Source organism: Ktedonobacter robiniae, assembly GCF_016587375.1.
Lineage (GTDB): Bacteria > Chloroflexota > Ktedonobacteria > Ktedonobacterales > Ktedonobacteraceae > Ktedonobacter > Ktedonobacter robiniae.
Map to the genome: position 1 here is coordinate 2,824,389 of NZ_BNJG01000001.1, position 57,671 is coordinate 2,882,059.

At 54.0% G+C, this 57,671-nt stretch carries 45 protein-coding genes (1 of these 45 only partly in view); 22 read left to right on the forward strand and 23 right to left on the reverse strand.

Features of this window, described 5'->3' with window-relative positions; translation table 11 throughout:
* Nucleotides 1-36: 36 nt before the first annotated feature.
* A complete protein-coding gene (locus JMJ04_RS11890) occupies nucleotides 37-849 on the forward strand; it encodes a phosphatase PAP2 family protein (RefSeq protein ID WP_201370703.1) in 813 nt (270 codons plus the stop codon).
* Nucleotides 850-922: 73 nt separating this feature from the next.
* On the opposite strand, the gene JMJ04_RS11895 is transcribed toward JMJ04_RS11890, so the two are convergent.
* Nucleotides 923-1,654 (reverse strand): hypothetical protein, encoded by a 732-nt coding sequence (locus JMJ04_RS11895; RefSeq protein WP_201370704.1) that lies wholly within the window; start codon nucleotides 1,652-1,654, stop codon nucleotides 923-925.
* A gap of 362 nt (nucleotides 1,655-2,016) precedes the next feature.
* Here JMJ04_RS11895 and JMJ04_RS11900 point away from each other — a divergent pair, with 362 nt between their 5' ends.
* The gene (locus tag JMJ04_RS11900) at nucleotides 2,017-2,499 is read left to right on the forward strand and encodes a PaaI family thioesterase (protein ID WP_201370705.1); all 483 of its coding nucleotides are present in this window, start codon (nucleotides 2,017-2,019) and stop codon (nucleotides 2,497-2,499) included.
* Nucleotides 2,500-2,577: 78 nt separating this feature from the next.
* Here the strand turns inward: JMJ04_RS11900 and ftsH are convergent, their stop codons facing one another.
* Both ftsH and JMJ04_RS11910 read right to left on the reverse strand, forming a co-directional pair.
* Complete coding sequence (gene ftsH, locus JMJ04_RS11905; RefSeq protein WP_201370706.1) at nucleotides 2,578-4,608, reverse strand: ATP-dependent zinc metalloprotease FtsH; 2,031 nt, start codon at nucleotides 4,606-4,608, stop codon at nucleotides 2,578-2,580.
* A 376-nt stretch (nucleotides 4,609-4,984) separates the two neighbouring features.
* Nucleotides 4,985-5,806 (reverse strand): aldose epimerase family protein, encoded by an 822-nt coding sequence (locus JMJ04_RS11910; protein ID WP_201370707.1) that lies wholly within the window; start codon nucleotides 5,804-5,806, stop codon nucleotides 4,985-4,987.
* Between the two features lie 475 nt (nucleotides 5,807-6,281).
* Here JMJ04_RS11910 and minC point away from each other — a divergent pair, with 475 nt between their 5' ends.
* From minC to JMJ04_RS11935, 5 genes are all read left to right on the forward strand, one after another.
* A complete protein-coding gene (gene minC / locus JMJ04_RS11915) occupies nucleotides 6,282-7,055 on the forward strand; it encodes a septum site-determining protein MinC (RefSeq protein ID WP_201370708.1) in 774 nt (257 codons plus the stop codon).
* Nucleotides 7,056-7,245: 190 nt separating this feature from the next.
* The gene (gene minD, locus JMJ04_RS11920; protein WP_201370709.1) at nucleotides 7,246-8,082 is read left to right on the forward strand and encodes a septum site-determining protein MinD; all 837 of its coding nucleotides are present in this window, start codon (nucleotides 7,246-7,248) and stop codon (nucleotides 8,080-8,082) included.
* 12 nt (nucleotides 8,083-8,094) lie between these two features.
* Nucleotides 8,095-8,454 carry a cell division topological specificity factor MinE gene (minE, locus tag JMJ04_RS11925; RefSeq protein WP_007908016.1) on the forward strand — a complete coding sequence of 120 codons (360 nt, stop codon included), beginning with the start codon at nucleotides 8,095-8,097 and terminating at the stop codon, nucleotides 8,452-8,454.
* Nucleotides 8,455-9,726: 1,272 nt separating this feature from the next.
* Nucleotides 9,727-10,413, forward strand: a complete 687-nt coding sequence (locus tag JMJ04_RS11930) for a hypothetical protein (RefSeq protein WP_201370710.1) — start codon at nucleotides 9,727-9,729, stop codon at nucleotides 10,411-10,413.
* Between the two features lie 154 nt (nucleotides 10,414-10,567).
* Nucleotides 10,568-11,536, forward strand: coding sequence for a VOC family protein (locus tag JMJ04_RS11935; RefSeq protein ID WP_201370711.1), 969 nt, complete (start codon nucleotides 10,568-10,570; stop codon nucleotides 11,534-11,536).
* 67 nt (nucleotides 11,537-11,603) lie between these two features.
* Here the strand turns inward: JMJ04_RS11935 and JMJ04_RS11940 are convergent, their stop codons facing one another.
* Together JMJ04_RS11940 and aroE are read right to left on the reverse strand one after the other, a co-directional pair.
* Nucleotides 11,604-12,548 (reverse strand): fumarylacetoacetate hydrolase family protein, encoded by a 945-nt coding sequence (locus JMJ04_RS11940; RefSeq protein ID WP_201370712.1) that lies wholly within the window; start codon nucleotides 12,546-12,548, stop codon nucleotides 11,604-11,606.
* A 68-nt stretch (nucleotides 12,549-12,616) separates the two neighbouring features.
* Nucleotides 12,617-13,519, reverse strand: a complete 903-nt coding sequence (aroE, locus tag JMJ04_RS11945) for a shikimate dehydrogenase (RefSeq protein WP_201370713.1) — start codon at nucleotides 13,517-13,519, stop codon at nucleotides 12,617-12,619.
* 310 nt (nucleotides 13,520-13,829) lie between these two features.
* On the opposite strand from aroE, the gene JMJ04_RS11950 reads away from it, so the two are divergent.
* Nucleotides 13,830-14,621, forward strand: a complete 792-nt coding sequence (locus JMJ04_RS11950; protein ID WP_201370714.1) for an NUDIX hydrolase — start codon at nucleotides 13,830-13,832, stop codon at nucleotides 14,619-14,621.
* 28 nt (nucleotides 14,622-14,649) lie between these two features.
* Nucleotides 14,650-15,453, forward strand: a complete 804-nt coding sequence (locus JMJ04_RS11955) for an MBL fold metallo-hydrolase (protein WP_201370715.1) — start codon at nucleotides 14,650-14,652, stop codon at nucleotides 15,451-15,453.
* Between the two features lie 220 nt (nucleotides 15,454-15,673).
* Here JMJ04_RS11955 and JMJ04_RS11960 read toward each other — a convergent pair whose 3' ends face one another.
* Nucleotides 15,674-17,224, reverse strand: a complete 1,551-nt coding sequence (locus JMJ04_RS11960) for an ABC1 kinase family protein (RefSeq protein ID WP_201370716.1) — start codon at nucleotides 17,222-17,224, stop codon at nucleotides 15,674-15,676.
* Nucleotides 17,225-17,712: 488 nt separating this feature from the next.
* On the opposite strand from JMJ04_RS11960, the gene JMJ04_RS11965 reads away from it, so the two are divergent.
* A complete protein-coding gene (locus JMJ04_RS11965; RefSeq protein ID WP_201370717.1) occupies nucleotides 17,713-18,258 on the forward strand; it encodes a COG4315 family predicted lipoprotein in 546 nt (181 codons plus the stop codon).
* Nucleotides 18,259-18,555: 297 nt separating this feature from the next.
* On the opposite strand, the gene JMJ04_RS11970 is transcribed toward JMJ04_RS11965, so the two are convergent.
* Nucleotides 18,556-18,768: a hypothetical protein gene (locus JMJ04_RS11970; RefSeq protein WP_201370718.1), complete on the reverse strand. Its 213-nt coding sequence runs from the start codon at nucleotides 18,766-18,768 to the stop codon at nucleotides 18,556-18,558.
* Nucleotides 18,769-19,064: 296 nt separating this feature from the next.
* Here JMJ04_RS11970 and JMJ04_RS11975 point away from each other — a divergent pair, with 296 nt between their 5' ends.
* The gene (locus JMJ04_RS11975; RefSeq protein ID WP_201370719.1) at nucleotides 19,065-21,734 is read left to right on the forward strand and encodes a M1 family aminopeptidase; all 2,670 of its coding nucleotides are present in this window, start codon (nucleotides 19,065-19,067) and stop codon (nucleotides 21,732-21,734) included.
* A gap of 233 nt (nucleotides 21,735-21,967) precedes the next feature.
* On the opposite strand, the gene JMJ04_RS11980 is transcribed toward JMJ04_RS11975, so the two are convergent.
* The 4 genes from JMJ04_RS11980 to JMJ04_RS11995 form a co-directional block, all read right to left on the reverse strand.
* Complete coding sequence (locus JMJ04_RS11980; protein WP_201370720.1) at nucleotides 21,968-22,267, reverse strand: DUF2752 domain-containing protein; 300 nt, start codon at nucleotides 22,265-22,267, stop codon at nucleotides 21,968-21,970.
* 7 nt (nucleotides 22,268-22,274) lie between these two features.
* Nucleotides 22,275-22,667, reverse strand: a complete 393-nt coding sequence (locus tag JMJ04_RS11985) for a TM2 domain-containing protein (RefSeq protein WP_201370721.1) — start codon at nucleotides 22,665-22,667, stop codon at nucleotides 22,275-22,277.
* Nucleotides 22,668-22,854: 187 nt separating this feature from the next.
* The gene (locus JMJ04_RS11990; protein WP_201370722.1) at nucleotides 22,855-23,493 is read right to left on the reverse strand and encodes an HD domain-containing protein; all 639 of its coding nucleotides are present in this window, start codon (nucleotides 23,491-23,493) and stop codon (nucleotides 22,855-22,857) included.
* 34 nt (nucleotides 23,494-23,527) lie between these two features.
* On the reverse strand, nucleotides 23,528-24,148 hold the full coding sequence (locus JMJ04_RS11995; RefSeq protein WP_201370723.1) for a PadR family transcriptional regulator: 621 nt from the start codon (nucleotides 24,146-24,148) through the stop codon (nucleotides 23,528-23,530).
* Nucleotides 24,149-24,453: 305 nt separating this feature from the next.
* Between JMJ04_RS11995 and JMJ04_RS12000 the strand changes: the two genes are divergently transcribed.
* From JMJ04_RS12000 to JMJ04_RS12010, 3 genes are all read left to right on the forward strand, one after another.
* Nucleotides 24,454-26,151: an FHA domain-containing protein gene (locus tag JMJ04_RS12000; protein WP_201370724.1), complete on the forward strand. Its 1,698-nt coding sequence runs from the start codon at nucleotides 24,454-24,456 to the stop codon at nucleotides 26,149-26,151.
* A gap of 576 nt (nucleotides 26,152-26,727) precedes the next feature.
* Nucleotides 26,728-29,454, forward strand: coding sequence for a valine--tRNA ligase (locus tag JMJ04_RS12005; protein ID WP_236037991.1), 2,727 nt, complete (start codon nucleotides 26,728-26,730; stop codon nucleotides 29,452-29,454).
* A gap of 933 nt (nucleotides 29,455-30,387) precedes the next feature.
* Nucleotides 30,388-30,933 carry an RNHCP domain-containing protein gene (locus tag JMJ04_RS12010; protein ID WP_201370725.1) on the forward strand — a complete coding sequence of 182 codons (546 nt, stop codon included), beginning with the start codon at nucleotides 30,388-30,390 and terminating at the stop codon, nucleotides 30,931-30,933.
* A gap of 54 nt (nucleotides 30,934-30,987) precedes the next feature.
* On the opposite strand, the gene JMJ04_RS12015 is transcribed toward JMJ04_RS12010, so the two are convergent.
* Nucleotides 30,988-32,943 (reverse strand): ABC transporter ATP-binding protein, encoded by a 1,956-nt coding sequence (locus JMJ04_RS12015; protein WP_201370726.1) that lies wholly within the window; start codon nucleotides 32,941-32,943, stop codon nucleotides 30,988-30,990.
* A gap of 484 nt (nucleotides 32,944-33,427) precedes the next feature.
* A complete protein-coding gene (locus JMJ04_RS12020) occupies nucleotides 33,428-34,111 on the reverse strand; it encodes an RNA polymerase sigma factor (RefSeq protein ID WP_201370727.1) in 684 nt (227 codons plus the stop codon).
* A gap of 583 nt (nucleotides 34,112-34,694) precedes the next feature.
* Between JMJ04_RS12020 and JMJ04_RS12025 the strand changes: the two genes are divergently transcribed.
* On the forward strand, nucleotides 34,695-36,851 hold the full coding sequence (locus JMJ04_RS12025) for a MerR family transcriptional regulator (RefSeq protein WP_201370728.1): 2,157 nt from the start codon (nucleotides 34,695-34,697) through the stop codon (nucleotides 36,849-36,851).
* Between the two features lie 128 nt (nucleotides 36,852-36,979).
* Nucleotides 36,980-37,666 (forward strand): hypothetical protein, encoded by a 687-nt coding sequence (locus tag JMJ04_RS12030; RefSeq protein WP_201370729.1) that lies wholly within the window; start codon nucleotides 36,980-36,982, stop codon nucleotides 37,664-37,666.
* 81 nt (nucleotides 37,667-37,747) lie between these two features.
* On the opposite strand, the gene JMJ04_RS12035 is transcribed toward JMJ04_RS12030, so the two are convergent.
* Nucleotides 37,748-38,434, reverse strand: a complete 687-nt coding sequence (locus JMJ04_RS12035) for an RNA polymerase sigma factor (RefSeq protein WP_201370730.1) — start codon at nucleotides 38,432-38,434, stop codon at nucleotides 37,748-37,750.
* Nucleotides 38,435-38,923: 489 nt separating this feature from the next.
* Here JMJ04_RS12035 and JMJ04_RS12040 point away from each other — a divergent pair, with 489 nt between their 5' ends.
* From JMJ04_RS12040 to JMJ04_RS12055, 4 genes are all read left to right on the forward strand, one after another.
* Complete coding sequence (locus JMJ04_RS12040) at nucleotides 38,924-41,068, forward strand: MerR family transcriptional regulator (protein WP_201370731.1); 2,145 nt, start codon at nucleotides 38,924-38,926, stop codon at nucleotides 41,066-41,068.
* Between the two features lie 318 nt (nucleotides 41,069-41,386).
* The gene (locus JMJ04_RS12045) at nucleotides 41,387-42,031 is read left to right on the forward strand and encodes a DEAD/DEAH box helicase family protein (protein ID WP_201370732.1); all 645 of its coding nucleotides are present in this window, start codon (nucleotides 41,387-41,389) and stop codon (nucleotides 42,029-42,031) included.
* Nucleotides 42,032-42,132: 101 nt separating this feature from the next.
* Entirely contained in the window at nucleotides 42,133-43,035 is a 903-nt protein-coding gene (rho, locus tag JMJ04_RS12050; RefSeq protein WP_201370733.1) for a transcription termination factor Rho, read from the forward strand.
* A gap of 325 nt (nucleotides 43,036-43,360) precedes the next feature.
* Entirely contained in the window at nucleotides 43,361-44,095 is a 735-nt protein-coding gene (locus tag JMJ04_RS12055) for a zinc ribbon domain-containing protein (protein WP_201370734.1), read from the forward strand.
* A 12-nt stretch (nucleotides 44,096-44,107) separates the two neighbouring features.
* Here JMJ04_RS12055 and JMJ04_RS48000 read toward each other — a convergent pair whose 3' ends face one another.
* Nucleotides 44,108-44,230 (reverse strand): hypothetical protein, encoded by a 123-nt coding sequence (locus JMJ04_RS48000; RefSeq protein WP_268887332.1) that lies wholly within the window; start codon nucleotides 44,228-44,230, stop codon nucleotides 44,108-44,110.
* A 49-nt stretch (nucleotides 44,231-44,279) separates the two neighbouring features.
* Here JMJ04_RS48000 and JMJ04_RS12060 point away from each other — a divergent pair, with 49 nt between their 5' ends.
* Nucleotides 44,280-45,587 carry a thymidine phosphorylase gene (locus JMJ04_RS12060; protein WP_201370735.1) on the forward strand — a complete coding sequence of 436 codons (1,308 nt, stop codon included), beginning with the start codon at nucleotides 44,280-44,282 and terminating at the stop codon, nucleotides 45,585-45,587.
* Nucleotides 45,588-45,652: 65 nt separating this feature from the next.
* Here the strand turns inward: JMJ04_RS12060 and JMJ04_RS12065 are convergent, their stop codons facing one another.
* The 8 genes from JMJ04_RS12065 to dnaB all read right to left on the reverse strand — a co-directional run bounded on the left by JMJ04_RS12065 (nucleotide 45,653) and on the right by dnaB (nucleotide 56,935).
* The gene (locus tag JMJ04_RS12065; RefSeq protein WP_201370736.1) at nucleotides 45,653-48,262 is read right to left on the reverse strand and encodes a protein kinase domain-containing protein; all 2,610 of its coding nucleotides are present in this window, start codon (nucleotides 48,260-48,262) and stop codon (nucleotides 45,653-45,655) included.
* 153 nt (nucleotides 48,263-48,415) lie between these two features.
* Nucleotides 48,416-50,371: an NAD(P)/FAD-dependent oxidoreductase gene (locus JMJ04_RS12070; RefSeq protein WP_201370737.1), complete on the reverse strand. Its 1,956-nt coding sequence runs from the start codon at nucleotides 50,369-50,371 to the stop codon at nucleotides 48,416-48,418.
* A gap of 8 nt (nucleotides 50,372-50,379) precedes the next feature.
* The gene (locus JMJ04_RS12075; RefSeq protein WP_201370738.1) at nucleotides 50,380-51,213 is read right to left on the reverse strand and encodes an alpha/beta fold hydrolase; all 834 of its coding nucleotides are present in this window, start codon (nucleotides 51,211-51,213) and stop codon (nucleotides 50,380-50,382) included.
* 30 nt (nucleotides 51,214-51,243) lie between these two features.
* On the reverse strand, nucleotides 51,244-51,951 hold the full coding sequence (locus JMJ04_RS12080) for a class I SAM-dependent methyltransferase (protein ID WP_201370739.1): 708 nt from the start codon (nucleotides 51,949-51,951) through the stop codon (nucleotides 51,244-51,246).
* A gap of 199 nt (nucleotides 51,952-52,150) precedes the next feature.
* The gene (clpP, locus tag JMJ04_RS12085; protein WP_307811670.1) at nucleotides 52,151-52,807 is read right to left on the reverse strand and encodes an ATP-dependent Clp endopeptidase proteolytic subunit ClpP; all 657 of its coding nucleotides are present in this window, start codon (nucleotides 52,805-52,807) and stop codon (nucleotides 52,151-52,153) included.
* A gap of 255 nt (nucleotides 52,808-53,062) precedes the next feature.
* Entirely contained in the window at nucleotides 53,063-54,826 is a 1,764-nt protein-coding gene (locus JMJ04_RS12090) for an ATP-binding protein (RefSeq protein WP_201370740.1), read from the reverse strand.
* On the reverse strand, nucleotides 54,814-55,572 hold the full coding sequence (locus JMJ04_RS12095) for a DnaD domain-containing protein (protein ID WP_201370741.1): 759 nt from the start codon (nucleotides 55,570-55,572) through the stop codon (nucleotides 54,814-54,816). The genes JMJ04_RS12090 and JMJ04_RS12095 overlap by 13 nt, the downstream gene beginning before the upstream one ends.
* Before the next feature lie 19 nt (nucleotides 55,573-55,591).
* Entirely contained in the window at nucleotides 55,592-56,935 is a 1,344-nt protein-coding gene (gene dnaB / locus JMJ04_RS12100) for a replicative DNA helicase (protein ID WP_201370742.1), read from the reverse strand.
* A 503-nt stretch (nucleotides 56,936-57,438) separates the two neighbouring features.
* Between dnaB and JMJ04_RS12105 the strand changes: the two genes are divergently transcribed.
* Nucleotides 57,439-57,671, forward strand: partial view of a peptidylprolyl isomerase gene (locus JMJ04_RS12105; RefSeq protein ID WP_201370743.1) — the start only. Its footprint extends 739 nt past the window's final position; 233 of the gene's 972 nt are visible here — the first part of the coding sequence; its start codon is at nucleotides 57,439-57,441; the stop codon falls past the right edge of the window.

The window sequence follows — 57,671 nt, forward strand, 5'->3', positions numbered from 1 at the left end:
GATAGAGAGTTAGCTAGAGGCATAGAGGAGGAGGCCATGCCAGAAAAGAATCCACCTTCTAAAGATGAGGCAGTAAAAGAGCTTGAGGGCCATGCTCAGGAGGCAGTGCAGAAGGCACAGCAGGAGGTAGAGGAGTCGCGCTCTCCCTGGTGGAGCGTCTTACGCAAGACGAGTTTCCTGATCACGTTTGATGCCATTATGCTTGTGCTTTTTGGCGCCCTGGCCGCCTATGTGCATTTTAATGCCGTCCTCAATATCGATGTGTTTATTACGCAGGAGCTTCAGGAGTTACGGACTCCGTGGTTAGATGTGTTGATGACGGCCGTCAGCTATATTGGGACCAGCCTTATATTGTCAATCCTGCTAATTATTGTGATGGCGATTATCTTCTGGATCGTCAATTTGCGTTTGGAGGCGATCATTCTCATCGTGCATACCACTGTGAGTTCGCTCTTGAATGGTCTGTTCAAAGCCTGGATTGGACGCCCACGCCCGACAACCAACCTGGTCGAGATCCTACAGGCCGCTGGCGGCAAAAGCTTTCCCAGTGGGCATGTGATGGGGTATGTTGCCTTCTGGGGCCTGCTCTTCTCCTTCGGGATGATTCTCTTTAAGCGTGACCGCTGGTGGCACTATGTATTGCTGATTGTACCTGCATTGTTTGTGATCCTGGTAGGGCCATCACGTGTCTATCTTGGTGACCACTGGGCCTCGGATGTATTGGGGGCCTATATGATTGGCCTCTTCTTGCTCTCCATAACGCTCTGGATCTATGGACGCCTGAAGCGCCGAGGGGTGCTTGAGTATAAGCATACGCCCGCTAAGGCTCATCCTGCTCATTCATCATAAGATCTGCCTGGTACACAGAGAGGAGGGGAACGGCATCACATGGCCGTTCCCCTCCTCTCTGTGTATATGCTACTTACGCGTTAGTGCTTCGTCTGCGACGATGGCTATGGCCAGTGGATGTCTCGTGCTCTGGCGTCTCTTCCTGCTCGTCTGTTTCATCCTCTTCTTGTGTCTCTGCCTGATCCTGTGTGGTTGGCGCCTCCTCTGTGCTTGAGGATGGGGAGGACTCACCTCCTTCCCCCTGGGTCTGTGGTTGATCTACATTGGCCTGGGTAGCGGGCTGCTCCTCTGTGTTGTCCTGGTTTGCAGGTTCCACATGGCTATTGTCGAGCGCTGAAACGGTTTCTGGGGTGTGTTCCTGGGTGAGCTCCTGAAGAATATCGTTCAAGGGAACTGGCTCGGGCGCTGGCTCGTCCTGGGCGACTGATCCGGCGTGGAGCGCTGCGTGCTCCTGCTCGAGTGTGTTTGTCACGGGAGTGTCGGTCAATTCCTCAAGGATAGGTGCGGAGGATGTGATAGGAGGCTGCTCATTTGTTTCATTGGCAGCTTTGTTGGTTTTCTTCTCACCTGGAATGGATTCCAGCGCGTTTTGCACCTGTTGTAGCTGCATCTCTAAATTGTGGAGCGCCACCTGAGCCTCCTCGAAGCGCTGTTGAGCTTTGGCTACCTTCTGCTCTGCCTTCTGAGCCTCTTTCTTGCCCTCTTCAATTTTTAGCATAAGCCTGGCTTCGCGCTTGGCAAGCTTTTTTCGCTCTTTTTTCTGATTAGTGGGAGATGCGGCCTGCACGTGATTGGTAACTGTCATAATGCACTTCTCTTCCTAAAACTATGCACGGACGTCTACATAACAACGATTGCCTGGCTGCAAAAATACCTGAAGCTGTCAACCTGGAGTAGTATACGCGTACTGTTGTTGGGTTCGGGGGCGCGAATAGTGACAGCTATTATGAGAAAGATACTCCATAGTGACGGCAGTTGGCAAGAGGCAACCTGCCAGGCAAGAGATGTTCGTTGTATTAAGCACGTGTAGGGGTGCTGGGTAGTTTCGCCCTCTGTGCTTCTGGTCGCAGATGGCTGTATGTTTGCCCCTTCTCAGTAACTATGATAGACTCAACCGGGGGAAGAGATTCGCCTTGCTTATGCCAAAGAAACGTTAGGAACATAATCATGGAATTGAATGATACGACTGATTATCAGCTCTGTTTTGTGTGTGGCCAACGGAATCCCTATGGCCTCAAAATGGTATTTCGCCTGGATGGGGATACGGTGGTCTCGGACTTTCGGCCTGAGGCTGAGCACCAGGGGTTCCCAGGAGTCATTCATGGTGGCATTGTTGCCGCTGTGCTAGATGAGGCCCTCAATCGCACCACTATGCTTACCGATACGCCCGCCTGGACAATGACCGGGCGCCTGGATGTGCGCTATCGACGCTATGTTCCCTATGGACCTCTGTTGCGTGTCCGAGCGAAGCTTGGTCTCCAGCGAGGGCGTATGTCGCAGGCATCTGGCTACCTTACCCTGGCGGAGGACGAGAGTGTTGTGCTGGCCGAGGCGCATGGAACCTTTATGGCACTATCGAACCAGATTATTGATGAGATTATGCAAGAGTATCCTGGCATGCGTGATTTTTTTACTCCCACATCTAAATAAGTGGAGCAATCGTTGAGAAAAGCGAAGAGCCGTGCGGCCCTATTCAGGGCCGCACGGCTCTTCGCTTTTCTCAACCTTCTATTGCATCTCGGGTGGTTGGAGGAGTGAGGCGGGAGGAGGAGGGGCCTCGACGACCTGTACCTGCTGCGAGGTTGGGTGGAGCTGGGTGGAAGCAATGGGTGCTCCCGTGCTCTCCATAATCGTATGTAGCTGCTTGGCGTCAATGGTTTCGTGCGTGCGCAGATCTTTCGCGATCCGGTCGAGAGCCGGGCGATAGGTGCGCATGATATTAAGAGTGCGCTCATAGCATTCATTGATGATGCGCGACGCCTCTTCGTCAATGATCTGGGCTGTCACCTCGCTATAATCGGTCGGATTGCCCATATCGCCGCCCATGAAAGGACTCTGACGCTCGCTAAAGGAGACCGTACCCAGGCGCTCACTCATACCCCAGCGAGCTACCATTTGCCGCGCGATCTGCGTAACACGTTGCAGATCGTTCTCCGCGCCTGTAGTGATGCGGTCAAAAATGACCTGTTCAGCGGCTCGACCACCAAGGGCATAGACGACCTGTGCCAGCAAGTACTCCCTGGAGTAGTTGTAGCGATCATCAAGCGGAGTCGACATAGTCACGCCCAGGGCCTGCCCGCGTGGGACAATGGTGACCTTGGTAACGGGATCGCATTCCTCGGTGACCAGGCCTGCAAGTGCGTGCCCGCCCTCGTGATAGGCTGTCACATCGAGGTCTGCATCGCTCAGCACGAGTGGACGCTCGGCACCCAGCAGAATCTTGTCTAGAGCCTCGTCGAAACAGGGCTGTGTGACATAATCCAGATTACGGCGTGCCGCGATAATCGCGGCCTCGTTGACCAAGTTGGCCAGGTCCGCACCAACCATGCCAGTCGTGCTGCGGGCGATGGCCGTCAGGTTGATATCAGGTGCCAGGGGGACAGTGCGCGTATGAATCTTCAAGATGGCGAGGCGACCATTCCAGTCGGGGCGGTCGACGGTAACACGTCGATCAAAGCGGCCCGGGCGTAGCAGCGCTTGGTCGAGTCCATCCGGGCGGTTCGTGGCGGCGACCACGACGACTGCCTGGCGGGCATCGAAGCCATCCATCTCAACGAGTAACTGGTTCAGGGTCTGCTCGCGCTCATCATTGGTGTTGATGCTTGAACCGCGCTGGCGACCAACGGCGTCAATTTCGTCAATGAAGATGATGCTGGGTGAAGCCTTCTTCGCCTGGTCAAAGAGGTCGCGGACACGGCTGGCGCCGACACCTACGAGAACCTCGACAAACTCAGAGCCGCTCATTGAGAAGAAGGGAACACCAGCTTCACCAGCGACCGCGCGTGCCAGCAGCGTCTTACCGGTTCCTGGAGGGCCTACCAGCAACACGCCGCGAGGGATCTTACCGCCCAGGCGCTGGAACTTCTGGGGTGTCTTGAGAAACTCAACAACTTCCTGAAGCTCATATTTTGACTCGTCCACGCCTGCGACGTCCGCGAAGGTGGTGCTGGGGCGATCCTCAAGGATCAGTTTAGCGCGGCTCTTGCCGAAGCTAAAGATGCCCTGCTGCCCCTGTGAGGCGCGGCGTGTCAGGAAGAAGATAAAGCCAATCAGGAAGATCCAGGGTATGGATGCGATAAGCAGGTTCAGCCAGAACGAATTGTCAGGTGGAGGCTGATAGGTGACCGTAGCTCCGCTCTGAATCAGATTCTGTGCCAGCTTGTCATCCCCGTTGGGAAGCTGGTAGACATGGAAATTTGGCTTACCCTTAAAAGGTTCGCGCAACGTACCCGTGATGTCGCTTTGCCCTACAATCGTGGCAGACTTGATGTTTTTCTGTTGGATTTGCTGATAAAATTGCGTATAGCTTAACTCGTTGCTTTGTGACGAGTTGGTAGTGTTCTGGCTGGCGTTGTTGAAAAAGTTGAAAAGAGCCAGGCCCAGCATAACGACAACGAGGGCTAGCAACACAGAATTGAGCCGGTTGGATGGTCGTGGCTGTTGATTCTGCCCATTATTGTTGGGAGGGCCACCCGGGCGTATTTGCTGCCTATCGTTGTTATTTTGAAGCCAGTATCTATTCCCCGGCTGTCTGTCCATATAAGTTACCTGCTTTCTGGGCCTCAGACATATATGTCCCCTGAAGTGAGTGTGGTGTTGAAATTGGATATGTTTGAGTTAGCGTATAGCATGCCTTATTATAGCGTACTGGCATGGGAAATGCACGCATAAACGTAGCTGCTACCGGTACACCGTACTCTTGTCTCTGGTGATATGACTCCTGGGAAGAAGAGGCCGGGTTACCTGCTCTTGTGGTGTTTATGTGCTCGCTCCCTAACGTTGCTACACATGTTACTATCTCTACGAGAGAGATGACTGCAACGTTGCAGCCAGCAAAATTTGGTGTTGTAAGTGGTAGAGAAGTGCAGGCAGGCGGGACAGCTACCTGCACTTCTCTACCACTTACAACCGGGGTTTAGCGAGGTTGTGCTTGCAGGCGCAGGGTAATCTGTTGCTGGGTATGGGGAGCGATATTGAGCCGGTCCTGGGGACGGTTGAGGCCATTCTCGTGGGTCACAATTGGCTCAAAGCAGATAAACTCGTGATCGGGCGCTGTGATTGGCTCCGACCAGACCTGCATCTCTTTGAGCAGGTAGTGCCCAGCATGTGGAACCTCTGCGATGCGCAGGGTGCCTTGTTGTGGAAACTCGAAACTGGCCTGTTGGGCGAAGGGGTAGTGATTATCGGGCGGATTGGTGTCCCAGTGGATCGTGCTGGCATCGAAACCTTCGAGACCGTTGACAACTACGTGCGATTTCTCCCCCTGGTCCTGGGCAAAATAGGGGTGAAAGCCGGGCGCGATAGGCATTGTTTCATCGCTCTTATTCTCCATTGTGAGCGTATAGGTAAGGCTTCCCTCGCCTGCCACGATTTCACTGGTAAAGACGAAATCATAGGGATAGCTTGCGCGTGTAGCCTCACTGCTTGTAAGCTGGAGGCGAATACTCGTCTCGGTGTGCTCCGCGACCGACCAGGGCAAGTTGCGCCCGAAGCCATGCATCGGGAGGGTGGTTCCTTTCTCTTCAAAGAGGCCATCTTTTAGCCGCCCGAAGTTAGGGATCATCAGGGGAATACCCCAGCGTTTGACATTCCCCGTCTCCGAGGCCCGGTAGAGTACCTGCCAGTCGCCAACCTGGAAATGTGATACCAGGTTGATCTCAGGCATGACCGCGATAGTGGTGGTTCCACTGGTAATGACGCGTTCGTTGGGCATAGGAAATTGCGTAAATGCAGCCATTGTATTGTGCGCCTGCTAACTAGAGTAGCTGCGCATCCTCCTTCTGTAAAAATTGCGTTTTGAAAAGTGGGTTATGTCATCGGGGACGATAGATGTGTGCTACTGCACGCCTTCATATTACCACTTTAGCAGGCTGGTCTCGCTTTCTGCCTGCTCTATGCTACAGTTTAGAACAGGAAGCATGGAAAGTAGCGCCATTTGAGGTAATATCAGCCAGTAATCCTATTACGACCCAAAACTCGTATGCTCTATTGCGTTTTAATCACGGCAAGCTTATACTGTATGTAGCCTAAGACGCATATCTATGTAGGCATATGCGCCACAATTGATCTAGTTGTTTGGTGTTCTCTATGGACGCCGTGTTGCTTTCATTAGGAATATGGGGACTGCATTGGGTATGGAGGAACAATCGCTTCGCGAAGCGTTTCAGGTCAAAAGGCAACCGTATGGGCAGCATAGGGAGGAGATACAAACGGTGTCAGCGAATATCGCTATCAAAGGAACTCGTAGTGGCTTGCTCCTGACGCTAGAGCCAGAAACCCCATTTAATGATTTACTCCAGGCGCTGGCGATGCGCCTGGAAGAGGCTCCTGCCTTTTTTCGTGGCGCCTCTTTGACGGTGGATACCACGCGCCGTAACCTGCGTGTGACGGAACGCATCCAGTTAGAACGGCTCCTGGCCGAATATCAGATGTCTGTTGCTCCACTTGAAAAAGCCGCGGAGGTGCGTAGAGATGCGCGCACAATTACGCTTCCCACACCCGAGACGCCTTCTCGCCCTCCTATTGTAGTACCCAGGGCAGTTGTGACGCGCCAATTAGATATGCAGGTTGATATGCAGGCCGAGGGTAATCCCTCCTCGCCCGGTGAAGATGTCTATGAGCAGCGTGATCCCCGTTCGCTTGATGACGCGCTCTTCATTCGGCGTACGGTTCGCTCGGGCCAGGCCATTAGCCATCACAGCCATGTCGTCATTCTGGGTGATGTCAATCCCGGAGCCGAGATCGTGGCTGGAGGCGATATCATTGTCTGGGGGATGCTCAAAGGCATGGTGCATGCAGGTTATCCAGATAACGACCAGGCCCTCGTCTGCTCGCTCTATCTCTCGCCCGTGCAGCTACGAATTGCGCACCTGCTTTCGAGGCCACCCGAAGGCTTTGAGGTGCAACCTTATCCTGAAGTGGCAATGATACGCAATAACCAGATTATTGTTGAGACCTGGATGAATGGTCGCCCACCTCGTAAATAAGATGGCATAAAAACTGTTCTGGTAACGGTGCTGTGGTAGGTCAGGCTAGCCATGATAGGCTTGTTGAAACTTTGGTGACATGCCGGTTCGTGGTATACTAGATAACGATGCGGACGGGCATGAGATGCGAGCGCAAGGCAACGTCCGAGCCGATAGTGGCTGAACAAGTTTTAGCATTTGGGAGTAGAGCATGGACAGCAGGGTGATTACGATTACTTCGGGTAAAGGTGGCGTGGGTAAGACCACGACAACCGCGAATCTAGGCACAGCTTTAGCAATGCAAGGCAAAAAGGTGGCTGTGGTCGACTCAGATATCGGCCTGCGCAACCTGGACGCCGTCCTGGGCCTGGAGAATAGGATTGTCTATGACCTGGTGGATGTTGTCGAGGGACAATGCCGCCTGCGCCAGGCTTTGATCAAGGATAAACGTCTTCCCGAACTCTATCTTCTCCCTGCTGCGCAAACACGTGACAAGAATGCTGTGAACAGTGTTCAGATGGAGCAGCTCTGCCAACAGTTGCGCCAGGAGTTTGAATTCATCGTCATTGACTCCCCTGCCGGTATCGAGCAAGGCTTTCGAAACGCCATTGTAGGTGCAGATGAAATTATTATTGTTGCGAACCCGGAGATGGCGTCGGTCCGTGATGCGGATCGCATTATTGGTCTGGTGGAGGCTGCGGGAAAGCCCGAACCTCGTTTGATCTTGAACCGTCTGCGTCCAGAAATGGTGAAACGAGGCGATATGATGGATGTGGCGGATGTGTTGGAAGTGTTGGGTATCGACCTGCTGGGTATCATCCCTGAGGATGAAGCCATTATTGTAGCGACGAACAAAGGCGAACCCGCCGTGTATGAGCGGCGTTCCCGTGCTGGCCGCTCCTTCCTGAATGCTGCTCAGCGTATTTTGGGCGAGGAGATTCCGCTTGACGAGGTTGCAGACGTTCCGTCTCTGTTAGAGCGGTTGCGCCGCCTGGTGGGCTTTGGTCCTGCCTCAGCTGAGAAGCGTTTGCGCTCTCAATCGTCTTAAAGGGGGCCGGTTATGGGTGTCTTTGAGTTTATGGTCGGTCGGAAGAAGCAGACACCAGGCGAGATCGCCAAGGAGCGTCTCAAAGTGGTGTTAGTCAATGATCGTTTAAAGCTCAATCCAGAGCTGCTGGAACTGATCAAACAAGAGTTAGCAAGCGTGCTTTCACGTCGTCTGGATGTCGATGAGGAGCAAATGCAGGTTATTTTCTCGCGCGACGAGGGCTACGATAAGCTGCTGGCGAATGTGCCTATTAAACGTCAGCGGGTGGGTTTTGAATGGGATCCACCATCGCATACCCCTGCGACAAATGTGCTGCGCGGCAAGGTGTTCCTCACAGATGCAGACGATGATTCGGATAGTGCCGAAATTTAAAGTGTAATCGATACAACTCAATATCGAGCCAGAGAGGGAAGGGCAAGCCATCGTCCAGGGTGTCGTGGCTGGCTTTTCCCTCTCTGCTTTCTATGAGCGCAACTATGAAAGCCTCGTCACATTATCTCGTGCATTCAGCGCAAATCGGGGAAAAGTAGAAATATCTTTATACATAAATTATTCATTTATATGGTTAAGAACTTCATAAAAAAATTAATTGTCCTTAACTGAATCTTCATAGCTTCACAACCGCTAAATGGAATAACACATGTTACAATACGTTCAGCAACAATGAAATAAATCTTTTATCGAAAACATTGTGCGAATCCGCTTTGTATGGGAAGTGATCTTACCAAACCATTTTCCAATATCGCTGAAACAGCTATATTTACAGTGTAGATGTTTCAGTGTACGGCAGCGAAGTGCCGGTGTAAAGTAACACCTTGGCGTGGGTCGATGCGTTTGCATCGCCTGCAACTTGCTTCTTGTGATGTGGATGGGTGGACTTTGAGCGGTTCACGAGCACGCAGCACGCATGTAGAGCGACATGGACTTTCATGTCTCCTGAGTGAGAGGTCTCGGCCTTTCTCTGCTCTCTGGTGCGGGCTGAGGTGTGGATGAGTGGAAAAGGAATGTCACGCTAGATTCTTAAACAGAAACCAACCCCCATTCGGGGGCGCGGCGCCACTGTTGTGGCTAGCGCTGCGCGCTCAGGTTTCTGATAGGAAGAGACCAAATTGCTGTAGTTCTCTTTGAGCTGGTCTTTATCTCAGGCCGGTGGAGTGGATGTGTGGGGATGTAGCGAGATAATGGCTCGTGAGCTCCTGGAGGACTGCACTTTTTCCCTTCGCAGGTGGTGATGTTGGGTGGTATATGGTGGCGCGAAGGTCTGGCTTTAGCGGTCACATTCGTGGATGTTGGGTGTGCTCGTACCCGCTCAAATGGTGGTGTTGAGTCAAGCAAGGTGTCTACTACGCCGGAGACTGAGGTGCTCGGTTACTATGCCGGCACTTCGTTGCCGTCTATTTTTCGTTTGCTATGTGCAGAAACTCTATGCCACCAGCACATAGTTTGTCTTCCCCGGCCTCTTACAGTACCAAACGCGGACCCCTCTATTTTTAGCGCTTTCCACCTGTTATTGGTCCGTTGTTTTACCAGGTGTACTGGTTACTACCTTTCGAAAACCTGAGCGCGCAGCGCTACACGACAGTGGTGCCGTGCCCCCGAATGGGGATTGGTTTTCGTGGTAAGAAGGGAAGTGGGGAGAGCAATATGTGCAAGGGAATGTCTACCAATGTTGGACGTGTGCAGACACCGGGTCTGGCTTTGCGTGTCAGTCGGGCTATCTGGCCTCCACAGTGGCGCCATAGTCTTTCGACAAGCCCGGTCGCGCAACAACGGCGTTTCTTGCGGCTCAAAGGTCTCTGGTATCCTGGCCTGGATGCGCCAGGGCACTTGCTGAAGCTCAGGCAACGTCAATATCGTGCCCTCTCTATGCTCGCCTCCAGCCTCGCTGTACTGACGCTAATAGCGTTCAGTGCATGCGTGCCTCTCTTCATCTACCAGTTCTGGATATTGCTCCTGGTGCTGGTTGTGGCCTGGTGCTTTATCGCCGGGACTGTAACAGCGCTTCTTGTGCGTGAGATTCGTGTGGTGCTGGTCTACAAAAAGATGTTGCGTATGCGTCATATGCAGGCTGCCATGCGGTTGTATCGTCCTTTCCACATTACGCGAGGCACGCTTGAGACGCCTATGCCGCTACTCTCTACTCCTCGGGTACGCATTATGAATACGATTGATCTCTCCTCTAGTGGTATTCGACATTTTCTCCATGAAGAACAAAGAAGACGGACAGACGATGTTCCACGAACCCAGGTCCCGTACGAGGAGGAAGACGTGAGGGATGCCTCTACTCTGCCATACTCTACACGCCATTCCTGGAAGCTGCCGCGTGAATAAGGTGCTATAGCAGTTAACAGACGCTGCTAAAGCACGCGTCTGCTCTCACATATGACCTTCGGGTCAATTCGTTGACCCCCCTCTTTTTGCTAGGTATGATAGGCTGTGGTGTAGTTAGAACTCGTAATAGCTGAGAAATGAGGAGGGCTGGGCCTTGAGCAATCAGCAAATTCAGAAGGTTAAAGTCAAGCGTTTGGCGCATGTTGGTTTATGGGCTTCGGATGTACAGGCCCAGGCTCGTTTCTATCATCGTGTTCTGGGATTCGATCTCTATACGCATGCTGATGGCCCGCTTGAGCAGCATCTTGAGGAAGAGGATGCTGCCATATTCCTTGCCTTAGGCGAGGAGATGCACGCCCTGAGCATCTTTAACGATACACGCGTCTTCCCGACGAATGGACGGCGTCCCGTAGTGCGCTCTACCCTCCATCATCTCTCCTTTGCGGTTGATACTGATGCTGAACTGGCCGCGATGGCGGCACGCCTGCAAATGTCTGGCATTGAACTCTCCTTTGAGCCACGCGATGGCGCGCCTGACCTGGGAGACGCGCTTTGGTTGAACGATCCCGATGGCAATCGCGTCGAAATTTCCGTGATGCCTGACGAACTGTATACTGCTATCTCTAGCAACCGTAAGACGCGCCGGGCGCTTCTACGTCCTTATGGCCTGCAACATGTGGCCTTGAAGACCAGCCGCCTGGAAGAAATGGTGGAGTTCTACACCGAGTCTCTGGGTTTTGATATCTCAGACTGGCTCTTGCGCGAGCGCGCCTGGTTGCGCTGTAACAACGATCACCATAGCCTGATCTTGAGTGAGGGGCAGACCGGTATCGAGCATGTTGGCTTCACCATCGCCGATGGCAGTGAACTGCTGGGCTGGGCCGACTATCTCAGTCACCAGCAGGTACCGCTGCTGTGGGGACCGGGACGCCACGGCGTTGGCGATGACCTCTTCTTGCAGTTCCCCGATAGTGACGGGCTGCATATTGAGTTGTCCGCTGGCTTGAGCCAGTATTATGATCGCGATGTCACAACGCCGCCACGCCTCTGGCATACCCGCGAGACGGCGCTCAATCTCTGGGGGGCGATCCCCTCCTGGCTGCGTGAAGAGTCTCATGTCTAAGGTGTATTAAAAAACAAAAAGTGCTGGTTCGCGTACGCGAACCAGCACTTTTTGTTTTTTAACAGGTTTATCTTTTGACGGCGACGACCAGGTTGCGGAGTACGCCGATGCCCTCGACCTCCGACTCCATCACGTCGCCTTCCTGAAGGAACTCCGGTGGTACACGTGTGAAGCCCACGCCGCTGGGCGTGCCGGTTGCCAGGATATCTCCAGGCTCCAGGGTCATGCCTTGCGAGAGCACACTGATAGCATGCTTGATGTTGAAGATCATCATCTTTGTGTTGCCATCTTGCTTGGTCTCGCCATTGATGCGCAGGCTTAGATTCAGATTGTGAGGGTCCGCGATCTCGTCCGCCGTTACGATGCAGGGACCCATGGGGCAGCTACCATCCAGGCTCTTGCCCTTGAAGAATTGCTTATGGCGCTTCTGCAAGTCGCGCGCTGTAACGTCATTGAGCACTGTATAGCCAAAGACATACGAAAGCGCCTCGGCCTCAGGTATATTCTTGCCTCTCTTGCCGATAACAACGCCCAGTTCCACTTCCCAATCAAGCTCGCTTGACACCTGGGGATCAAGCTCAATCTCGCCGTAGGGATCGTTGACGCTGGTGGGGGACTTGGTAAAAAATACGGGAATGTCGGGTGTCTGCCCCTTGTGATCGCGCTGACTGGCGGTCTCTTCAGCATGCGCTTTATAGTTTACCGCCAGGCAGTAAATATTTTTACGTGGCCTGGGAATGGGGGCCGCCAGCCTGACCTCATTCAGGGTATGGGCAGCACCAATCTCGCTAAAGGTTTTCACCTCGCGGAAGCTACGCGACTGTGCCTTCTCCATTAATGTCTGGAGCGCTGGCAGGTAGCGATCATAGTCTTCGATCAATGTGAGCATCTGGTCGGGAACGTCCAGGCCCAGGGCTCTGCCTGACAGGTCCACATCTAGAACTTCGTCGTTGCGCAGGACGCCCAGGTGCGCCCTGGGAATCTGGCTGCTGGAAAAACTTACAAATCTCATGTATGAGACGCCTCCTTCTTGCTGCTACCTTATTGTACAACATCATGTCTGAAGGCTTGTGCCCCATTCTAGCGCATGAGGGCGGCACGCATGATCTCAAGCGGGGCCGGCTGATTGGTCCACAGTTCAAAGGCTAGCGCTCCCTGGTGCAGGAGCATGGAGAGGCCATTGGCGGCGCGAAGTTCCATGGTCCGTGCCTGTAAGAGCAGGTTCGTCTGAATGGGATTGTAGATCATATCATAGACAAAGGTGTCAGCGTTAAAGCGTGCCAGTACATCGGCTGGCAAGGGGCTGACCTCTTCATGCAGACCGACCGAGGTAGCATTGATAATGATCGAGGAGGAGTGAGGGATAAGAAAATTGGGATCGCTGAGGCTGAAGACGGGGCACTCATAACTCTTCTGAATAAGTGCCGCCAGGAGCTGAGCGCGCTCCAGGCTCCGGTTCAAAATGACGAGGCGCTCAATGCCAGAACTGGCGAGGGCAAAGGCCGCCCCGCGAGCCGCCCCTCCCGCCCCTAGCAGTACAGCAGTATATCCCTTTAGCGATATCGTTCCATCCGCTTGCAGGCTGCCCACCCCATGCTCATGGAGCGCGCGAAGCAGTCCCGGCGCATCAGTATTATAGCCATGTAGATAGTCATCCCGGTTGACAATTGTATTGACCGCGCCAATCTGGGCCGCCAATGGATCAACCACGTCCAGCAAGGGCAGGACAGACTCTTTGTAGGGAATCGTGACATTGGCACCCAGGCACCCTTGTTGACACAAGGCGCGTATACGTACCAGGAGTTGCTCGGCGGGCGTGCGCCAGAGTTCATAGGTCGCCGGAATGCCCAGGGCATTGAGTGCTGGCTGTTGGAGACGTGGCGAAAACGAGTGGGCCACGGGATCGCCGATCAGCCCCACTCGTAGCTGTGGTCCCTTTGAGCCTGATTGCTTGCTCCCTACAACGGTATTTCTGGCCGACATGTCAACTCCAACTCAGTCTATACTTTGCCCCGTGCGCAAAAATAAGCGATCAATCGCGTGTGGGTCTCCTGGCCGCATTGTATCATATCAGAACCTCTCCACCAGGATATGGGGCAGGTCTGCTCACTTCTCTAGCATAGCATATCCTCCCTATTTGTCTAGCTGCCTGCCAGCGATATTTCATGGAGGAGTAGCGTGAACCTCCCACTTATCGAGTAGGGTATGAGTGTGAGGCTGGTGCGAACGCTTATGTGATACGATAAGAAAAACAGCAACCGCTAGCATAAGCGAAGAAGGAGAATAATCCTCTATGGTCATGCAGCCACGCCTGGCGGCAACAGTGATGTTGTTACGAAACACTGCACAGCAGCAGGGCATCGAGATATTTATGGTGCGGCGAGTGGTGCAGAGCGAGTTTATGCCTGATATCTATGTCTTCCCTGGCGGCTCGGCATCCGCTGTGGATAAAGAGATGGAGCAGAGCGCGACACTCAGCGTTCCCCTGGAACCTTCAGCCGCCGATCCTGAGGGGCGTACGGCGCTCGGCAGCGGGGTGCGTGCCGCCGCCATCCGCGAACTGTTTGAGGAGGGCAATGTCTTGCTGGCCTATCAGCAGCAGCGTTTGCTGGCCATCGGTGCGCAGGATGTGCCTCGCTTCGCCGAGTATCGTCAGCGGCTCAATGCACGCGGTGCGACATTGCTGGATATTGTCCAGGCCGAGCACCTGGTGCTGGCGACCGAACAGCTGGCCTATTTCGCGCATTGGATCACGCCTGAGCAGCTGCCGAGGCGATTTGATACCCATTTTTTTCTGGCGGCAGCTCCCATGGAGCAAGAGGCGCTCTACGATCAGCTTGAAACCAGTGAGGGTCTCTGGATACGTCCCGACGAAGCTCTGAAGCGTTTCGCTGAAGGAACCTTCCCGGTGGCCTTCCCGACCTATCACCAGTTGCGTGACCTCGCGCCCTTCGCGACGGTGCAGGAGGCCCTGGCGGCTACGCGAACGCGCTATGTGCCCACCTATCAGCCGATCTGGCTGGAGCGAGAGGGTGGCCCTTTCGTCTATCTGCCTGAAGATCCCGATTTTCTCTGGAAGCTCTAGCACGCGTCGGAGAACGGAGGCCTTACCTATGTCACAGGAACGCTATAGCATACTTCTGGCTCCCAATCCCTCCATGATGACGGGACCGGGAACGAACACGCTGCTCATTAGCAGCTCTAAGGGGGCCATTGTCATTGATCCCGGCGATTCTGATCCGGAGCACCTTGAGCGCATCGTGCGGGAGGGCCAGGCACGCGGCGGTATACGCCATATTCTCATCACACATGGACATCCAGATCATGTGGGTGGGGCCGCCGAGTTACGCGAGCGTACGGGTGTTCCTATCTCTGCTTTTAGCCGGGCAGGCGTTCCCCTGGCGGACCATGAGATTCCCGATGGAACGACCTTTGATCTGGGCGATACGGCGCTGCGTGCCATTCATACACCCGGGCACCGCTTCGACCATCTCTGCTTCTGGCTTGAGCGCGAAGGCATCCTCTTCGCGGGCGATGTCGTAGCTGGTGTGGGAACGGTCGTCATCATTCCTCCTGAGGGGCATATGGGGGTGTATCTCCAGACGCTCAAGCGCCTGCAACAGCTCCCAATCGCGCGTATTGTCCCGGCGCATGGTCCCGTTATTGAAGATCCGCAAGCGAAATTGAGTGAATATATTGCCCATCGTCTTGAACGCGAGCGCCAGGTCATCGCCGTCCTGAACCAGCTCAAGCAGCCCGTGACCCTCTCTACGCTTGTGCCGCTCGTATACGCGGATACCGACCCGAAGCTTTATGCGGTGGCTGCTCGCTCACTGGAGGCACACCTGATTAAGCTACAAGAAGAGGGTCGTGCCCAGATTGATGCGCAGCAACACTGGAGCCTTTGTCTTAAGTAGAGGGAGTCGTGCATGTGAGCTGTCGCAGGCAGCTCACATGCACGACTCCCTCTACTCCTGGCGAGCACCGCAGGTGCGAGAAGTCACGCTTAGCGCCTGAACAGGAGTCCAAGGGCGCTGATGCCCGCGATCCCCAGGCAGAACCAGCCGGGAAGCCCTTGATGGAGATTTGTCAGATAGACTCCAGCCGCGAGCGAGGCGCCGAAGAAGAAACTCCAGGTCAGACCTCCAACACCGCTCCCCCTGTACTCATCGCCGCGCCATTGCGCTGGCGTGCTCTGCGTAAGCGGCTATTATTGCCGGGAAGATTTGCCAGCCTCACCTCTACCTGACCCGCCTCTATCTTGCCAATAAGCCGGTTGATGGATTTTGGAAGCTCCAGCAGCACCTGCCCAGCGTCTATGGCCTCCTTAAGGATATTCTGGGCGGTCTGGCTGATGCCTTCAGCGTCCAACTTTAGAAACTTACGTGCGTAGGGAGTCGCCACATCCACAAAGTTGAAGTTGGGAGCCAGGCCAGTTGAGACGCCTACCAGTGTGCTTACCGCGCGTCCCGCGAAGGCAAATTGTGAGGGGATACGGAATGGTTGCCCATAGAGCAGTGTATCCAGGTCATGGGCCACATCCGATACCTCCAGTTCGCGCACCTGGCCCAGCGTCATGCCGAAATAGTGCTCCAGCATAATGTCCAGGGCTTGTTCCAGTGCGGCCTGATTCGCTCCTTCTCCCACAAAACCCAACTTAAGCAGCGAGTCCACCATCTTCTTGGAATCGCTTAAGACCAGCCCCAGGAAGAGGTCGCGGATGGCGCGCTTCATGCTGCCCGTAAGCGAGCCGACCATGCCAAAATCCAGAAAGGCGATCACTGGGTCATCAGAGGGCGAATTCTTCTTGACAAAGATGTTCCCAGGATGGGGATCAGCATGAAAAAAGCCCTCTTCAAAGAATTGGTAAAAGTAGGCGCGCACTGTGCGGTTGGCGATCTCTAGGCGCGAATAGCCTCCCGCGTCCAGTGCCGCGTAGTCATTGACCTTAATGCCATCAATCCATTCCAGTACCAGCACGCGCTTAGAAATATACTCCTCGTAGACGTGGGGAATATAAATGGTTGGATCTTCACGGAACATCTCGCGAAAGCGTTTGGCGTTCGTCGCCTCAGTCACATAGTCGATCTCTTCATAGACGGTGCGACGAAACTCTCGATAGAGTCCCTTCAAATCGATAAAGTCGCTCTGGAAGAAACGGTTCACGACCCAGATGACAAAGCGCAACGTACTCAGGTCCATCCCCACCAGTTGCGTGATGTGTGGGCGCTGTACCTTAACTGCGACTGTCTCGCCTGTACTGGCCAGCGTAGCCCGGTGAACCTGGCCCAGCGAGGCCGCCGCCGTGCACTGCTCCTCAAAGACGCTGAAAATCTCCGTGAGCGGCTTGCCATACTCCGCCTCAATGACCGCGGCCACATGCTCAAAGGGAGCAGGCGGAACCTCGTCCTGCAAATCGGCCAGCACGGAGAGGGCCTGCTCTGGCAGGATATCCGCGCGTGCGCTCAAGAATTGCCCCAGCTTAATCATCAGCACGCCCAACTGGAGGGCGGTGGCTCTAAAAGCGCGCAGGACCTTTAACAGCACCTCGATATTCGGCTGTACCTCGTAGTTGCCACGCTGCCGCGCTTTTACCACCCGCTGACGCTCTCGGTAAATAATCCAGAGCGTCCATAACAACAGGCGCGATACACGTAAGAAACGCAAGAATTGAGCAAATCTATTCATACCACGTGGTTCATTTCTCATAGAAGAGCCTTTCTGCCAACAAGAAGGATCACACATAATACTCTACGGTGAAAAGCAAGATATGTTCAAGATCTGTGATTTTATCCTTCGCGCCTGCGGCGCTCTGGGTAAGAGGGTGTGAGTGGTTACTCGTTTCTGCATACTGGCAACCTCCATAAAAAACCTCGTATGCCAACTGACACACGAGGTTACAAAAACTAACTTTAAGCCTTTTTGTCGTAAATGGGGCTCTCGCTATCGCATTTCTTTACTCAACAGCGGTGGTCAGAAGGGGTGACCCTCGATTGCGTAAACCTATGTAATACTACCTGGCTCAAGGTTTCTGACCTTCGCTGTGAGGCCAGAGAGTGTAACAAATGGGATAAGCGAACGACAGTGTAAGCGAGACCATCAAATGATACGGTATGAATAATCAAAAAAGAAACTGTTGAAAAAATACACTTGAGAAATGAGGAGAATACGACAATATGCGACTTAAGACGTTCATTTCCACCATGTTGTTGACGCTGTCGCTGGTTGGAATCCTGGCGGCCTGTGGTTCTGCTACTTCAACAACCAGCACCGATTCGCTCGCTACGTCGCTCAAAGGAACTACCACGCAATCGGCACTCACAAACAATGCAAAGCACACATCTTCTTCGCTCGTGGTGTCCGTGGGCCAGGTTCCATCCCATCAAGCGGTAGGGGTCACGTTCCCCGTTCTGACGACCATTAAGGGTATGACGTTATATGTCCATCAGTGGCAAGGGGCAAGCGGCTTTAGCTGTGATGGGGAATGCGCTAAGACCTGGAGTCCCCTGCTTTATAAGGGTACCGGCACCCCTACCTCTACCACACCACTGCCCGGAACACTGAGCGTGGGTACCGATTATATGGGGCGCCAGGTGGTCTTCTACCAGGGCTATCCCCTCTACACCTACGTTGGTGACAAGAAGCCTGGCGACTTCAATGCGCCCCTAGCTGATAACTCACCCTGGCAGCCCGCCACCATTAATATCCCTACTGGCCTATAGCCAGTCCTTTTCAGCAAAAGGTGCAACGTCTCTGGCGGAATATCCCCAGAGATGTTGCACCTTTTTATCAATCGCGCTAAGGGAAAGCCCTTATAGCACCTTCTATAAGAGCTGGCTCTATATCCTTTTCTTACACACAATGCACTTTACTTCGCCTCATTTCTTGCGTTTACATAAGAAGTTGAATGAGACGCAGTGTGTACTCAGAGAAAGGAAGCTCTCTTATTATGTCCCTATCAACATCCCTTTTTGGGGTTCATAGTTATCGCTGAAGCCCTACCAATATCTCCTTTTGTGTTAATAATCGCTGCCATTGCCCTTGTCGTGATCATTGCCATTATTGTTACCTGGATTCTCATCATTCGCCGCCTCCTTCAACGTCGCTAATAGGGTAGCTCCTGCACTGAGCAAAGAAACGCCCTTACAGCAGGTGCTATAAGGGCTGACTATACCATTTTCGTTATCTTCGCCGCCGAAATTCGACGGTTGGGTGATCAGTGCCGTGATCATCAAGAATGGTCACTTCGTCGTGCTCTTTGGCCTCTATCCAGTCTTGGGCTGTTGCTTCCCGTGGCTCCTGCCGGTCACTCTTGGGCCAGTAGATACAAAGGACAATCACGATCACACTAGTGAGCTTCCCCAAAATAGATGATATACTAGTGAAATACCAGGGATGAGTTACAGCCAGAGAGAACCCGGAAGTGTCAGATCAAGACTCTGGGTCGGGCCTGTATGGGTTGGTGGCTGTGTGGTAGTGGGACTGTTCTTCCGTTGTCAGATTATTTCACGCAAGAGGAGCTATAACCTTGACACACTGTACCAGAGCACATTCTGTAGACCTCGGGAATGGCTATAGCCTGCTATTTATGCAGGGCCAGGAGGCATTGCCCAATCCGCCCGCGCGCAACTATGAATTGCCCGGCGATACGCTGCACTACGCACCCGATCGCCCCGGCGACGTTAAACACGTCAAATTGGATATCGCGCTGGACTTTGACCAGGAAGTGATCAGCGGTACCATCTACACAACCTTCACGGCCCTCTATGAAGAGGCCAAGAGTGTCACCTTTGATGCGATTGAGCTCTCGATTGATAAAGTTGCACTTGTGGATGGCCCAGAACTGAACTACAGTCTTGGCGAGAAGAAGCTACATATCGAACTCGACCGCCCCTACAAGCATGGCGAAGAGTTTACGGTCGCGGTGACCTATCACACCAGGCCGCGCAATGGTCTGCACTTTGTCAAGCCCGCGACCGAGGATCCCACGCGCCCGGTGCAGGCCTATACCTTTGGTCAGCCACAGTATCATTCCTACTGGTTCCCCTGCCATGACTCCCCCAACGACCGTGCCACAACCGAGTTCCTGGTGACCGCGCCCTCACAGTTTATTACCATCGCCAATGGTAACCTGCTGGAGGTCGTTGACAATGGCGAGACAAAGACACACCACTGGCTGCATGCCGTGCCTCATGCCGCCTACCTGATCTCGCTCGTTGTGGGCGACTTTGCCGTGATCAAGGATGAGTATAAGGGCAAGCCGGTCTCCTACTATGTGCGTAAGGACCGCGCCAACGACGCGCGTCTGTACATGGGAAAGACCCCAGATATGATGGGCTTCTTCTCCGAATATACCGGCGTCGAGTATCCGTATGACAACTATGACCAGACCGTGGTCGAGATCTATACAGGTGCCATGGAGCATACAACGGCCACGACGCATAGCTTTGGCTTGCTCTTCGACCAGAAGGCCAACCTGGATATGGCCCCCGAGTTCGTCTCGGTGACTGCGCACGAACTGGCGCACCAGTGGTTTGGCGACCTGGTGACCTGCCGTGACTGGCCCAATGCCTGGCTGAATGAAGGCTTCGCGACCTACTTCGAGCACCTGTGGACCGGCCATGACCAGGGCGAGGATTACTTCAAATGGGAGATGTTGCAGACGCGCAAGGGTTACCAGAACGAGGATCGCCGCTATCGTCGCCCGGTTGTCTATCATAAATACTATAACCAGGGCTTTGAGCTCTTTGATGGACACATCTATAATAAGGGCGCCTGGGTCCTGCATATGCTGCGTAACCAGCTTGGGGATAGCGCCTTCCGCCGTGGCATCAAGTCGTACCTGGAGCGCAACCGTACGCGTGAAGTCATCACCGCAGACCTGGAGCGCGCGCTTGAGGAGGCCACGGGTCGCAGCCTGGCGCATTTCTTCCATCAGTGGATCTACAGCGGTGGCTATCCCGAGTTCGAGGTCAGCTACTCCTGGGATGGACAGCATAAGCTGGCGAAGGTCAAGGTACGCCAGGCGCAGAAGGTCGACGATCTGACGCCCTGCTTCAAAGTGCCAGCCGAGATCGCCTTTACCATTCCTGCCTCAGTGGGAAGCGACGAGACACGTACGATCCCGCTGCACGTCACCCTGGGTGAGGATGGCGAGGTCGAGCAGACCTTCTATCTGCCACTGGAGCGTGAGCCAGTGATGGTACGCTTCGATCCTGAGGGTCGCCTGCTGAAGTCGCTAAAGTTCGAGCGCCCCACTCACCTGCTCGTCTACCAGCTTGAGCATGACGATGATATCCTGGGTCGGGTCGAAGCTGCCGAGGCCCTTGCCGACCACCGCGAGCCACAGGCGCTGACCGCTCTCACCAACGCCTTGAATAGCGATGCTTTCTGGGGCGTGCGCACCACCGCCGCCGAGGTCATCGCCAAGCATAGCACAGCCGAGGCACAGGATATCCTCATTCAGGCCTTTAGGGAGCTGGATGTGAAGGAGTTCTCACGCGTGCGTGCTGCAATTGCTACGGCCCTCGGAGAGTTCCCGGCGCACACGCATGGTGAACTGGCCCAGCGCTCTGCCGAGGCTCTGCGCCCCGTGGTTGAGGACGGCGATGTAAGCTATCGCGTTGAGTCAGCATCTGCGGCTGCGCTGGGTAAAACCCGCACCGAAGGTAACATTGAGCTGCTAACGAAGGCTCTGGAGCGTCCCTCCTGGAATTATGGTGTGCAGAACGGTGTCTTTAATGGTCTCGCCGCCACCGGTGACGAGCGCGTGATCGATACCTTGATCGCCTACATGAGCGATACGAGCAACTACATTACCCTCCGTCGTGGTGCCATAATGGGCCTCAACGCGGTTGGTAGTCTGCGTCATGAGTATAGTGAAGCGGCGCGTCAGCGAGCTGTGACTGCTCTTATGCACGCCGCCGAGCATGATACCTGGGGACCCGCCCGCGCCACCGCAGCCTGGGCTTTGCTCACGTTTGGTGAGAAACGAGCTATTCCGGTGCTGGAAAGCGTTGCCAGTCGCGAGACAGAGGACGGCGTGCAGCGTGCCATGCGCTGGGCTGCCCATAACCTGCGTAGCAGCGACAAGGGCGAGGAACAGCTTAACCAAGTGCGGAAAGATCTCGATGAGCTACGCGCTGAGAATCGCAAGCTCCGAGAGCAAGTCACAGGCCTGGAGGCCCGCCTCTCTTAAGTATCAGAACCTGTAAACACGACCTGGCACGAAGAGATGTGCCAGGTCGTTCTCTTTTTCTCCAGGTTTCTTACGTGTACACACTATCTAAATGGTAAATTCACGTAGTTGTTAGATGTAGGGTCCATGCTTGCGTGGACTCCCGAGGCCCTCAGGTCGATACCCAACTGTTGCGGAGGTCGCTTCGCTCGCAGTCCATACAGCATGGACCTACAAATTTGGAGAACAAACCACTAGAGATGTGGCCAGCGAAAATATTGGCGCAGTACCTCTTGCAGCCAGCTATGTGTCAGGAGGGGCAGGACTATCACGACAAGCTTGTTGTAGTGCCAGGCCTTGCGAAACTGACCATGAACGGCGCAGGAGACGGCTCGCGTCATTCCACAGCCGGGACAGCGGCGCTTGAAAATGAGGCGTGAGAGGCAGACTGGAGGATGGGCCTCAAGCCAGGAAGTTGGTATCAGGAAGAAAAGTAAGGGAAGGAGGATGAGCCATCCTGCCTTCCCTCGCGCAACGTGTTTCTCTATGCGCATAGCTGAACTACGCATTGTTGCGGACCAGCGGCTGACCGTTGGCGTCGGTGAAGCTGCCTGTTATGATCAAGATAAAATCAATGAATGCCCAGATACCGCAACCGCCAAGAGTAAGCAACATGGCGATGCCGGTGCCAGTCTTACCAACGTAAAAGCGATGGACACCCAGCCAGCCAAGAAAGAAACATAGGAGCAGCGTTATCAACCAATCTTTCCCCTGCTGAGGATAGCCCGGCTGGGGATAACCTTGCTGGAAAGGAGGCTGCTGATAGCCCTGCTGGAAAGGAGGTTGCTGATAGCCCTGCTGAGGGTAACCCTGTTGGGGATAGCCCTGCTGGAAGGGAGGCTGCTGGAAAGGAGGCTGCTGATTTGGCTGCTGGAACGGAGGCTGCTGGCTCATAGTGAATAAGTCCCTTCATGGCTTAGCTTTAAGCGCTTTTTTTATTTTAAGTAAAGAAAAATGATTGTTGTGAATATTTGCTACTCACGAAGGAACTATAAGCGAGCAACTCATCAACTGTCAAGTATCAAGATATGCCTTTATAGAACGCCTTATAGATTCTTAATGCACATTACGCCCTATATGCTTACGATAAGGCATGAAGCATTTGAAAATATGCATCACGTAACCAGGGATGAAGGACTGCAAGCTGGACGCGGCGCTCCCACATATAGCGCAAATAGAAGAAGGTGGCCGCGTCCAGCGAGATTTCTAGCGCTGCTTGCATGCCTTCGTGAAAGGGGGCGTGTCCTGGCTGGTCCCAGGCCAGCTTGTCCGCTACGAAAAGCACTTTGTCGAGCTGGCTAGCATCGCGCTTGAGTGTGGTATGGCACTCGACCGCGCTCAAGACCTCTGGTTGGGTAATCTGAAATATCTGGGTGGCGAGGACGCGTGAGAGCTTCTGGTGAACGATCATGGGGAAAGCCGCTTCTTCGGGCAGGACGGAAATACCCAACTGATAGGCTATTTTGACGCGTTCTGGTGTGGGGAAGATCGCGCTTACGTCATGTAGCCAGCCTGAAACCTCGGCAAGCGCCGGGTCCGCGCCGACCAGGAGGGCGACGCGTCGAGCTTCTGCCGCAACCTTGCCACAATGCCTGGCCGTCTGTGGGCAACCGTGTGCGATGAGAAAGGTGGCAACATTGAGCCCTGTATTTCCTGTCAGGGTGATGGATTGGCGTAAATCTTCCAGGAGCGGCAAGGAAAGCGGTGCATCTTGCATCATGTTAGAGGGTATCCTGCTCTTTCTATACTGGCACTTAAGGGCGTTTGGGTGTCTGATCGTTCAGGCGCTCAATGGCGCGCTCCGTGACTTCCAGCCCGGCTTTAAGTACCGCCTCTTTATACTCGCGTACCAGCATCTGGTATTCAAGCAGGCGAGGACGACGCGTTGGGCGCGAGGCGTACTGCTGTTTGACCCGTTCCATATAGGCTAATTGCTGGAGCAGGCTCTCACGATGATGCTGGAGGTGGTGAAGCGCGATCTCATCGCTGGTCTCACCACAGAAGAAGAGTTTAGTGAGAAATTCATCCTTGGTGAAGCGATCTGGAACCTCCTCTTCAAGCCACTGCTCAAGCTCGGTTAGCCCGGCCTCGGTCAGGCGATAGACCTTGCGATTAGGGCGTGCCGTCTGCACGATGACCTCGGATTCTACCAGCCCGGCCTGGCTTAAACTCTTGAGTGTGGTATAAATCTGGCTGTTGCCCGCGTTCCAGTAGCTTGCGATGGCGCGATCAAAGGCTTGCTTGATGTCGTAGCCACTCATTGGGTGCGCCCAGAGCAGTCCCAGGATAATATAGCGCAGACGGTTGCGCGCGGACGGTTCTCCCCCATTGGTTTCCGCTGGCTCATGTCTATCTTGCTCTAGTGGTTCGTGCATAAGCTCTTTCCCTACTGGCAACAAGCATTAGATTGTGACTCTCGATTTGCGTTCTCCATTATAGCATCTCAAGCGAGCTATCTCACTCCTCTTCGCGCTTGTGGCGCTCAAATCGCGTAGTGTAGGTGTATGGCAGTGGCAGGCCAGAGCCCTGCCACTGCCATACACCTACACTACAACTTTCACGCGATAGAAACGTAGTACCTCCAGAACGATACTTTCCTATGTGACATATAACCGGTAAGATGGGAATGAGGAGAGAGAAGAGGCTTCGCTGGCTGTAACGCTTTGTTGGAGGATTTTAGATGGATGCCCGTTTTTATAACTCAGAGGATATCGATATTGAACGCCTTGCCAGAGACATGGTAAATGCCTACATGGCCCAGGGGTACCAGGCGCAAAGTATTGGTAATAAAGACCAGATGCTGGTGCAGTTGAAGAAAGGCGGCGATTTCGAGGCCATTATTGGTATGCAGGCCGCGCTCTCTCTGACGCTGCAGCGCACAACTGGTGGTGTGCTGGCGATGATTGGTCAGCAGAAGTGGATCGATAAAGCGGCTGTCGGGGCCGTGGGTATTGTAGCGTTGCCCATCCTCTGGCCGCTGGCACTGACGGCTGGTGTAGGTGCTCTGCGGCAGGCGAGCCTGAGCAACCAGGTGTTGAATATGACCGATGGCCTGGTGCGCCAGCAGCGCCCAGGAATCATGCCTGGTCCTGTCCCCTACCAATTGCTGCCCCAGGTGCAGCAGTCGATAACGCCTCCTTCGGGAGCGCAACAGCCGTACTATGTTCCACAAAACCGGGATATGCCTCCGGCCCCACCCATGGCGAGGCCACCCCAGCCAATGATGCAGGCTCCCGCGACAGGTGGTTTGCGCTGTCAGAACTGTAATACGCCCTATGAGCCGGGCGATACCTTCTGCTCCGGCTGTGGCCGTTCGTTGACGCCTCCCAAGCTCTACTGTTCACGCTGTAACTCGGAGGTCAAGGATGGAGCGGCCTTCTGTCCCAAGTGCGGAGCATCAACGTTCCATACCATTGCCTCACAGGCCGCATCTCAGCCTGCTCAGCCCACAGTACCGGCTCCCCAGCCACGCGTGACGTATACCACGCCGACGCCGTCACTGGCGCCGCAGCCAACCTATACACCTCCGACGCCACCACCGGCGCCAGTGTATACGCCACCACCCACACCAACCTATACGCCGCCCGCGCAGCCGCAGCCCAGTGTGGTGGAGTCGACAATCTTCCCAGGTCAGCAGCCATCGCAGCGCCCCGCGCCGCCGGAGTATGTGCCACCAACGCCGCAGAATCCTACGGTCGCGCCACAGCCGACGGTAAAGTATGTGCAAGGTACAGAGAAGAAGGAAACGGCGCCCGCGCCCAAGAAGCCTGAGATCCAGTACTATGTGCCTTCAAATCAGCAGAGCCAGGCGACTGCTTCACAGCCTACTGTTCCCAACACGGCTCCTACACCTGCACCCGCGAAGGAGACTCCCTCTCAGCAGCCTAAGAAAGAGGAGGTCTACTACACCCCGCCCGCACACCTGCAACAGCAGATGCAGCAGAAGCAAGAGCAGCAGGGCGGCAAGGCCAATCTGGTTCAGCCCGCGCAACAGCCTCCGTCGCCTCGCGCAGCTGGGCATGCTCAGCCTGCCCCTCAAGTCTCCAACGCAGCAGGCCCAGCCTGGGGTGCGCTCATCTTTAGCGATGGCTCTCAAGTGCAGCTAAAGGGCGAGTCAGCCGCTGTTGGCCGCTACGACAATGATCTGGGTGGTATCCGCCCCGACGTTGATCTGAGCAGCAAACAGGGCGCGGACACCATTTCACGTGTGCATGCCGCCTTTGAACATAGCGGAAACAGCTTTACCCTGACTGACTTGAATAGTACCAACTCTACACGCGTCAATGGCAAGCGCCTGGAGCCCGACAAGGCGACCCCGCTGAACGATGGTGATTCCATCTCCTTCGGCAAGGTCACCTGCACCTTCAAGAAGTTCTAGCAAACCCGAAGAGCTTCAAGCGTAAAGGATGTGCGTGAGAAAATGACCACAGGCCATTTTCTCACGCACATCCTTTACCTTCTTGTCTATTGACATTCGTGCTTGCACTCGTTAGACTACAGATAATTGCCGAAAAAGAAAATAGAGAGCATAGAAATAATCTGGCTACGAGCAGGAGGAGTAGACGCACCCACCGCCAGAGAGAAGGGATCATTGGCTGCAAGTCCCTTTCGGTTGACGAAGCGTTGAAGGTCGCCTGGGAGTCTGAAAAGCACCCCATCTATTTAAGAGGGGGAATTTTCACGGATGTGTCCGTTATCGCACCTATGAGGATCAATCTGTGTGATTGATCGAACAAAGGTGGTACCACGAGTCATGTCCTTTCTCGTCCTTTACGAGGAAGGCTTTTTTTATTATGTTAAACAAGAACGCAGACGTTTTCACCACCCATTAGCCTACGCCGGGTAAGGGTGTGTGGATGCTGATGTGTCGCTTAGCGACACATCAGCATCCACACACCCTTACCCTCGCGAAGCGCCGCAGGCGCTGAGAAGTTAAAAAACAAGAGGAGTCAACATGGCTGAGCAGGAGCAGAACACACTCACAATGCCCACTCCATCCGCCGCCGATCTTCCCAAGGCCTATGAGCCCCAGGCAGTCGAGGCCAAATGGTATCGCTTCTGGGAAGAGGGAGGCTACTTTAAGCCACGCCCCAATCCTGAGCGCAAGCCCTTTGTCATTAGTATGCCTCCGCCCAACGTGACGGGCGCGCTGCATCTGGGGCATGGTATTACCTCCACCGTTGAAGATATCCTGATCCGCTACCATCGCATGCTGGGCGATGAGACGCTCTGGGTTCCGGGCGAGGACCACGCCGGCATCGCGACCCAGACCGTTGTCGAGCGCCTGATCGCCAAAGAGGGGACCGACCGCCATAAACTGGGGCGTGAGGCCTTTTTAGAGCGTGTCTGGCAATGGGTACACCAGTATAAGGGACGCATTCAGGACCAGCATCGCCGCCTGGGCGCTTCCTGTGACTGGTCGCGTGAGCGCTTTACCCTTGATGAGGGGCTCTCTCACGCTGTGCGCGAGGTCTTCGTCAGCCTGTATGAAGAGGGACTGATCTATCGTGGCGAGCGCATCATCAACTGGTGTCCCCGCTGTATGAGCGCCCTCTCTGACCTCGAGGTCAACCATGTCGACACCCCTGGAAAGCTGACCTATGTGCGCTATCCGCTCAAGCCAGTTGAGGGCGAGAGCGAGACGCGCTATATTAGCGTCGCGACCACGCGCCCCGAAACCATTCTGGGTGATACCGCGATTGCTGTGAACCCCAACGATGCACGCTATAAGGATATTGTTGGACGCCTGGCAATCGTACCCGTGGTTGGACGCGAGATTCCTATCGTCGCCGACGAGGCCGTGGACCTGGCCTTCGGTACCGGCGCGGTCAAGGTCACGCCCGCGCACGATCCCACCGACTTCGAGATTGGCTTGCGCCATAAGCTGCCTGCCGTGCAGGTCATCGGCTTTGACGCTATTATGACCGAAGAGGCCGGTCCCTACGCGGGCCAGGATCGCTACGAGGCGCGCAAGAACCTCGTTGCCGAGCTTGAGCGCCAGGGTCTCGTGGTCAAAATCGAGGATTATAACGTGCCGCTGGGTCACTGCCAGCGCTGTGACACCGTCGTTGAGCCACTGATTTCCAAGCAATGGTTCGTCAAGATGAAGCCCCTGGCAACCCCCGCCATTGGCGCGGTGAAACATGGCCTGATTCGCATCGTACCCGAGCGCTTCAACAAGACCTATATGGATTGGCTGGAGAACATTCATGACTGGTGTATCTCGCGCCAGCTCTGGTGGGGCCACCGTATCCCGGTCTGGTACTGCGAAACCTGTGGTGAGATGTCGGTCAGCCGCGAGGATGTGACGGCCTGTTTGCATTGCCATAGTACGGCTGTACGCCAGGACGAGGATGTGCTGGATACCTGGTTCAGCTCATGGCTCTGGCCCTTTAGCACGCTTGGTTGGCCCGAGGATAGCGCTGACCTGCGCCGCTACTATCCAACGGCAGTTATGGAGACTGGCTACGACATCATCTTCTTCTGGGTTGCGCGCATGGTCATGGCAGGCATCCATTTTATGGGAACTGTGCCCTTCAGCACCATCTACCTGCACGGCTTGGTACGTGATGCCAAGGGTGAGAAGATGAGCAAGTCGAAGAATAACGTCATCGACCCGTTGGAGGTCATGGACAAGTTTGGCACCGATGCTCTGCGCTTCACTCTGGCCACCAGCAGTACGCCGGGCAACGATATGAAGCTGATCGAGGAGCGCATTGTTGGTAACCGCAACTTTGCTAACAAGATCTGGAATGCCTCGCGCTTTGTACTCATGTCCACGGCTGAGGTTGGTGGTGGCGTCCCCGATATCAGCGCGGTCAGGCCTCGTACCCTGGCCGACCGCTGGATCTTGCAGCGCCTGAATCGCCTGACGCAGTCTGTGACACGCTTGATCAACGATTTCCAGCTTGGCGAGGCTGGACGCCAGATCAATGACTTCTTCTGGTCCGACTACTGTGATTGGTATGTTGAGAGCGCCAAGGTCCAGATGCAGGGTGACGAAGCGACACGCCAGTCGACCACAGCCATCCTGCGTGCCGTGCTGGATCAGAGCCTGCGCCTGCTGCATCCTTTCATGCCTTTTGTCACCGAGGAGGTCTGGCAGCACCTCTATCGCCTGACTGAGTCTGATCAGAGTAAGTGGCCAGCCTCGGCGCTGATCATCGCCCCCTGGCCAACCGCCCAGGAGCAGTTCGTCGATGAGGAGGCCGAGCAGCAGTTTAGCCTCTTGCAGGAAGCGATCACGCGTATCCGCGATGCGCGCAACCAGATGAACGTTGAGTCAGCACGCCGCATCCCGGTCATCATGGCTGCAGGCGAGTATGTCACGATGCTCAAGGAGCAGAGCCCGCTCATCCAGTTCCTGGCGCGCACCGAGGAGCCACAGTTGCATGTAGCTCTGGAGAGCAAGGTCGAGCAGGCGATGGGCCTGCTAGCTGGCAACGTCGAGATCTACCTGCCTCTAGCTGGTATGGTCGACATTGCCAAGGAGCTTGAGCGAATCGACAAAGAGATCACCCAGGCCCAGCAGGAACGTGCGCGCTTGCAGGGCAAGCTCTCCAACGAAAACTTTGTAGCTAAAGCCAAGCCCGAAGTAGTCGCCAAAGAGCGCGAGAAGCTCGCCGCCCAGGAGGAGCGCGTCGCTAAGCTCGAAACCCGCCGCGCCCAGCTCGCCGGCTAAATAAATATTCGCACGCAATAAAAAGGGAGGAGTGTGGTGCCAGATCTGGCACCACACTCCTCCCTTTTTATTGCGTGCTGTGACTCCCTTTCTTAGTAGTGTGGCGCAGGCGCGAAAGGGAGCGTTTGAGTGTTTAAAAGGGCTTGACTTTGGGGGTGAATGCAGGTATATTTGTAGATATCTCAACAATATTTTGTCTAGAAAGAGGAGCCTCTTGATGACCGCCATTGCTCGCTAGAGCGCGGTGGACTGCTTCTTTAAGAAACTTTGCTGATATACTGTGCCGCTAAAGGCATGGGGCAAATAGTCCTACTGCGACTACACACATGACAACTTTATAATGCATAAGCCTCTCTCCACTGTAAAAGTGGAGATATAGCTTGGTATGTATGCGCTGGAGTCTCTGCCAGTGCTGGTTGTTTATGCTTTTTGTTAGTCGCGTTATCAGCATATTCCTGGAGTCCTTGACTCCTCACTCTTCTGAGCATCTCCACACGCTCTCCCCTACATCTTTTTCCCTTCTTTGTGTGCAGCTTTTTTGTGCTGGCTTATTGTAAGTCACTCTGCTTATTCCCGGGTCGCTTTCTGCCTTTTCAGGCTTATGGCGCGTCGTGTGCTGAATGATAACCACCGCCGCCACTTTTCCAGGGTATCTCTTGCCCATTTTTGCGACCCTATAGATGTCTCAAGCTGCTCACTCCTACGAAATGTATTTACCTGTATGGCCGTTCACACTTTGACCGAAATTCGAAAGAAATGGGTGTGTGCTGGCGGCCCTGGAAAGAAGCCGAGGACCTATGTGTAGTATTTGTAAAAGGACCACCAAACTGTGCGCGGCGCTTGTCGCCAACGCGCTTTCCCTGCTGAAAGCGCCTCTCATCTTGCGTTTAATTCTCCCCAATACAGTTGTGATGATAAAAAAGAGGTTCACCCTTGCGAAAACGCATGTCGCGCGCAGCAAAGAGTCACAAACAGCCTTTGCGCTTCAACGAATTTGGTATCCTGGATGCATATGATGGTATAGATGCAGAAGATTTTCGCCCCAGCGATCGGGGAAAGAGCGCCAGGCCACGCTACAATACTGAGGAAGAGGTCTTTAAATGTCGGCATTGTCGGCGCTTCGTATGTCCATTGCCTAGTGGCGGACATCACCGCAACCATTGTCCCTTTTGCTTATATTCGCGCCACGTCGATGATAGGCAATCTGGTGATCGCTTGAGCACCTGTGGCTCCTCTATGGAGCCGGTTGGGCGCTTTCAGCGTACACGGGGCGAGGATGTGATCGTGCATCGTTGTTTGGGCTGTGGCTTCGAGCGTTTTAACCGCGTCGCCGCCGATGACGATTACGAGCTGATGCTGGAACTGCCCATGGTTCCACCCCGCACGAGCCGCGACCTCAAAGCCCGCGAGGTTGAGGTCTGGCTGGAGGAGCAGCACGAACTTGAGCGTGCTGAATGGGATGTCTCTGACGCAGGCTAAAAGTACAAGAAGGGTGGAAGGCTCAGCCTTCTACCCTTCTTGTTATCAGGTAACCTAGTCAGCGCTGATCTCTTCGAGGGCAACCTGTGAGAATTGTTCCTGGTAGAGGCGGGCGTAGAGGCCGCCCAGTTCGAGGAGTTCCTGATGCGTGCCGCGCTCGACGATCTCGCCTTTGTTGACCACCAAGATGACATCCGCGGCCAGGATAGTGGAGAGGCGATGAGCGATGGCCAGCGTGGTGCGTCCCTTCATCAGGGGTTCCAGGGCTGCCTGAATGAGACGCTCTGAATGGGTATCGAGGGCGCTGGTAGCCTCATCCAGGATCAAGATACGGGGATTCTTGAGGATGACGCGCGCGATAGCGATACGCTGCTTCTCTCCGCCTGAAAGCTTGTAACCACGCTCGCCTACGACCGTGTCATAGCCATCTTCCAGTTCAGTGATGCGCTCATGAATCGCCGCCGCCTTTGCCGCTGCGATCATCTCCTCATCGGTCGCATCCTGGCGTGCGTAGAGCAGGTTTTCACGAATCGAGGCATGGAAGAGGTAGGTCTCCTGGGTAACCATGCCTATTAGCTCACTGAGCGAGGTGAGGGCAAGATCTTTCACATCATATCCATCGATGGAGACGGTGCCGCTATCTACCTCGTACAGGCGAGGTACCATATAGGTCATGGTGGTTTTGCCTGCGCCACTGGGACCAACGAGGGCGGCTAGCTGCCCCGGTTTGATCGTGAAGGAGACATCCTTCAGGGCGGGACGCAGTTCCTCGTCCTCGTTCTTTACAATCGCCAGTCTCTCAGCCTCCTGCTCATCTTTTGCTGCCTCATCCTTCAATACCGAGTGAGAACTGTCGCGCTTGTAGGCAAAGGCGACGTGGTCAAAAGCGACCTCGCCACGAATCTGTTCAGCCTGCAATTTGAGGGCGTTGGGTTTATCTTTGATCTCAATAGGCATATCCAGATATTCAAAGATGCGATCGAAGAGTGCCAGCGCGCCTTGAACGTCTACCTGCACGCTCAGGAGCTGACCGATGGGGAAGAAGATACGGCTTTGAAGCGTGGTAAACGTCACGATGGTACCCAGCGTCATATAGCCGCCGAATATAGGCGCGTGATTGATGATTTGCGCACCCGCAATCAGGTAGACGATAGCTGGGATGACCGAGAAGAAGGTACCAATGAACATAAAGAACCAGCGCCCAATCAACTGCTGGCGAACCTCTAGATTAGCCAGCTTCTGGTTCTCCTGCTCAAATTGATCGCGGGCATGCTCCTGGCGGCCAAAGGTCTTCATCAAGAGGATGCCGCTCACGGAGAGCGTCTCCTGCATCATCGCGGTCAGCGAGGCCATGCTCTTCTGTGTCTCTTTGCTGGTTGCGCGGCGGACATTGCCGACGCGATAGGTAAACCAGAGGAAGAGTGGGAGCAGTCCCAGGGAGACCAGGGTAAGCAGAGGACTGATAATAAACATCGCGATCACGGTACTGAGAGCCGTCGAAATGTTGGAGACAATGCTCGTCGCCGTATTTGTGACTACGCCCTGCACCCCACCAACGTCGTTGGAGAGGCGTGACTGAATCTCACCAGTGCGCGTGCTGGTGAAGAAGCTCAGTGACATGTTTTGAAGATGAGTGTAGAGCCTGTTGCGGAAGTCACGCATGACGCTCTGCCCGATTGTGTTGTTGAGGTATGACTGCCATACGCCGATAAAGCCCGATATAATCGGCGTAATAAACATAATAATGACATAGATGATGAGGAGAGAGAGATTGCCTTTTCCGATAGCATCGTCAAAGATGCGTTGAATGAGCAGAGGATTGACCAATCCCAGCAGAGTCGTTGCTAGGATTGCTGTAAGGACCAGGAATACCTGAAACTTATAAGGTTTGAAGGCTTCTATAACGCGACGCACGGTGCGCGCATCTGTTTTACGACCACGTCTCTTTTGTTCCTCTACATAATCAGCCATGCCTCCCCCACGCCCACCACGCATTCCGTGTACACCCATATGCATTTCTCCAGGTAGGTAGTGTTGTATGAGAGACTTTTTATATGCCTCTCTGGTGTCTTTTTTTGTCCACTAAAATCAGAGTATATATAAGTGTAACAGATTGCTGAGCAAGATACACTGGTCGGGTAAACGGTTTTCCCCCTGTTCTTTTTGACAGGCTGATTAATATGTATTGAGTAGATGAGAAAACCTCCGACGGCGAAGCCGTCGGAGGTTTTCTCATCTACTCAATACATATTAGTGTATGATGGGCCGACTCAGCACGATTCCGGTCACAAGTCCAGCAATGAACGCCAGCAAGATCAAGATGACGAACATTTGCGTGCTTAGCAGTAATTCTTGCATATGCAGTGCCTCCGTTTCGGCAGAGTGAGTAAACGCGTTCTAGGCCTGATCTCTCGCGTCTGCGACGCTTGTCTGATTGTTGAGGCTGTGAGACCTGGCAGCCACAGGCTGCCAGGTCTCACAGCCTCAACAATCTTTATGCTACGAGATGTGCATACTGCTGAAAGAATTCATTCCGCAGTCGCTTGTAGGCGATACTTACCAGGGAACTATGGCGTGCTTTGTCCGCCTGTTCGTCAGGCTGCTTGTCTCGATAGGCGCGAAGATTGATGTTGACCTTGCTCAGGGCTTCCTCAAGCAACGAGGGTATAGGCGCGTCGAAGTCATTCTTCTGTGCCAGGTCAATGAGCAGGGCCTGGCGTTGTTTCTCTGGGAACGAGGCTATCAGCGTGGCCGAGGCGAAAATGACAGGGCGTGCGAACAGAGCCTCAAAGATGGCTTCGACGGGATCGTCCTTCACCTCTTCAAGAATGTAAATTTCAAAGGAATGGTCTCCCTCAGGGAAGTGCTCCAGGCGCTTCTCCTTGCGCCTGAGGTCACGGCAATAGTTGCGCGCGATGGTCTTGCAGAAGGATTCCAGGTGCAGGATGGGCGTTGCACCTGACGCCTGTGCCAGTTGGATCTGGCGATAGATGCGGATGACTGTCTCCTGTAATACGTCTTCGACCAGGTCATTCTCCTGACCATGCCACGCTGATACGGTATACATGTATACAAAGAACGTGACTGTGGGCCGTAAGAAGTCATACAGTCTGCTCCAGCTTTGCTCATGAGCAAGAGCAAGATCCTCAAGAGAAGGAAAGTTTACTTGTTTTGTCATAGCTTGTACTCCTCCATAGGCGCTTATCTTGTCATGAAGACGTAGGTTTATTGTGAAATGCTACTAAATTTGTTGCAAAACTACGTTTGTTCTATACGAGAAAAGGTTGTTTACTATAAAATATGTTATTGTTTGAGAAAACTTAAAACAATATTAAAGGATACTTAAGTTTTCTTATTGCTAAGTATAAGTAAATGGAATATGGTAGTCAAGATTTCTAAGTACGTATATATGTTTTTTTGCTTTGTGATAGAATATTTGTAGGAAAAGAATAAGCCTAATGGGAATTATGTAGGATTGCTGTTGAAAAGTTTTGCGTGTGCGAGTACAATCTAATTTATAAAGAGTGATTAACATGTTTTTAATATCTGGCCTCAAGAAACATCAAGAATAGAGAAGATATTTTGTGCTTCAAGCGAGGTGAAGATAAGGTTTTGTGTATGTGAGAGGTGGAAAATTTGAAAGAATTGTATTTACTACCTTTCGGAAACTTGAGCGCGAAGCGCTAGCCACGCGAGTGGCGTTAGTTTCCTACACGGAAACTACTGTGATAGCAAACACGCAAACAATACAGGGGCTAGTTATGGAAGACTACACCAGGCAGCGTATTCAACTGCATTTACGCAATGAAGAAGTGCAAGCGCGTATCCTTGAAAATATACACCGCAGCAGGGCGGATGCCACGGTTACCATTGGCCGGGCTGCGCAACTCTCTGGCTTTAGCGAGAGTAAATTGCGTGACCTGGAGAGCCAGCATATGCTCAATCCTATGCGCTCCAAGGAGAATAAGGGGACCAGGGAGGGCAAGGGCCAGCGACAGTATCCTCTTGAGGAACTGGATAAGTTGGCCGTGATCCAGGAGTTGCTGGAGTCGCGTTTTGCGCTCTCTGATATCCCCAAAGATATCGGCGAAATCTGGGATGAGATCTTGCCAGAGGGGCGACAGGGGCGTCAGCTGCTGGAGTCAGCACCAGCGATCAGCGAAGACCAGGTTGGCATGCTTTCTATTGATCGACGCCTGGCTCGCGAAAAGTCTCTACTGTTCTGGCGTTATTATGCCGCCCAGGCCTTGCGTATGTCCTTGATGCTGATTAGCGAGTTTTTGCCAGGGTGTGCTATTGGCTTGATCTTGCCGCTAGCTTGCGACCCGGTTGAGGTAGGTGTACGAACGACTGAAGACCTATCTCGTCTTGGCGAGTCGCTCGTTGGCTGGCTAGATACTAGTGGAACAGTACATACGTTACTTACCCACAATCCCTCATTCCAATATGAGACCGATTATTGTGTGTATCCACTAGGTATTATGCGCCAGGAGCGTTTGCTTGAGAAACCAACCTATCACACCTTGATTGTGCTTGACCGGCCGGATAAGCGTTCACGTCGTCTCTCGCTAGACGAGGCCTATGTACAAACAATCAGGCGGGTGTTGGCACCTTTATATGAAGAAGTTGAATTTATGCGCCGCTGCTTTGGTCCCGGTTGGCATGACCATCGCGAGGCCGCGGCGGACCTGGGCAAGGTAGGTTATTACCAGGATAGTATTCTAGAGGGCCTGGCAGATATGGTTGTGCGCATGGGGGGAACGTTTGCGAATGGTCGGCACCTTTGGAAGTTTTCTGTGATCCTCTTGCCTGACAATAGCGTGGGGAAAGTTCCCTTACAGGAGCGCACGCTTGTTGTGCGCGCTCATAGTAAGGAGAGCCCCTATATTGTGGGAGAGTCCAGGTTCATTCCGCAGAAATCAAGAACAAGCGTGGGTATTCGTGCCTACCAGAGCGGACGCATTCTCTATCGCCCTCATATCTCCTTGCGCGAAAGGACGCGCGCCTTTATTGACGTCGAGGGCGAGATTCAATCCAATGTTGCGGTCCCTATTGGCGGAGAGCATGGGGATCCGCTGGCTGTCCTCTATGTCGTCTCAGATAACGTAGAGGCCTTTTCCCTCGCAGATCGGCAGTTGCTGAGAATCGTTGTGCGCTTTATTGAAAATGCCATCACGACCTACGATGTCCGCCTACGTACGACTGATGATCTAAAAAGCCTTATGCATACTCCTGACGTTGTGGATACATTGTTTAATGAGTTCCGCTGTGAAAATGACTTTATGCGTGATGTGGAGGCACTTGTGTCCGATGCACATGCATGGGAGGAGGATATAAAAGAGGAAGAGTTTGTTAATGAAGAGCCTGGAAGGAGTGATGTTGTCTCCTTTATCGCTATTGACATGGATAACCAGATCAAGCTAGCGCGGAAATATGGCGATCACACTATTCGCTTGTTAGACCGGGCTATAGGCTTGCGTATTCAAGAGTTAATCGCCCCGCTGACAACCAGGGCATCACAATGCTACCTCTATCATATGTACGCAGACCGCTTTTACTTGATTTTGCGTGGCTACTCGCGCGAAAAGGCCTGCGCAAAGGCCGAGCAATTCAAAGTAAACCTGGCCAGGAGCATCGCGGTGCACCAGCACGTGGCCGCCGATAGCGCGCTCGTCATATCGGAAGTGAGCGCACACCTGGCCGTGACCTCGTACTCGCATACTAAGTTGAGCGAGTTCCTGCAAGAATATTCCTCAGCCGCCGAGGTAAGCGCCATGATCAGCCAGACGCTGGATGCGGTGTTAAAGCTGGGAATTGGTGAAGGTGGCAACGTCGTTATGGCCTGGAATCCCGACGCTGAAAATGGCATAGGAGGTTATTCACGCTGGTCTCAGTTGGAAGAGAGCGAGACCAAATAGAATCTCATTCAAGAGTTTCCAGTAAGGCTGCGCTTTATGATCCACTGGGGGGTGGATCTTTTGCAAGACCTGGAGATGCTGTTTCTTATTTCTACTGTCTTCTTGATGATCTTTGGGAGTAGCTGTTAATGGATGTGAAGGTATTTGTATTAGGACGCCCTGGAAGCGGAAAAACGACCGCAATGCGTCGTATACATGAAGTCGCTCATCAATGGGGGGTGAAGACAACGCGTGTAAAGGATTATGATGTTCTTTATGAGATGTTTCTTGGAGACGAACGCGAACTGCAAGGCCGCTTTCGGCGCACCGATTTCGCGGGCTTTGATGTGTTAGATATGACGGTTTTTGATGATGTGCTCAAGAAGATGGGAAAAAGTATGCAAAGCCTCTCTTCTTCTGTATCATTTGAAACAAACGAGCGGGTAGAGAAGATAATCACTATTGAATTTGCGCGCGATGACTATCAACACGCGTTAAAAAACTTTGACAAAACATTTTTGCAAGATGCCTACTTCTTTTTTGTCGAAGCTGACCTGGAGACGTGTATGCGTCGTATCCGTCAGCGTATTACCTTCCCTATGGATGGTGAACGGCCAGTGGATGATTGCCACTTTATTTCAGACTATATCATGCAGACATATTACCATAAAGACTGTGAAGAATATGTGTTGGGGCAGCTGGCGCGGGACTTTGATCTAGATTCAGGGAAGATTATTATGTGCCGCAATGAGGGGTCATTAGAAGCCTTGCTGGCGCGTGTTGACCGCTTTATGGAACAGGTTGTTCCCGCTCTTTCTGTCGTGGGAACAAAATAATACCACAATAATACATATGTGTAGGAAGAGAGGAGCCTGGCAGCCGCGGCTGCCAGGCTCCTCTCTTCCTACACATATGTATTACACTGCTACCTCGCGACGTAGGCGTTTATAGGCGATGCTGAGCAGCGCGGCGTGGCGGTTCTTTTCGCCTGGTTCGGTTGGAAGTGGATGTTGATAGGCTTTGAGTTCAACTCCCGCTTCAGCGAGCGCCTGCTCCAGGAGGGTGGGATACTCGCCAAAATCGGTAATATTGGCCAGGTCAGTGAGGAGGGCGGCACGTTGCCCAGGGGGGAATTTGACCAGGATGCGTGCCGCCATTGAAATGACGGTGGTCAGCATCACGCGGTCAACCGCGACCTGGGAGGGGTCAACAACCTGGGATGGGGCGCTGCGCTCCAGGGGAGATGATACCTCCAGAAAACCTTCAGTGTTCTCACTCTCCTGGGCCGGGCGCACCAGGTTCCAATCTTTCTTGCGCCGGTCGCGGAAGTAGTTCTGTGCAATCGTTTTACCAAGCGATTTTAAAGAGTCTATGGGACGAACTTCCCCATGTACGGCCCGCTGGCAGTAACGAAAGGTGCGTAAGACCGCCTCTTGAGTAATATCCTCAGAGACTTCTCGCTGTTGACCATACCAGGCATTGACGCTGGCATTGCGTACCCACTTTTCCACGCGTGGGAAAAGCCAGGTATAGAGATCATGCCAGGTTGCCTCGTCGTCAGGTTGGTAGCGGAGAGCGGCGGTATTGTTGGTGTGTGCCATCACGTGTAAACTTCCTCCTTGAAGGGGGGATGAATACCAACGTCCTTACGTAGACCTGCCCTATAAGAGCATTTGCACGTTTGAAAAGGCAAATGCACGAATGAAATGTACTCAAGAAATTTGACATTAAAGAAGTAATTTTATCTTTACATGACTTATACTACCTAATAAGGCAGGGATTTGTCAACTCACTTCATGTTGTATTTTAAGTTGCGTAAAGAAAATTGAGAAAATTCATGTTCTAAAAACGATGTTTTTTCTTTTAAATTCTGCATACGCATAAAATAAAATTGAGGAGGGTTAAGAAAGTTGACAATAGGCGTGCGTAAAGAGGAAAGAAAGTTGACGGATCAGGTCTCTATTAGCTATACAAAAGAAGTTTGATATGTTACTATTATATAAAGCGTTTGCAGGGTTGCGTGGTGCATTTATGAAGATGAAAGACGATATTGACCAGAGCTGGCTTGAGTGTGCCAGAATAGGATATGCATTATGGATGAACGAAGTGTGCACCGCATACAGGAACACCTGCAACAGGAAGATGTGCAGCGACGTATACAGCGTTATATGGAGAAGGGGCATGCCGAGGCCTCTGTCACGATTAGCCGGGCCGCCGAGCTCTTTAATCTGAGCGAGAATCGGTTGCGTGACTGGGAGGAGTATGGCTTGCTCTCTCCGCTGCGTCCTACGGGCCCCAAGGGGCGGCGTCTCTATACGCCCGCCGAATTGGATAAGCTCGCGATTATTCGTGAATTGATTGATGCTGGCTATGCGCCCAGTGACATTCCTCCTACCATCAAGTTACTATGGAATGCTGTAAGTCCCCATCCCATCCATTCCTATTATCCCTCACCAATATCCTCCGGTGACGTTCACCCACAAGCTGATTTACCTATCAACCGGCGTATAGAGCAGGCCCGTGAGGAGGCCTTCTGGCGTTTTTATGTCTCACAAACCCTACGCCTGGCGTTGATGTTGATTTGCCAGGATCTCCCCAACACGAATGCATGTCTGATCTTGCCATTGGAGCAGGCTCGTACCCTGGATGCGCCGCCTCAACGTGTGGAGGACCTGGAAAATCTGGGAGAGTCGCTCGTGGGCCTACTGGACCAGAACCTGGCTTCACATACGCTCTGGACAATGACACCCACCTTTGAGTATGCTTCTGACTATCGTATCCTCTCCCTGGCGCCGATGACGGAAGATGTCCCCGAGGGGCTATCACACGAGCGGGCCTTTATTTTGCTTGATCGACGCTCGCGTAAATTGTCACTGAGCGCACCCCTGGTCGAGACGCTCTCCCGCTTGCTGGCTCCGCTTTATGCCGAGGCTCCGCGTTTTCGGGCCTGTTTCGGCCCAGGAACTCGCGATGCTATAGATATTGTGCCGAATCTGAATGATACCTTGCTAGGCGAAGATCGCACCCTCAAGGGGATATGTGAAATGGTGGTGCGGCTAGGTGGGGTATCTGCAACAGGGCAACCTTGCTGGCACTATAGCTGTCTTCTACTGCCAAACTATCCGCCCTCCATCCTCTCTTTGCAGCAACGTGCGCTCCTGGTTCGTGCTCAAAGCAAACAGGGGCCATTTAAAGTAGGCGTGACGCGTTTTGACCCGCAAGATATCGCTACCACCCCCATTGTGCGTGCCTTTCAGGTAGGGCGTATTCTCTTGCAGCCCATTATTCCTGTGTTGGAAGAGCCAGTCCTGGGGAGGCTGGAGGAGGGCGAGCGCATACGCTCGGCTGTTGCCATTCCTATTATGGGGCGTGAAGGGATCGCGATTGGCGTCCTCTATGTTGCTTCGCAACAAGCGGAGGCATTTCAAGAGCGCGACCTGCGTGTTTTGCGTGTCATTGAAAATATGTTGGGAAGTCTACTAGAGACGTATTATGCACGCTTACTGCCACTGAAGGGTTTGCGTACGAGTATCGAGGCCCCTGCCGTGGTAGATTCGTTCTTCCAGGAGTTTCTCTCTGAAAATGAGTTTGCCTCTCATGTAGAAGAGCTGTTGTACGCGATTCAGGGGCGCAGAGAGTTTAGTATGCGCGAGGTCGTCTCGTTTATTGCCCTGGATATCGATAATATGAGTAGCCTGGCGAATAAGTATGGCGACCGCATGGCGCGTGATCTGAGCCACGAGGTAGGCCTGCGGATTCAAGGCCAGTTGCGTGCCTTCAAAGACAACGCTGAATGCGAACTCTACCGTATTAGCGCAGACCGTTTCTATATCATGCTCAAAGGGATGCCTCTGGAACAGGCGCAGGCCAAGGCCGAACTCTTGCGTACAGTGCTCAGTGGTTCTTACCAGATCGACCCCCAGCGCGTTCCAGCGGGCCAGCCAACTCTCCCAGCCAATAAAGTAGCTTTAAATGGTATTACTGTCCGCCTGGGCGTATCATTTTACTACTATGCCAAGCTACAGGAAATCTTACAACGCTACACAGCGCATAATGCCCTGGTAGAGGCGAGGCTTCTTATCGAGCGCTTCCTGGACGAGGTTCTTGATATTGCTAAACGTGAGGGCGGCAATGTGGTCATGAGCTGGGACCCTCATCAGCGTGGCTATGTACGCCTGCCTGGCCCCCCAACCGCAGTCGTTCCGATCCCCATAAGCCCCTCGATATCCACTTCATAGAGAGGAAAGAAGTGTTTCATATTCTGTAGAACTGCCTGCTTGTAGTATCTACATAGCCATTTTAGGTACAGTTATAAAGTCTAAGCATGTTTTTGTAGAAGTCTTCTGTATACTTATCTTTAATACAAAGCTAACGTGTAACCTTCTTTATGTTCACAGCTTCGCTATGGGATACGTATATGGGTTGTGGTAGAGTGGGCTGGCAAAGTCAACCCACCACCATAACCCATATACAATGAGTCACGTAGTGGCGAAGTCTCTCACTCATCTGCGGATGAGCGCTTGTGAAGTATACGTTAGCAAAGGGAGAGTATACACATGGGCGTAAAGGTATTTGTTCTGGGGCGTCCAGGCAGTGGAAAGTCTACCGGAGCTCGATATATCAGGTACCTGGCTGAGCAGGCCAGTTGGAGCAGCGCACATTTTAATGATTACCATATTTTACAAGAAATGTTTCTCGCTGATACGGAGCATAAGCAATTTCGTCCTACCGAGCATAACGGGTTTGACGCCATTGACCTCTCGGTTCTCGATTGCGCCTTACAGGAATTAGAGCGCCGGGTGCAGCTAATAAGCGCGACCACGGATCTCGTCACTATTGAATTTGCCCGCGATGACTATCAGGCGGCCTTTAAACATTTTAGCCCTGCCTTTCTGCGTGATGCCTCTGTGTTATTTCTTCATGCCGATCTGGATACTTGCTTACAGCGTGTGCATGAGCGTGTGAGCTGTGCCTTTTCGGCGGACGATCACCCCTCCTTCTCCGACGATATTTTTAAGCGCTATTATGCTCACGATGAGACAGAGTATATTTTAACTTTCTTGAAGCATGAATATGGAATAGGACAGGAGGTGTGTGTGCTCAATAATATGAGTGGCCTGGAGCATCTCCAGCGAGGCCTGGAGTTGTTTGTGCAGAATACTCTCTTACTGCCGAGTAAAGTGCTCTCCCTAACCGCCTAAGCGGCATAGTATACCTCTCCATAACCTCTACTTTTTCATTGACTACATGTGATACAGTTATGGGTGAGTCGTCCGCTAGTACAGAGGAGGTTTGAGGTTTCGTGGCTTCCATACATATCCCCTTTGAGAAGCTCACACCAGTTCATCCACGGCGCCGTATTACACTGGAGACGGAAGCTAAGCCCATCTCAACACGTGTGATTGACCTGTTGATTCCGCTGGGATTTGGGCAACGCGCCCTGGTTGTCGCGCCACCCCAGGCTGGAAAGACAACCATTTTACGCCAGATATCGACCGCGGTTTTGCGGAACTATCCCCAGGCTTACTTATTCCTGTGTCTCGTTGATGAGCGCCCAGAAGAGGTGACTGAATGGCGCTCTGAGATTCAAGGTCCCCAGGTCAGGCACTATGCCTCCAGTTTTGATCAGCGCATAAGTAAACATGGCTACATCGTTGAGCAGGCTCTCTTCGATGCCAAGCGTGCAGTGGAACAAGGTGCTGACGTCATTATTATTCTAGACTCTCTGACGCGCCTGGCACGGGTGCATAATTTGCAGCCTGATATGTGGCGTCAGGGGCGAGGAGGGCGCACTCTTTCGGGTGGTATCGACGCCCAGGCGCTGGAGATTGGGCGGCGTACCTTTGGTGCTGCTCGTGCCCTCGACGAGGGTGGTAGCCTTACGATTGTGGCAAGCTGCCTGGTCGAGACAGGGAGTCGCCTAGACGAGGTCGTCTACGAGGAGTTTAAAGGGACAGGCAATTTAGAGATACGGCTCTCACGCGAGATGGCCGATAAGCGTATCTTTCCAGCCATTAATATCACGTCTTCAAGTACGCGCCAGGAAGAACGCCTGCTAAGCGAAGAGGACCTGAAAGCGGCAACAGATATACGCCGCCGTATGGCGCCCCTCCCTAAATGGGATGGGAATGAGCAGGCAATTCGCCTCTTTGAGAAGACCAGCAGCAATAGTCAGCTGGTGAATGCTATTCTCAAACAGGCGTAATTAGAATTCAAGGGCGCGCTTACGTCTACCTCAATATATGTAGTTATGTATGCATCGTTGTGTCTTGCTACCAGAAGTCAATGTTGGCAGACACTAAAAGGCATGTGACGCATCCCAGAGAGAATGTCAGGTGGTGGGGTGGTATTTCCGCGTACTTCTTATCCGAAATCCTGAGCGCGCTTGCCGTGCCACCTTCAGGTGGTCCCCGAATGGGGAAGCGTTAGTCACGCAAGTGACGCGCTCCCCCGAATGGGGGTAGGGTTTCGGAATAAGATCTTAGAAGCGGATGTGTCATTGATGCTGCAAGAGAACTGGAGGAACCAGTATGCGTTGTCCTTACTGTGGAGAACCAAATAATAACGCCAGCGCGTCCTTTTGTATTCGTTGCGGTCGAGATCTTAAGACAGGTGCCCAGGTTCGACCACGCCAGCGATCGTTTCAACCACCCCAGGGAGCACCCGCGCCGCACAATATGAGCCAGCCGCAGCCGGGGTCTGGGCCATACTATGCCCCTTCTTCGTACCAGGTGCCGGCCACTATCCCAGGGCAACGGCAGCCAAGCACACCCGCCCAATCTGGGAGAGCCGCGCGGCCAAAGGCGTCCTCTGGACAAGTAGCCAGGCGTGAAGAGCTTAATCTGTTAACGCCAATCATGGCGCCTGTTCAAGGTCCACAGGCTCCTGAATCCTTCCCACCGCGTACTTTCGCGCAATTGATTGCCTTAGAGAGGGAGGCTCTGGACTACAAGGTGCTGAGCGACGACCAGGGCTATGGGCGCAAGAAGATCATTAAGATTGAGTTTGCGCGTTCTGTTCCCTGGCTCCAGGTGGCGACACTGCTCAATGTGCTCAGCAAGTATCGCTCGACCTCATCTGATACAATTATTATACAAGGCAGCTACCCACAGAGCTCCAATCTGTATGATTTCAGTAACGGGCAGCTGCAATATGACCATAATGTGCGCCTGGGAAGCCAGATGGTTGATCGCTACCTCATTGATAGTGGGACGGGCTTAGAGAGTGATGGGGTACGTATTGTGTTTACAGAGCGGGGTAACTGAAGACTCCCCGTGTTAAAGCAGCGGGGGTTCTGAGTGTTCCGTCCACGCTTCCAGCCTCTCTTGCCCAAGCAGGAAGGCTGGCTTTTTCCAGCCCTCACGCTCACGCGGGAGTGGCGATTCATCTCCGACATGCATGACTGGGGCTTTCTCGCCACGTTCTCTGTAAAAAAGAGCCTGGAGATATATGCAAGCTGTAGCGCTTATACGAAAGAAGCGGGACGGAGGTGTCCTGGACACCGACGAAATTAACTGGCTTATTGAGCAATATACACAGGGAGGGGTTCCCGATTATCAGATGGCGGCATGGCTCATGGCCGTTTGTTGGCGAGGAATGGACGCGCGTGAAACGCGCGACCTGACCATGGCTATGGTGCATTCAGGAGATGAACTGCATGTGCGCGATATCGTCTCGCCTGTGATTGATAAACACAGTACCGGGGGCGTCGGAGACAAGGTTACCCTGGCGGTAGCGCCCCTGGCCGCCGCGTGTGGTATCGCGGTAGGAAAGATGACCGGGCGTGGCCTGGGCCACACCGGCGGAACGATTGATAAGCTTGAATCGGTCCAGGGCTTTCGTCCTGAACTGACGCGTGAAGAATTTGTACGTATCCTCAAGTCAGAAGGCGTTGTGCTCGCGGGCCAATCGGCGGACCTGGCGCCAGCCGATGGCAAGATGTATGCCCTGCGTGACGTCACTGGAACGGTTGAGAGTATTCCCCTGATTGCCGCCAGTATTATGAGTAAAAAACTAGCCATTGGCTGCTCCCACCTGCTCCTTGATGTCAAATTTGGAAGTGGCGCGTTTATGAAGACAGTCGAGAAGGCACGCGAACTGGCCCAGGCCATGGTAGACATTGGCCGCTTGGCCGGGATACACACCGTAGCCGCCTTGACCTCGATGGAGCAGCCGCTAGGGTGCGCAGTGGGCAATGCACTGGAAATGATGGAGGCCATCGCGATCCTGCGTGGTGAAGGGCCAGAGGACGTCAGTGCGCTCTGCTACCATGATGTGGCCGAATTACTGGTCATGACCGGAAAGGCACAGACCATGGATATGGCGGAGCAACAGGTGCAGCAAGCTATCCGTTCGGGTGCGGGCCTGGCGAAGCTGGCGGCAGTGATCGCGGCCCAGGGAGGAGACGCTCGCCAGGTCGAGCAGCCGCACTTATTGCCGCAAGCACCTTACAAAGTGATGCTGACATCACCACACACAGGTTATATCGCGGCCATTAACGCGGAAGCCATAGGCCTGGCCAGCATGCGCCTGGGGGCCGGGCGCTTCCGAAAAGGCGAGCCGATCGATCATCGCACGGGCCTGGTCTTGCAAGCCAAGGTCGGCGCGTATCGGCAGGCCGGAGAGTCTCTGGTGGAGGTGCATGCACGTAGTGAAGCAGAGGCGCGCGACCTCTTTGAGAATCTGCTGGCGTGCTACCGTTGGAGCGATACGCCAGTGCAGCCAGGAGCACTTATTCACGAGGTAATCCGTCCATAAGCATATTTTGTTCTAGCTTAGGAGGCGGGAGGCAGCGTTTGCGTAAACGCTGCCTCCCGCCTTTTTTATTTGCCTATAGGTTCCTTCGGATTGGTGTCTTCTGTAGGAGTGTTCTGCCCGGGGGCCAGGGTTGGCGTGTTCTGCATGGATGCTTGTGTAGGAGTGTTCTGTATTGGTGTCTGGGTAGGGGGAACGCTCTGTGGTTGGGTTGAGTGAGGGAGCGTCAGGGTGAGCTGCATAAAGTCGGCTGTAGGGATGCCGGGATCACGCGTGCCGCGCAGAAGGTAGAAGTGTCCCTGTGTGTCACATGTGGCTGTTCCCAGGAGCGAACCCCCATTGGGAATGTCAGGCAGAGCACTGGCATGCAGGGTCTTCAGATCAAGCAGCCAGGAACGAGCCAGGCTACTATTATGTGTTGCGTCGAAGCCGCCAAGCATAACGAGTTGATCGCTGGAGGGAGCGCAACTGGAGCTACCACTCAGTGGAGTGGGGAGGGTTGCCTGCTCCTTATGCCAGGCGTTATGCGCGCTATCGTAGCGGTAGATCGCGTTCGAGGGGTGCGCCTGGGCGGCATCGCTTGCGCCGCCAAGCAGAAGGATCTGATTTTGCGAGGTAAGTGCCAGCATCACATAGCCCAGACCCTGGGGGAGAGGGGCGAGCGCCTGCCATTGACCGGTATGTGGCGTGTAGCGATACCAGCCCGTCCCTGCGACTGTCTGCCCTGCACCAGCCTTGCTAAATCCCTGCGTCAGGTAGACATCGCCTTGCTGATCAGTGAGCATTGAGAGACCAAAACCAAGAGGAATATCCTGGCTGGGGATGATTTTATTGAGTGAGCCATCTGCCAGTTGGTACTGATAGAGGGCAGATGAGACGGAGTAAGTATCTGTCGAGTACCCATTGGCGAAGAGCAGATTACCATAGGTATCGTGAGCAATGGCGTTATTGAGCATGCCAGGGAAGGCGCCATTCGTGGTTGGAGCCTGCTCCCAGCGCCCGCTACTGATATCATAGCGGTAGAGGTGACGGTCATATTTGGGGTTTTGTTTAGGGCCACGATAGCCGCCAGTCATATAGACATAGGAGTGTCCCTCGACCTGGGCAAACATTGAGGCATTATCCGCGACGGGCACTGGCGGCGAAGCCAGTTGATGCCAACTGGCTATGTGGCCAATATCAAGCGACTCAGCGCCAGGAGGATTAGGATTGTCACCTGGCGAACCTGCCTGGCTGAGCAGAAAGGGTGTGCCATAAAAGTAGGCCACACTCGCTGAGATGAGCAGGAGTAACAGGAGGGCAAACATCAGGAGTGTCAGCGCACGTGTTTCACTACGAGTTTGCTTGGCTGAAGCATTGACAGCGAGCGCAGCGGGAATGCCATTGGTTGCCGTAGAAGATGTAGGCCTGTATTGAGGCCTGGGAGTAGGCACATTACGTGGCTGAGGTGTAGGCGTTGGTGGGCTGAATGGTCGAGGAGTAGGATGCCTGCCCTGGCGTCGTAAGCGCTGTAAGTGTTGCCTGGTCTGACGGCGCCCATCCAGTATCTGCGCCAGGAACGCTGGTGAGGGTCGTACGCTGGAGAGGGAGAGTGGGACAAGGGACGAAGCCAAATTGTCACCAGCATTCAAGTCCTGGTGTAAGCCTGTGGCCTGATCTTCTTTGCGCGCAGCCTGTAGCGAAGATGATGGCGTGGGGAAGGCATGTATATGGCTGAGGCGTTCTTCATACGCGGCCCGTTCTTCAATCGCATACACGCGCTCAAGGGCCTGAGCAAAGAGGGACGCATTCTGATAGCGTTGGGCTGGATCCGGGCGTGTTGCAAGATTCACGAGGCCTTGTAGCGCGGACGAGACTTTGGTCTGGATCGGGCGTGGCTCATCCTTCATAAGCGCAGAAGGGGCTACACGTTGCCCTGTAAGCATCTCGTGCAGAATAACGCCCAGGCTGAAGAGATCGGAGCGCCCATCTGTCTGTGAGCCGCCATTATACTGCTCGGGTGACGCATAGCCTGGAGAGCCAAAGCCGGTTGTGTCGGTGCTCTGCCCCTCTTTGTAGTAGCGCGCGATGCCATAATCGATCAGCATCAGCATGCCATTGGGCATCAGCATAATATTTGAGGGCTTGAGATCGCGATAGATAACAGGCGGCTGCTGTTGATGCAGGTAGGCCAGGACATCGCAAAGCTGGGTCGCGTAATTGAGTGCCTCCAGGGGTGGCAAAGGGGCATGCTGGCTCAGGTAATTGTTGAGGGAGATGCCCGGTACATAATCCATCACCAGGTGCCACGACCCATGCTCATGAAAGTAGTCATAGAGCGTAGGGATGGCGGGATGCTGTAGGCGTAACAGGAGCAGGGCTTCGCGCGTAAAACGGTCTGTATGCTCCCCTCCACTCACGGGAAAGCGCCCCGGAGGCGCAGGATGAGGATCAGCGATCACATCGTCGGGGTGCAAAACCTGCTCTAACTCAGCTACAGCGCTCTCAGCGAGAGGGCTATCGGCGAGGGCTTGCTTAATCGCAAATGGCGTCCCGAGGCGTGTGTGGGTTGCGAGGAGTACCTTGCCCATGCCGCCGCGACCGAGAATGCGTTGAATCTGGTAGTCTCCATTATGGAGATACGTTACAGAGGAATCGGATGCTTGTGAGTGTGTGGGTTGTTGCATGTTGCCTGGCATTGCTCTGCTTCTCCCTTCCAACTTTCCACCAATAGCTTCTCTTCTTAAGAAGTATTCTAGTCAGGCGTACGAGAAAAAGGGAGCGAAGCTCTTATTTGCTCCCCTATTTCTTGTAATTCTATACTCTCTCTATTGTACTAGAAATGCGGAGGATTAGCTATGTGGCCAGAGCGAGCCTAACCAGTGCCCTAGCCTGTTTGTGGTTGTTGTCGGTGTTTTTCTAGATGAGGAAGGCGAGATCGCTTCTGGTTTGGGCTGATATGGAGTGCGATTACGTGCGACCTGGGCCATGAGTGCATGGTGGCGGCAAACTGCAAAGGCCTGGCGAGGAGAGGAGGTTTCCAGCCTCTTCAGGAAGAAGCTCATAGGAGGCAAGGCCAGGAGAGGCCGGACAAGGGGATAAAGCGACCAGTAGAGGGTAAAGATCGCGGATTGACGCCCCAATTGGAGCCAGGCCGTGATCCATCCCAGAATTTCGGTTGGCGTGAGGGTAGAGAGGGCCAGGCGATAGATCGCCGGGTAATATTTAGGTGTATTCAGCACGACACGCGTATAGTCGAGCCAGCCGATGCGATCCTTAAAGAAATCATTGGTGGCGCGAGGTCCAAGGTCATACAGGACGCGGCAGAAGACATTCAGCGTCTCGTTGACCTGCCAGGGGACTTCGTACCCGGCGGGTTTCGCAATCATGAATTTGCTAAAGGCGCGTGCTACGGCTGGAACGGCCTCGGAGGCTCGAATTTTGTCGAGGTTGGAAGCGCTCAGTAAATCATGCTCCAGGGCGTAGGCCAGGAGGGTCGTAATACGGCGCAGATTGCGGACGTAGGAGCCGAAGCCACAGAAGGTGAGCGGCGATTGAAAGGCCGCGGCATCGCCCAGGGAGATGACGCGATCATAGGCCAGGACCTTCTGCTCTTGCTGCCAGGGAAGGGTAATGTTGTAGCCCGCAGGAATGAAGCCGTAGACTGGCTTGAGGATCTCCACCTCGCTTGTGTCTTTGTAATCAGGAAGCAGGGCGAAGAAATCATCAAAGAGCTCAAACAGGTCGACACGCTGCCCGGTCTCTGCGTAGTAGAAGAGATAGATCGCCACCTGCTCGTCGCGTCCAGGGAAAGCCTCCCAGATAAGCTGCCGCTCCCGCCGCACATCTTCCGTGGTCACCAATATCTCTCCTAGCGCGGGATCAATCGCATCTGGAGTAGAACCCTGCTTATATCCGCGCGCGACAGTGCCCACGGTTGGGCAGACAAGCGAGAAGGGGCGGCCACAATTGAGCTGACAGGCGATGGGCGAGGTTGAACCCATACCATCGATCAGGAGATGGGCGGTATAGAGGTGCGTCTCGTTATGTGTGTTTACATGCACATTGACATTGCGCTGTGGATCGACAACGCAGCGCTCAAAGGTCGTCTGGTGCAGGATAAGGTTGGCCTGGCCCTCTCGTGGCTGATGAGCCTGGATTTTCTGTACACACAATTGGGTGAGCTGCTCCGCATCGACGGCAATGTTGAGCACATCTTGTAAGTGAAGCTCTGCTGTGGGCACCCCAATATGCTCGGAGGAGAAGCGCACCAGGCCATCCGCGTACTCCCGCTGAATAATCTGTTCCAGTTCTTCAGATGTCAGTAAGCCAACAGCCAGCAGCTCATTGAGTTCCTCGCGCGAGATGTTCCATTCGCGATGGACCGCTCCCACCGTGAAGCGATCAAAGACGAGCACGCGCAGGTTATAGCGCAGCGTCATCACGGCGGCGTGCAGGAGGTTGAGACCCCCACCCGCGTAGATAATGTCGAAGGTATCGACGGCTGGTAGATCCTGAGTAATGCCATTGGTCACAACTTCGACATACTTCTTCCCCGAACACTCTGAGCGCGCTTGTCCCCGAATGGGGGAAGCGCTAGGCACGGTAGTGAAGGCTTGTCCCCGAATGGGGTTGGGTTTCGGAATAAGATCATCGTCACGAGATGCACCTGAAAGCAGCAATCCCTGCCAGGACTGGTTGAGATCCTGAATGCGGCGGAGATGCTCTTCCGCCTGGGGAATATGCGCGAAAGCAGCAGCCAGGTGAGGGTAGCGCATAGAGAGCTGATCCAGGTGTGTCTGCTGCATTGTTTTTCCTATAGTTCCTTCAGGAAAGGAGTCACGGCATTCATAAAGTGAGCGAAGCGGTCGCGCCGGATATTATGCCCCGCTCCTTCGATATGCACCACCTGGCAGCGTGGATTGATCTGCTGAAGCTCGCTGGCCAGGGAGGGTGTGACGATGGCTCCACGCTGATTCTCGCCGGTGATGATCAAACTGGGGCAGGTGATACGCGCGACCACTTCGCGCCAGGGAGTCTGGCGCCAGGGGACTTGTAAGCTGTCCGCGATATGTCCAAAGACGGCCATATCGAACTGGTCCTGAGCCGTCATCCAGGGACCGAGATCATCGGTGGTCCAGAGTGGTTGTTCAAACTGTGCCTGTTCCAGGCGATCCTCATGCGAGAGATCCTTCTGGCTCTGGATATAGGTCTTCCAGTGCTCAACCTCGATTTTGTGGTGCTCATCGCTCTCGTCCGGGGTCTCCCACCAGGCGGGATCTTCAAGCACGAGGGCGCGTACCAGGTCAGGGCGTTGAGCGGCTACAACCGCTGCGTTACTTGCTCCCATGGAGTGCCCCATGAGAATGGCCTGCTGAATGCCAAGCGCTTCAAGCAAGGCGATGGTATCGTTGGCCAGGTCTTGATAGGTAAAGCCAGGTGTTTGCTCAATGCTGGTCAGACCATGAAAGCGCGCATCCGGAAGTAGAATATCGAAATCGCGTGTAAGCGTTTCGGCGACGCGCCGCCCATTGAGGCCATTGTCATAGAAGCCATGAAGGAAGACAATAGGAGGCTTTTCGCCGCCAGTGCGCAGATAGTGAATTGTGAGACCATTTGCCTCAACGGTTTGAGAAGGCCAGAGTACCATGAATAGAAACTCCTTAAGACAGTTTTTCCTCTATTGTAATTTTTCCCCTATTGTAATATACACTTCCCACCGGGAACTACGGATGCGCTCGGAGCGGCGGCGTAGATTGAAACGCTCTAATGGTATGAGGCGCCCAAACTCAGCATCGGGTAATACATCGGTCACGAATTCCTCGCCGATGATGTTTTGTTGCTGCCTGCCCCTCGTGGGTGCGCTCCTCTTGCGAGGTCCATAGACGAGCAGCTGAAGCAAGACAAGGACCGGCTGAAGTGCTCCAACGGGCAGGAGCTGTGAGCCGAGGACAACAATCAGCCGCCCGCCCGGGCGTAGCACTCTGGCTACCTCAGCAATAGTATCTGGATCGAAAATGTATTCACTGGGAAAGGTACTGACAACGGCATCGAAAGAGGCATCACCAAAGGGTAGCGCCTGGGCCAAACCCTGAACAATCAGCCCCGAGGTGCCAACGTGGCGTTTGCGCAAGGTGTCGCGCGCGGCAGAGACCATTTCGGGCGAGTGCTCCACGGCCTGGCAGGTGTAACCGGCTCCGAGCATATCGGCCAGCAGGTCTCCAAGTCCACAGCCCAGTTCCAGCACATGTTGTCCCTGAATACGCGAGAGGACAAGGCGTTGCCAGGTACGCCACTGGCCCGCGAAGGGGACGGTGCTGGCGAAGCGATAGAGATAGCGATTGCGGTAGAGCGTTTCGAAAAGCGCTTTGCGTAAGGTTGGAAGCATCGTAACCTCTCCTCGCGCCTGCGGCGCTCTCCTGGGTTGTGGGTGTGGTGCTCCCTGGCGGTCGTAGACCGCCAGGGAGCACCACACCCACAACCCAGAAGTAAGTTGCATATGGCATTAGAAAAAGAGGCGCCGCACAGTAAAGTGTGCGGCGCTTCCATGTATGATGCTACGTCTGAAGTCAGATGCGCGACGAGAATTACTCCTCGTTGCTAGGATTGAGAACATCATCGACCAGGCCGTACTCAACTGCCTGCTGTGCGCTGAGGTAGTAGTTACGGTCAGAGTCCTGCATGATGCGCTCGATGGTCTGGCCTGTATGCTTGGCAAGAATCTCGTAGAGATTGCGGCGCAAGCGCAGGATCTCGCGCGCGGTAATCTCGATATCGGCGGCCTGGCCTTCCGCGCCACCGAGAGGCTGGTGGATCAGCACAGTGGAGTTCGGAAGAGCATAGCGTTTGCCTTTATGACCAGCGGCCAGAATGACTGCGCCCATGCTCATTGCCATACCCATGCAGAAGGTGGAGACGTCGGGACGTAGCCACTGCATGGTGTCGTAGATCGCGAGACCAGCGTAGATGACACCACCTGGTGAGTTGATGTACATCTGGATGTCTTTGGTAGCGTCCTCGCTCTGGAGATACAACAACTGGGCGACTACGCTGTTGGCAACCTGATCATCGATGGGGGTACCCACGAAGATGATGCGCTCTTTCAGCAAGCGAGAGTAGAGGTCCCAACTGCGCTCACCGCGAGGTGTTGACTCGACGACGGCGGGAATGATGCCGCGTGGCTCCAGAAATTCATTGGACTCCTTGACCCATTTCGGATCACGGGGATTGAAAACACTACCCATGTTAACTCCTCACTTTATCTATCACGCTCTCCCTTCCAGGGTGGAAGGGCATAAACCTGTTACAGGAACGATGTGTGCGCAAGAAGCCCACGATGTGGGGATATTTACCGTTATGATAGCACCTGGATGTGTCAAACGCAAGGACAAGAAGTTCTGACATGCAAAAGCATGTTGTTAAGTTAAAGGAAGTATATGGATGTGATGCGGGCAGCCAACGGCTGCCCGCATCACATCCATATACTTCCTTTAGGGTTATTATTCGTTGCGGCCGGGATGAACGGGGCGATAATCTTGTGATTGGTTCATATTGACGCGGCGCACCAGGCTGATATCACCCAGGCGTGAGCGAATGCGTTCATCAATATCCTGTAGGCCCTTAGGATTAGCGGTAATCACCGTTGGCATGCTCATGTTGTAGCGATAGTTTAAGAGCTGGAAGAGCTTCTCTTTGGCCCACTGAGAGCTTTGCTGTGCCCCCAGGTCGTCGAGTATGAGTACCCCCGCCTCGCGCATCTTAGAGAAGAGCTGGTCGTATACCTCGGTAGCATTGGGGGCGAAGGCTGCCCGCAGGTGATCGAGGAGGTCGGGAACCACGGAGAAGAGCACGACATCGCCCGCCTCTAGCCGCTGGTGTGCAATGGAGAGTCCCAGGTGTGTCTTGCCGCAACCGTTGGGTCCGATCAGGAGTAGCCAGCCCTGCGGGTCGTGCGCGAACTCCCAGGCGGCCCGATAGGCCTCATAGACGCCGGGGCGTTGGGGATTAAACGTATCAAAATTGAAGTCCTGGTAGGCATCCAGGTTCGACATCTCGCGTAACTGGGTGCGGCGTTTCTCTTTGACCTCAGCAACCTTGCAGGTGCAGGGAATGGGCTTGCCAAAGTTAGGATGGCCAAAGTTGACGTTGGCGCGTAGATAGCCCGCGCCTTTGCAATGGGGGCAGCGTGCTCGTGCTGGCTGTAAGGCCCGGCTTTCGACTGGCTCCGGCAGACGTGGGCGCCTGGCGATGTCGCGTGTGATAGCCTCACGAAAGGCCTCTGTCTCCAGGCGCTCACGGCGGAGTTCTTCCAGGTGGCGCGGATCGAGTGGCTGTGTAACACGAGCACGATACTGAGGCTGCGCGACCGGGGGCTGAGTTGCAACCGGCAGTTGGGGCTGTGGCGCGCGAGTAGGTGGCAGGTGTGGTTGTATCTGCTGTCCAGGATGAGATGGCATTGGCATGCTCATATCACGGGTAGTCTGGCCCGTACGTGGCGGCGTGGGCGTGTTGTAGCGTGCCGCAGGCGGTTGCCCAGGGCGTGGCGCATAGTTAGGCTGATAGGGCGCATGAAACGGCGACGTTTGGAGCGTCTCTCCATCTGTACGCTGTGCATCATAGGCGACTGGATTGGGATTGGGATTATTATAATAATTATTATTGTAGCTCTCATCGCTGTCCCCTTCCCAATCCCCATACATTATCCCTGGACCATCCTCGTACCCTTCTTCATTGCTCCACTCCTCAACGACATCTGCTGGTAGTGCATGGGCGTAGTCATCGTGATGGTAGGGAGGATAGCCAGGGCGAGACGGCATCGGCGCCCTGGGTACTTGCCCCTGGGTGCGTCGTGGTTGTGCCGGGTAGTGCGTCGCGGTCGTGCTATTGAGTGGTGGCTGGACACCTGAGCCACGCGGACGAGGACGTGCGGGTAGCTCATAGGCCTCGCCTTCGTAGGTCTGACCGCTTTCTGTATAGGGATAGTCGGTAAAGGCCGCTGTCTGCGGATCGCCTTGCCCGCCAGAGAGGAAGCGTGTGGTAGGTATTGAAGGCATCTGCGCCGCCTGTGCCTGGTTGGCTGGCGGCAACTCCGCTCTCCGATTGTCTGGGCGCACACGTGCCTCGGGCTGTGGATGACGCGGATAGGCGGCTGGACGTGGCTGAGCCGCGCCCATAGGCGTGCCTGGGCGACGATGTTGCTGCTCATCCACGTTGGGCTGGCGCCTGGATTGTGTGCGACTAAAAATACGATTCAGGCTCTCCATGATTGCCTGCCTTCCGTTTCCCAGCGCTTAAGAATAGCGCGAATATAACTCCAACTGCGTTTATTATTTTCTACGGCTTCGCGAAACGCATCCTCAATCCACTCTGGTGGGAGGCGCTCGGCATAATCTTCTAGCTGTTGCGCGATCATCGGACCAAGCAGTCCAATGTTTTGTTCATAGAGTGTAAAAATATTTGGTCGGTCAACCTGAACCTGCGCATAGGCTGGGTCTGCCGGGGACGGCGGAGCATGCCCTCTAGATGTAGCATACTCCCTCGCAGCAACAGGCCGTTTCTGTTCAGGAAGCTCATGCTCTTCGTCTACTTTCAACAAGCTGCCCGGCATCATTTCACCGCCCTCAATCGCCTCAACTACTTTGCGGCTGCGGGCAGTATTGAAGAAGTACCAGGCAATGACGTCATCGCCCTCACTCAGGAGGCGTAAATGGACGCATAGCAGCGTGCCACGCGCGACCGCTTGCTCCAGGCCATGTTGTAGGCGTTCTTCGGGCGGACGTGGATCTCCACGGCGCCTGAGACCCTGTAATAGGAGCTGATCACCAAGTAACTGCCTATCGCTCACACAGCGCGGATTACCTTGCATACGCGCCAGAGCCCAGAAGAGATGCAAGGTCACCTTCAACTCGGCGCTATCCTCAATCTCCGGCAGCAATTGTGTAAAAAAGACCTCTGGTATCGGCACAAAGGGATTATTTTTCCCGGCAGGGAATCCGGCAAACGCACTCATAGCTGTCCACCTCCCACCCTTACTCTTCGACGCTCGATGAGACATCGACTTCCAGGTCCGCAAAGCGCGTCTGGCTTGCCTGGAAGAAGAGGCTCACCTCGCCCACAGGACCATTTCTATGCTTGGCAACAATTATATCTGCAATATTTTTACGCTCAGTATCAGGATTATATACTTCATCTCTGTAAATAAACATCACTATATCAGCGTCCTGCTCAATGGAACCGCTTTCTCTCAGGTCCGAGAGCTGGGGGACCTTGGATTGGCGGCTCTCAACGGTACGGGAGAGCTGCGCCAGGGCCAGCACGGGCACATCAAGTTCGCGGGCCAGGCCCTTCAGGTTACGGCTGATCTCAGAGACCTCCTGCACGCGGTTCTCATTGCGTTTGCCGCCGATGGAGGACTGCATGAGCTGGAGGTAATCGACAATGATCAGGTCCAGTCCCTGCTCGCTGGCGAGGCGGCGGGCCTTACTGCGCATCTCCATGGTGGAGATGCCCGCCGTATCGTCGATGTAGATACGCGCCTGCGAGAGGCGCCCCATAGCCTGCTCGATCTGCTCCCAGTCTTCGTCCTCAATCCAGCCTGTACGCAGGCGTTGCTGGTCGATGCTGGCCTCCATAGAGAGGAAGCGCTGCACTAACTGTTCCTTACTCATCTCCAGGCTGAAGACGGCCACGCTCTGCTGGTAGCGGACGGCGGCATTGCGCGCCAGGCTCAGGGCGAACGAGGTCTTACCAACGGCGGGACGCGCCGCCAGGATGAGCAGGTCTGAGCGCTGAAAGCCGCCCGTCAGGCGGTCGAGATCGGTGAAGCCAGTTGGCACACCCACGATGGTGCCACGGCGCTCGTGGAGCTGTTCCAGCTTCATCAGGTAGCTGGTGAGGACGTCGTTAATGGCGGAGAAGTCTGAGCGCGTCGTACCCTGGCTGATCTCGAAAATAAGCTGCTCGGCCTTGTCCAGGGCCACGTCGGCATCGCCCTCGTCATAGGCCACGGCGGCGATCTGCCCGGCGGCGTGAATCAGGCGCCGGAGAATGGCGGTACGGGACACGATACGCCCATAGTGCTCAACGTTGGCACTGGTGGGGACGAGGTTGACAAGCGAGGTAATATAGTCGGCCCCGCCGACCTCTTCGAGCTTTCCCTGCTGCTCTAGCTCGTCACAAATGGTGATAAAGTCGGCTGGCTCATGTTGCTCGTAAAGCTGAACAATAACTTCAAAGATGACGCGGTGCGCGTCGCGGTAGAAGTCTTCGGCGCGTAGAAAGTCTGCCACCTGAACGATAGCTTCAGGATCGATAATGATACTCCCAAGTACACCGCACTCGGCCTCTACATTTTGCGGTAGCAGTTTTTCCACGTCAGCGACTCCAGCATCTACGAATAACTAAGAAAAATATGATCTGTATTTCAGATGGAAAAGTGTGTGCTCAAAGTGTAACGAATCTGGCGCCCGAAATCAAATGCCAGGAATGGCTGTGCTATGTGGATATGTGGATATCTTCGCGTCAAAACGGCAGATTTTGTGGGTAGGAAAAAGGTTATTTCTCACTTATCCACCAAAGAATGGGAGTTATCCCCACTTAAAAGCAGTTATCCCCGAACTTATCCACATACTTATCCACAAAAATTGGCATGATTGTGGATAAGTACAAGTAGGAAAGTTGGTATGTGAGGGGGAAACCTGTCCTAGGAGGAAGTGAGATGTATGAGGGGAGTCAAATGGGGAAGAGAGCGAGAACGAAGGAAATAGTAGCCTGGAGGAGGGCTTGACCCAACCATGCAAGAGGTTTATTATAACACAAAGAATTATGCGGTATAGAGGACCACCGCATAAGAAAAAAGGAGCATCGCTAAGAACCCATGCCAAAGACGACAAAACGTACAGCCACAAAACGGGCGGCGCGCATAGCGAAAGCGCACGCTACTGAACTGCCAACGGTTGAGCCAAAAGTTGCCCAGCAGTCCCAGCAGCGGCGGACTCCAAAGCAGCAAGCGCCAGCTCGTGGGATAGCACGATATCCATGGGCGATTACCATGTCTATCCTGATTATCGCAGCCGGCGTCGCCCTCCTGTATTTCAACCACGTTGGCCC

What these genes read in the sequence shown, in the direction of transcription:
- JMJ04_RS11910 (WP_201370707.1), bottom strand. Translation starts at nt 5,806, where the DNA reads ATGGCTGCATTTACGCAATTTCCTATGCCCAACGAACGCGTCATTACC.
- JMJ04_RS11990 (WP_201370722.1), bottom strand. Translation starts at nt 23,493, where the DNA reads ATGATGCAAGATGCACCGCTTTCCTTGCCGCTCCTGGAAGATTTACGC.
- JMJ04_RS11950 (WP_201370714.1), top strand. Translation starts at nt 13,830, where the DNA reads ATGGTCATGCAGCCACGCCTGGCGGCAACAGTGATGTTGTTACGAAAC.
- JMJ04_RS12045 (WP_201370732.1), top strand. Translation starts at nt 41,387, where the DNA reads ATGGGCGTAAAGGTATTTGTTCTGGGGCGTCCAGGCAGTGGAAAGTCT.
- JMJ04_RS11900 (WP_201370705.1), top strand. Translation starts at nt 2,017, where the DNA reads ATGGAATTGAATGATACGACTGATTATCAGCTCTGTTTTGTGTGTGGC.
- JMJ04_RS12055 (WP_201370734.1), top strand. Translation starts at nt 43,361, where the DNA reads ATGCGTTGTCCTTACTGTGGAGAACCAAATAATAACGCCAGCGCGTCC.
- JMJ04_RS12095 (WP_201370741.1), bottom strand. Translation starts at nt 55,572, where the DNA reads ATGAGTGCGTTTGCCGGATTCCCTGCCGGGAAAAATAATCCCTTTGTG.
- clpP (WP_307811670.1), bottom strand. Translation starts at nt 52,807, where the DNA reads ATGGGTAGTGTTTTCAATCCCCGTGATCCGAAATGGGTCAAGGAGTCC.
- JMJ04_RS12080 (WP_201370739.1), bottom strand. Translation starts at nt 51,951, where the DNA reads ATGCTTCCAACCTTACGCAAAGCGCTTTTCGAAACGCTCTACCGCAAT.
- JMJ04_RS12020 (WP_201370727.1), bottom strand. Translation starts at nt 34,111, where the DNA reads ATGACAAAACAAGTAAACTTTCCTTCTCTTGAGGATCTTGCTCTTGCT.
- JMJ04_RS11980 (WP_201370720.1), bottom strand. Translation starts at nt 22,267, where the DNA reads ATGCGCATAGAGAAACACGTTGCGCGAGGGAAGGCAGGATGGCTCATC.
- JMJ04_RS12015 (WP_201370726.1), bottom strand. Translation starts at nt 32,943, where the DNA reads ATGGGTGTACACGGAATGCGTGGTGGGCGTGGGGGAGGCATGGCTGAT.
- aroE (WP_201370713.1), bottom strand. Translation starts at nt 13,519, where the DNA reads ATGTCGGCCAGAAATACCGTTGTAGGGAGCAAGCAATCAGGCTCAAAG.
- JMJ04_RS12005 (WP_236037991.1), top strand. Translation starts at nt 26,728, where the DNA reads ATGGCTGAGCAGGAGCAGAACACACTCACAATGCCCACTCCATCCGCC.
- minE (WP_007908016.1), top strand. Translation starts at nt 8,095, where the DNA reads ATGGGTGTCTTTGAGTTTATGGTCGGTCGGAAGAAGCAGACACCAGGC.
- JMJ04_RS12075 (WP_201370738.1), bottom strand. Translation starts at nt 51,213, where the DNA reads ATGGTACTCTGGCCTTCTCAAACCGTTGAGGCAAATGGTCTCACAATT.
- JMJ04_RS11985 (WP_201370721.1), bottom strand. Translation starts at nt 22,667, where the DNA reads ATGAGCCAGCAGCCTCCGTTCCAGCAGCCAAATCAGCAGCCTCCTTTC.
- JMJ04_RS12090 (WP_201370740.1), bottom strand. Translation starts at nt 54,826, where the DNA reads ATGGAGAGCCTGAATCGTATTTTTAGTCGCACACAATCCAGGCGCCAG.
- JMJ04_RS12070 (WP_201370737.1), bottom strand. Translation starts at nt 50,371, where the DNA reads ATGCAGCAGACACACCTGGATCAGCTCTCTATGCGCTACCCTCACCTG.
- JMJ04_RS12065 (WP_201370736.1), bottom strand. Translation starts at nt 48,262, where the DNA reads ATGCCAGGCAACATGCAACAACCCACACACTCACAAGCATCCGATTCC.
- JMJ04_RS11955 (WP_201370715.1), top strand. Translation starts at nt 14,650, where the DNA reads ATGTCACAGGAACGCTATAGCATACTTCTGGCTCCCAATCCCTCCATG.
- JMJ04_RS12000 (WP_201370724.1), top strand. Translation starts at nt 24,454, where the DNA reads ATGGATGCCCGTTTTTATAACTCAGAGGATATCGATATTGAACGCCTT.
- JMJ04_RS12025 (WP_201370728.1), top strand. Translation starts at nt 34,695, where the DNA reads ATGGAAGACTACACCAGGCAGCGTATTCAACTGCATTTACGCAATGAA.
- JMJ04_RS48000 (WP_268887332.1), bottom strand. Translation starts at nt 44,230, where the DNA reads ATGCATGTCGGAGATGAATCGCCACTCCCGCGTGAGCGTGAGGGCTGG.
- JMJ04_RS11970 (WP_201370718.1), bottom strand. Translation starts at nt 18,768, where the DNA reads ATGATCACGGCACTGATCACCCAACCGTCGAATTTCGGCGGCGAAGAT.
- JMJ04_RS12060 (WP_201370735.1), top strand. Translation starts at nt 44,280, where the DNA reads ATGCAAGCTGTAGCGCTTATACGAAAGAAGCGGGACGGAGGTGTCCTG.
- minD (WP_201370709.1), top strand. Translation starts at nt 7,246, where the DNA reads ATGGACAGCAGGGTGATTACGATTACTTCGGGTAAAGGTGGCGTGGGT.
- JMJ04_RS11960 (WP_201370716.1), bottom strand. Translation starts at nt 17,224, where the DNA reads ATGAATAGATTTGCTCAATTCTTGCGTTTCTTACGTGTATCGCGCCTG.
- JMJ04_RS11895 (WP_201370704.1), bottom strand. Translation starts at nt 1,654, where the DNA reads ATGACAGTTACCAATCACGTGCAGGCCGCATCTCCCACTAATCAGAAA.
- JMJ04_RS11940 (WP_201370712.1), bottom strand. Translation starts at nt 12,548, where the DNA reads ATGAGATTTGTAAGTTTTTCCAGCAGCCAGATTCCCAGGGCGCACCTG.
- JMJ04_RS12040 (WP_201370731.1), top strand. Translation starts at nt 38,924, where the DNA reads ATGGATGAACGAAGTGTGCACCGCATACAGGAACACCTGCAACAGGAA.
- ftsH (WP_201370706.1), bottom strand. Translation starts at nt 4,608, where the DNA reads ATGGACAGACAGCCGGGGAATAGATACTGGCTTCAAAATAACAACGAT.
- JMJ04_RS11930 (WP_201370710.1), top strand. Translation starts at nt 9,727, where the DNA reads ATGTGCAAGGGAATGTCTACCAATGTTGGACGTGTGCAGACACCGGGT.
- JMJ04_RS11965 (WP_201370717.1), top strand. Translation starts at nt 17,713, where the DNA reads ATGCGACTTAAGACGTTCATTTCCACCATGTTGTTGACGCTGTCGCTG.
- JMJ04_RS11995 (WP_201370723.1), bottom strand. Translation starts at nt 24,148, where the DNA reads ATGCACGAACCACTAGAGCAAGATAGACATGAGCCAGCGGAAACCAAT.
- JMJ04_RS12030 (WP_201370729.1), top strand. Translation starts at nt 36,980, where the DNA reads ATGGATGTGAAGGTATTTGTATTAGGACGCCCTGGAAGCGGAAAAACG.
- JMJ04_RS11890 (WP_201370703.1), top strand. Translation starts at nt 37, where the DNA reads ATGCCAGAAAAGAATCCACCTTCTAAAGATGAGGCAGTAAAAGAGCTT.